This window comes from Methylobacterium sp. Leaf118, from assembly GCF_920984675.1.
GTDB lineage: Bacteria > Pseudomonadota > Alphaproteobacteria > Rhizobiales > Beijerinckiaceae > Methylobacterium.
This window is the reverse complement of the sequence record NZ_CAKLBV010000003.1, coordinates 1-57671: the sequence shown is the minus strand read 5'-3', so window position 1 is coordinate 57671 and position 57671 is coordinate 1. Positions and strand designations below refer to the sequence as shown.

Below are 57671 nucleotides of genomic sequence, written 5' to 3'. Positions count from 1 at the left end.
TTGCAGCGTCCCGCCGGGCGCCCATCGCGGCGTCCCGTAGCGGAACCAGTCGCAGGGGCGGTCACCGGCCATGTTGCAGCTCGAGAGCGGGACGGAGGCGACCGGCCGTGCCCTGGCCCTACCGGCGCCCCGTGGTCCGGTGGGGGAGATCGACCGCAGCGCCGAGATCGGCGACCTCTGGCGCATCCTGTGGCGCCGACGGACGACGGTGCTGTGGACCACGCTCCTCTTGGTCGCCGGCACGGTGGCCTACTGCCTGCTGACGCCCGCGCTCTACACCGCGACCTCGCAGATCCTGATCGATCCCCGCGACCGCCAGGTGCTGACCAACGACATCAACCCCGCCATGGTGGCCCCGGACGGCGGCGTCACCCAGGTCGAGAGCCAGGCGCGGGTTCTCGAATCGGCCGGCGTGCTGATGCGCGCCGCCGCCGCGACGGGACTCACCGACGACCCCGAATTCATCGGCCGCAGCGAGGTCGGCGCCCTGGTGGCCGAGGCACGCGCGCTGGTCGGCTGGCCGGAGCCCGAGGCTTCCGCCAGCGACGTCGAGGACCGGCTGCTGCGCAACCTGCGCAAGCGCCTCGCGGTGAAGCGCGCTGACCGGGTCTTCGTCATCGACATCGTGTTCACCGCCAAGACCCCCGAGAAGGCGGCCCGCGTCGCCAATGCCATCGCCGCGGCCTATCTCGTCGATCAGGGCGAGGCGCGGGCGGAGGCCTCGCGCCGGGCCTCGACCTCCCTCACCGACCGCCTCGGCGAGCAGCGCGAGCGGGTCCGCGAGGCCGAGAACCGGGCGGAGGCCTACCGGGCGAAGAACGATCTCGTCCGCTCCAACGGGCGCCTCGTCACCGAGCAGCAGCTCGGCGAGATCAATGTGAGCCTGAGCGCGGCGCAGGCCAAGACCGCCGAGTTGAAGGCCCGCCTCGACCAGATCGAGGCCACCCGGCGCAGCGGCGCCCCGGAGGCGATCAACGAGGCGATCCAGTCGAACACCGTCGGCAAGCTCCGGGCGCAATATGCCGAACTCGCCGAGCGGCAGGCGGATCTGCGGACCCAGCTCGGCGCACGCCACCCGTCGATCCTCGCGGTGACGACCCAGCTCCAGGAAGTGCGCGGACTCATCACCGCCGAACTCGGCCGCATCGCCCAAGCGGCCCGGGCCGATTACGAGCGGGCGGCGGCGAGCGAACGGGCGATGTCCGCCCATCTCGCCCGGCTGCGCGGCGAGAGCGCGGCGACGAACCAGGCGGCGGTGAAGCTGCGCGAGCTGGAGCGGGAGGTCGAATCCAGCCGCAGCGTCTACACCACCTTCCTCACCCGCGCCCGGGAGATCGAGGAGCGGGCCGGCATCGACGCCACCAATGCCCGCGTCGTGACCCGGGCGATCCCGCCCCAGGACAAGAGCTGGCCGCTGCCGGCTTTGTTCATCCTCGGCGCGGCGACCGCCGGGCTGGGACTCGGCACCGGGCTCGCTCTGGTGCGCGAATATGCGAGCCCCGCCGTACTCTCCCGCGGACAGTTCCAGGGACTGACCGGCGCGCCCGTCATCGGCCTCGTGCCGGACGGAGCGCGGCGGCGCGGCGGGCGGGCCCGGCGGGCGGCGCAGGCGGCCCGCGAAGCGGCCGGATCCCTGGCCCTGACGCGGCTCCTCGGCATCCGCGGCGGCACGCTGGGGAGCGCGACCAGCGTGTTCGTGACCTCGGCGGCCTCCGACGCCACCGAACGCCGCCGCCTCTCCCAGCTGCTGGCCGGTCTTGCCGAGGCGCGGGGGCTCCAAGTGCTGATGATCGAGGCCGACACGCTCGGCCCCGAGGCGACGCCGGGCCTGCTCGACGTGCTGCGCGGCGACGAGCCCCTCGGGACGGTGCTGCGGCAGGGTCCGTCGAGCGGCGTGCGCCTCCTCGGCGTGGGTCGGGCGACGCGGGGGGCGGGCGAGCGCGGCCGCGAGGCCCGCGACCGCTTCCGCGCCGAGATCGGGCGCCGCTTCGACCTCGTCGTCATCGACGGCGGCGCGATCACCGAGAATCCGCAGGCCGCCGCCCTGATGCCCCTCGCCGACGGCGTGCTGCTCGTGGCGCGCCTCGGCGCGACGGCGCAGCGTGACGTGGCCGAGGCGGTCGAGGCCGCCGGGCTCGCCGGGCATCCGGTGAGCGCGGGCGTGATCGTCACCCGCGCCTGAGGCGAGCCGCATGCCCGTCGCCCCGTCCCTCCCGTCCGCCGCCTGGGCCGCGCCGCCGGCCCGGACGCGGCCGCGCGGTCTCACGGCGCGCCCGGCGATCCTGCTGTTGCTCGTTCTGTTCCTGCTCTCGGGCGGGGTGCTGTGGCATCTCGGGATCAATTACGACGGCTTCACGGGGAGCGCCGCCGCCAAGATCCATCCGGCGAGCACCCTGGCCGGGTTGCTCTTCCTCTGGGCGCTGGTCGCGTCGGGCGATCCGGTGGGCTTCTGCCTGCGCACCGTCCGCGACGCGCCCGCCAGCCTGCTCCTGCTCGTCGTCGGCTCGGCGCTCCTCCTGCAGGTCACGCTGCGCTCCGGCACCGGGCTGGCGGGCGCCATCGACACCTTCGCCGGGCCGGCGCTCGCCATGATGCTGCTCGTGCGGATCGATCCCGCCCGGCTCGGGCCGCTGGAAGCCGTCCTCCATGCGGTGATGCTCGCCAATGCCGGCCTGGGGCTCGCCGAGTTCGCCACCGGGCAGCTCGTGTTCCCCTATCGGCTCGACGGTGAGACCTTCCCGACCGACACCCGTTCGGCAGCCTTCCAGGGCCATCCCCTCGTCAATGCGCTGGTCACCGCGACCTACATGCTCGCCCTGATCGGGGGCGGCGGCTGTCTGCGGATCGGCCCGCGCCTGGCCATGCTGGCGCTGCAGGGCGCCGCCCTCGTCACCTTCGGCGGGCGCACGGCGATCGTGGTCGTGGTGGTGCTCGGCGCCCTTCACGCCCTCGTCGCGACCCTGCGGGTGCTGCGTCGGGGCCGGGTGCCCCTGCTCGGCGCCGCGGCGGGCCTCGCCGCCCTCGCCATGGCGCCCCCGGCCCTGGTCGGCCTCGCGGTGGGCGGCTTCTTCGACCGGCTCGCCGAGCGCTTCGTCTCGGACGGCGGCAGCGCCCATGCCCGCCTGGAGATGCTGGCGCTCCTCGATCGGATTCCGCTGCACGAACTGATGTTCGGTCCCGACCTCGCCTATGTCGAGACCCTGCGCCGGATGCACGGCCTCGAATGGGGCATCGAGAACCCGATCGTCCGGATGCTGCTCTACCAGGGCGTGTTCATGACCGCCCTGCTCACGATCGCGGTCGTTCTCTTCGTCGCGGAGATCGTGCGGCGCTGCCGGCCCGGCACCCTCCTGCCGGTCGTCGGCTTCGCCCTCCTCGTCAACGCCTCCGAGAGCCTCGCCAGCAAGACGACCCTGCTGGCGAAGTTCGCCCTGATCCTGCTGGCGCTCTATCGGCCGCTGTTTCCCGCCGCGCCCCGCAGGATACCTCACGGTTGAGCCCGGGCCCGGATCCCGGCGCGCGACCCCCACGAGAGACGTCCGCCCGCGTTGTTTCGCGCTGCGGGGATGTGGTAGCGGCAGGCCGGCAGGGAGCTGGGCCGGGCGACCGGAGCGCCGGGGCGGACGCGCGATCCGGCCCGACCGTCACCCGGTCCACCCTATCAGACAGGCGCTCAGGGCAGCGCCGGACGGGGCCGCATGGACATCCGGCAGCAGCTGCTCGCCGCCTTCGAGGTCGAGCATCGGGAGCATCTCGACGCGATCCGCGCCGCCCTCGCGGCCGAGGGCGCCGTCGATTGGCACGACGTGTTCCGCCGCGCCCACAGCCTGAAGGGGGCTGCCCGGGCGGTCGATCTCCCCCCGGTCGAGGCGGTCTCCCACCAGCTCGAAGCCTTGTTCGAGCGCATCAACACCGGCCAGCGCAGCCTCGACCGGGAGGCCCGGGCCGCGACCCATCTCGCGCTGGACCGCATCGAGGCCTTCGTCGCCGCGGGCGGCAGCGGGTCGATGCCGGACGATGCGCTGGCGGCCCTTGCGGCCTGCCTCGACCCGTCCGCCGCAGCGCCGCCTCCGCCCCCGGCCGTCGAAGCGCCCCCGCCGCCCGCCACGCCGGAGCCGGCCGCCGAACCGTCCCAGGCGGTGCTGCGGGTTCCAGCCGCCTCCGTCGAAGCGCTGACGCGGGCGAGCCATGGGCTCTGGACTGCTTTGCCCGCGCAGACCGTCCTGACCGAGCGCGTCACGCGCCTGGGCGGCCAGATCCGCGCGCTGCGCCTCCGGGCCGAGGCCGCCCGCCGCCCGGATTCCGGCGACGAGGCCGGCACCCTGCGCGCGGCGCTGGCCGAGATCGAGGCCGGGCTCGGTACGCTGCTGCGGGAGGCCACCGATCTCGCCCAGGGGCACAGGACCGCCAACCTCACGGTCGAGACCGCCGCCGCGCGCCTGCGCGAGGAGGCCGAGCGCCTCGCCCTCGTCCCCGCCGAGACCGTGTTCGGCGGCCTAGCCCGGGCGGTCCGCGATCAGGCGCGCGCCGAGGGGCGCGAGGTCGAGGTCACCGCCCGCGGCCTCGACCTGCCAGTCGAGCGCTCCATGCTTCAGGCGCTCAAGGACCCGGTGCTGCACGCCCTGCGCAACGCCCTGAGCCACGGCGCCGAGCCCCCCGAGGCCCGCGCCCACGCCGGCAAACCCGCCGCGCTGGCGATTCAGCTCACCGTCGAGGCCCAGGGCGGGCGCCTCGTCCTCGGCATCCACGACGACGGCCGCGGGCCCGATCTCGCCGCCATCGAGGCGAAGGGCCGGGCCCGCGGCTTGATCCTGCCCGGCGAGGTGCTCGACGCCGAATCCCTCCTCGCGATGCCCTTCGAACCCGGCTTCTCCACTGCGGGCGCGGTGGACGCGCTCTCCGGCCGCGGCATGGGCCTCTCCGTCGTCGCCGAGGTCGCCCGGGTCCTGCACGGACAGGTGCGGCTCTCCGCCCGACGGCCCCACGGCACCTCCCTGGTCCTGACCCTCCCGCTTTCGGCGGCGCGCCGTCCGGTGATCGTCGTCGAGGCGGGCGGCACCCGCTACGCCCTGCCGAGCGGCGCCGTAGAGGCGCTGCTGCGCCTCGATCCCGCCGGCCTCGACACCGTGGCGGGCCGGCCGGTCCTAGCGGTCGCGGCGCAGGACGGGGAGGGCGCGACGCTTCCGGTCGCCGCGCTGAGCGCGCTCCTCGGCGCGCCGCCCGTGGCGGGGGAGGAGCGGCTGATGCCGGCCCTGCGCCTGCGCGGCGCCCGCGGCCGCTGCGTCGTCACGGTCGAGCGCCTGCACGAGGTGCGCACGCTCCTGGTGCTGCCCGCTCCGCCCTTCGGCGCCGACCCCGCCCTCGTGACCGGAACCGTCATCCTCGGCACCGACACCCCGGCCCTGGTCCTCGACCCCGACGGTCTCCTCGACCGGCTCGGCCGCGCCGGCCCGGGCCCGGTGCGCGCCGACCCGCCGACGCAGGTCTCGGGCGACGGAACGATGCCGGGCAAGCAACGTTCGACGATTCTTGTCGTCGACGATTCCATCACGACCCGCACCCTGGAGAAGAGCATCTTGGAAGCCGCGGGCTACCGCGTGATCGTCTGCGTCGACGGGCAGGAGGCGCTCGACCGCTTGCGCGCGCGCATCGAGCCAGTCGACTGCGTCGTGGCCGACGTGGAGATGCCGCGCCTCGACGGGTTCGGCCTCGTCGAGGCCCTGCGCGCCGAGGACGACTTCGCCCGCCTGCCGGTGATCCTGATGACCTCCCGCGGCGCCGAGAGCGACGTCGCCCGCGGTCTCGAACTCGGCGCCGACGCCTACCTGACCAAGCAGAAATTCGACCAGCGCGAACTTCTCGAGACCATCGGTCAATTGCTGTGAGCGGCGGACCCGACCTCTCCGCGCCCACCGGGCGCGTGCGCGTGCTCGTGGTCGAGGATTCGCTCGTGGTGCGTATCCTGCTGACCCACATCATCGCCCGCGACCCGCGCCTCGAACTCGCCGGCGCCGTCGAATCCGGCGAGGCGGCGCTCGCGGCGATCGACACCGTGCGGCCCGACGTGATCTCCATGGACATCCGCCTGCCCGGGATCGACGGTCTGGAGACGACGCGGCGCATCATGGCGAGCCGGCCGACGCCGATCGTCGTGATCGCCGACTCGGTCGAGGATTCCTCGTTGAAGATCTCGATGAACGCGCTCCGGGCCGGCGCCCTCTCGGTGGTCGAGAAGCCGGTGGCGACGACGAACGACGGCTACGAGGCGGTGGCCGGGCAGATCTGCACCCAGTTGCGCATCATGGCGGCCGTCCCGGTGATCCGCCGCCGGCCGATCGGTGCCGAATGGGCCGCGCGGCAATCCGGTGGCCCGCCGGAGCCCCCCGTCGCCCTCGAACCCGTCGCGGCGGCCCCGAGCGTTCTGGCCATCGCGGCCTCCACCGGCGGCCCGCCGGCGCTGGCCAAGGTGATCGGCGGCCTCGCCGCGGATTTCTCCCTGCCGATCCTCCTCGTCCAGCACATGGGCGCGGCCTTCATGGACGGCTTCGCGAGCTGGCTCGACGGGGTCGTGCCCCTGCCCGTCGGCATCGCCCGCGACGGCGAGGCGATGCGCCCCGGGCGGGTCTATGTCGCGCCGGGCGACCGCCATCTCGAACTCGGCACGGGCGGCGTGCTGCGCGTCCACGATGCCGCGCCGGTCGGCGGCCAGCGCCCGGCCGCCACCGTGCTGTTCGCCTCGCTCGCCCGGCAGGCGGGCCCTCAGGGTATCGGCGTCCTCCTCACCGGCATGGGCGAGGATGGGGCGCAGGGCCTGCTCGAGATGCGCCGGGCCGGCGCCGCGACGGTGGCCGAACACGAGAGTTCGGCGGTCGTCTACGGAATGCCGGCGGCGGCGGTGCGGCTCTCGGCGGCGGCGCGGGTGCTGCCGCTGGACCACGTCGCTCCCCACCTCCTGCGCCTCGCGCAGAGGAGGCCGTCATGAGCGGGGACCCGACCGCGGGCGCCGATCTGGCCCCGAGCCACCGCCTGCTGCTGGTGGAGGATTCCGAGACCCAGGCCCTCGAATTGCGGCTCCAGCTCGAGGCGCAAGGCTTCGCGGTGCAGCGCTGCGCCACCGCGGAGGCGGCGCTCGACCTCCTCAACACCGACCTGCCCGACCTCGTCGTCGCCGACCATCACTTGCCGGGCATGAACGGTGACGAGTTCACCCGGCAGATGCGCCTGTCCCTGCGCACCCGGGCCCTGCCCGTGGTGATGCTCACCAGCGCCCGCGACGGCGAGCGCCACGGCTTCGAGAGCGGCGCCGACGCCTATGTCGAGAAATCCGCCGATCGCGATCTCCTCGTGCTGCGTATCCGCGCGCTCCTGCGGGAACGCCGGGGCGGGGCGTCGGATGGGCCGTCCGGCGCCGCTTTCCGCCGGGGACGGATCCTGATCGTCGATGGCAGCGCCACCTACCGGGCCTTCTTCACCGGGCTCCTGAGCCAGGAAGGCCACACCGTGGTGGCGGCGGCCGACCGCACGGCGGCGCTCGCGGCCCTCGACGAGCCCGGCGCCTCATTCGACTGCGTGACCCTCGATTTGATCGGCAGTCCCTATGACGGCATCGCCCTCTGCACCGAGATCGGCGAGCGCCGCAGCCGGGCGGAGACCGGAGGGCTCGCCTTCCCCCTGATCGGCATGGCCGGCGCCAAACCCGACAAGAGCCTCCTGGTCGCAGCCTTCGCGGCGGGCGCCGACGACGTGGTCTCGAAGGCCGACGGCGAGGTGCTCGCCATGCGGGTGCGCGGCCTCGTGCGCCGCCGCCTGCTCGAGGAGGACAACCGGCGCATCTCGGGCGAGTTCGGCGACCGCGAACGTGCGGTCGAGCGGGCCCGGGCCGAGGCCGAGGCGGCCGCCGCCCGCGCGGCCCTGGCCGACGCCCTGCAGCAGGCCAACCGCGACCTCGAGGATGCCAACCGCAAGCTCACCGAGGCGCAGGCCAAGCTCGTCCAGGCCGCCAAGATGGCCTCGCTGGGCGAGCTCGTCGCGGGCATCGCCCACGAGATCAACAATCCGCTGGCCTTCATCCTGGCCCATCAGGGGACCGTCGAGCGACTGCTCGGTGAATTGCCGACACCGGAAGCCGCCGAGGGCGCCCGGGCGCTGACGAAGGCCCGCGACCGGGTCGGCTCGATGCGGCTCGGCCTCACCCGCATCCAGGAGCTGGTTCTGAACCTGCGGAAATTCTCGCGCCTCGACGAGGGCGAGCGCGGCCTCGTCAACGTGCCGGAGGCGATCGAGACCGTACTGGCCCTAATCCAGCACAAGCTCGGGACCCGCATCGCCGTCGCGCGCGATTTCTCGGGCCGCGCGGAGATCCATTGTACGCCCGCCTTGCTCAATCAGGTCGTCATGAACATTCTCGGCAACGCGGCCGACGCGATCCCGGGGGAGGGCACCATCACGATCGCCACGTCGTCCGACGCCGAGACTGATACGATCCGCATCAGCGACACCGGTCCGGGCATTCCGGAAGACTTGCGCGAGAAGATCTTCGAGCCCTTCTTCACGACGAAGCCGGTCGGCTCGGGCACCGGGCTCGGCCTCGCGATTGCCTACAGCGTCGTTCAGGCGCATAGCGGCTCGCTCACCGTGGAGACCGCCCCCGGCGGCGGCGCGAGCTTCGTCATCGGCATCCCGAGGCAACCGGCATCGGCATGAGCAAAGGTACGATTCTCGCCGTCGATGACGAGCCGGACATCCTGATCGCTCTGGAGGACCTGCTCGAAGACGAGTACCGGGTCCTGACCTCGTCCAAGCCCGAGGAAGCGCTGGCGCTTCTGCGCAGCGAGCCGGACATCGCGGTCATCGTCTCCGACCAGCGCATGCCCGGCATGACCGGCGACATCCTGCTCGCCGAAGCCCGTGGCTTTCACGAAGCACAGGCGATCCTGCTGACGGGCTATGCCGACATCTCGGCGGTGATCGCCGCGCTCAACCGCGGCGGCATCATCGGCTACGTCGCCAAGCCCTGGGACCCGACCCTCCTGCGGGCCACCGTGCGCAACGCCTACGAGCGCCATCGCCTCGGCCGGGATCTGGCCACCGAGCGTGCGCTCTTGCGCGGCCTGCTCGACCACGCCGAAGAGGCGATTTCCTTCAAGGATGCGGGCGGCCGTTTCGTGCGCCTCAACCTGCGCAAGGCCGGCCTCGTCGGCGCCGGAATTGAGGCCTGCCTCGGGCGGACCGAGGGCGAACTCGCCGGCGGCTCGGACACGGAGGAGGCCGAGGCGGCCGACCGCCGCGCGATCCGGACCGGCGAGGCCGGCTCGACCGTGATCGCCCACGGGGCGCTCGGCGCCGAGCGCTGGTCGCACGTCATCCGCGTGCCGATCCGCGGGGCGGGCGGGGACGTGACCCATCTCGCCACGATCGAACGGGACGTCACCGAGCAGAAGAGCCTGGAGGCGCGGCTGCGCCAGTCCGACAAGATGCAGGCGCTCGGGACGCTGGCCGGGGGCATCGCCCACGACTTCAACAACCTTCTCACCGCCATCCTCGGCAGCCTCGAACTGGTGGGGCCGAAGATCGCCGATCAGCCGCGGGTCAAGCGCCTCGTCGACAACGCCACCGGCGCGGCCCAGCGCGGCTCGGCCCTCACCAAGCGCCTCTTGAGCTTCAGCCGCTCCAACGACCTCAAGGCCCGGCCGGTCGATCCCAACGCCCTGATCGAGGGCATGAGCGCCCTGTTCGGATCGAGCCTCGGCAGTCTCGTCACCGTGGCCCGGGACCTCGAACCCGACCTGCCCTTCGCCTGCGTCGATCCCGACCAGCTCGAACTCGCGATCCTCAACCTCTGCATCAATGCCCGCGACGCGATGCCGGACGGCGGCACCGTGACGATCTCGACGCGGCGCGCCGAGATCACGGACGATCCCGATCTCAAGCCCGGCACCTACTCCGTCGTCGCCGTCTCCGACGAGGGCACCGGCATCCCGCCCGAACTGCTGGAGCGGGTCTGCGAGCCGTTCTTCACCACCAAGGCGGTCGGCCAGGGCACCGGCCTCGGACTCGCGATGGTGTTCGGCCTCGCCCAGCAGGCGGGGGGACGCCTGCGCATCACCAGCACGGTCGGGGTCGGCACCCGGATCGAGCTCGCCCTGCCACGGGCGGAGGAGGTCGCCGAGGGCGAGCCGGCGGACATCGCCCCCGCCGTTCCGACGGCGACGGCGCCGGCGCGCATCCTCGTCGTCGACGATGACCGGGAGGTGCGCCACGTGACCGCCTCCTTCCTCAGCGATTTCGGCTACACCGAAACCGAGGCCTCCGACGGGCCGACCGCCCTCGCCCTGATGGAGCAGGGTCAGGGGTTCGACTTGGTGGTGGCCGACCTCGCCATGCCCGGCATGACCGGCGTCGAACTCGCCGCCGCCATCCGCAGCCGCTTCTCCGGGGTTCCGGTCCTGTTGCTGACCGGCCATGCCGAGGCCGTTCCGATCCCCGACGACCTGCCGGTGATGCAGAAGCCCTTCGCCTCCGCGGAACTGGCCGCGCGGGTCTCGCAACTGCTCGCGAGCGGCGTCTGATACGGGCTCCGCTTGATCAAAGCGGAGCCCGTATCAGGCCTGCGCGGCGTTTGAGCGAAGCCCAAATCCGCCATCCCGAAGGGATCAACCGGATTTGGTATGACGCCCGGGGGCCACAGCCCGACGATCGCGTTCCGACCCGATTGCGCTCCCCATAGACCGGGAGAAAGATGGTTTCGTGTCGGCCCTGACCGATTCGCGAACGTTTTTTCTCCGAGGTGTGACCATGACCAGCGTGAACGTCGAAATGGTGAAGTGCGCCTGTCCGGACTGCGTCTGCGTGGTTTCGCTGGAGAAGGCGGTGAAGCGCGAGGAGAAGGCGTTCTGCTGCGACGAATGCGCTGACGGCCATCCGGACCACAGCGGCTGCGATCACGCCGGCTGCGCCTGCCACGGCTGATACCAAATCCGGTTGATCCCTTCGGGATGGCGGATTTGGGCTTCGCTCAAACGCCGCGCGGGCGGGACTGATCCGGGCTCCGCTTTGATCAACCGGAGCCCGGATCAGGCTTTCGCGGCGGGGTCCGCCCCGCTGCCCCGGACGGGCGCGCCGCGTCAGCGCCCCTCCTTGCGCCAGATCTCGAAGAACGATCCCAGCTTTCCCCGCACCGGCATGCGCTCGTCCGACAGGGCGTCGACGAAGGCGGCAAGACGGCGCGACTTCACCACCGTGTAGGTCGTGAGCGCCAGAACCCCGGCAAAGACCAGCACCACCGCGACGAGCTTCTCGCCAGGGGTCGCGTGGGCGAAGTCGAGCACGTTCATTCCCAGGACCGAGGCCGTGATCGCGCCCACCATGAAGCAGATCGTCACCACGGTCAGCTTGAGGAAGAAGCGCGACTGGCGCCGCAGGGACTCGCTGTCGAGATAGGCCGACATGGCCCCGAGCGATTGCCGGACATCCTCGTAGAGCCGCTCGGTGCCGAGCTTGCCCGTGAGCAGCGCGAAGACTTCGCTGGCCTGGGTCTGGTTCGAGGCCTGGTGGAACCAGTAGCGGTGGTTGAACCGCAGGAAGCTCTCCATCGACAGGCGCATGTCTTGCGCGAAGCGGCCCACGCTGCGCCGGTCGGTGATGTCCAGCGCGTTCACCGCCACGGCGAGCCGGTCGGCCATCATCAGGAGCGCGGCCTTGTGGAACCGCGCGATCAGGAAGAGCTGGAAATAGCGGTGCCGGAACTCGCCGAGCAGCCCACGCTCCGGATCAAGCGCCGCGGGCGCGGTGCCGGTCACCAGGGTCAGGCCCCAGCCGCTACAGGTGAGCCGCAGGCCCGACATCGCCCCCCGGCCCGGATCGAAGAACCGATCGTGGCAGTACTCTTCTTCGAAATGCGCCAGGTAGGCGTCGGAATAGGGCAGTTCCTCCGAGCATCCCGGCCCGGTGTTGAGCCCCAGGCGGACATAGTCGGTGCGGGTGATGGCGGAGGGATCGCGGGTCGCGAGGAAGCCCATCCCGGGGATCCGGTAATCTTCGAGGTGCCGGTAGCGCAGCGGCCCGGGGACCGTCGAATGGTGGGGGACCATCGGGGCGAGCAGAAACTCCCAATGGGCCGCGACCTGGGCCGAGCGGTTGCGGCGCACGGCGGCCAGCATGCGGGCCCGGTCCTCGAAATCCGACGCCGCGAGGACCGCGCCGTCGGCTCCGAGCCATTCCATGCGGGCCGGGCAATGGAGCGCGCGCCCCTCGGCGTCCCAACCGGACGGGTAGGTGCGGCCGACGCGGAACATCAGATCCTGCGCGACGGCGAGGGGCAGACGGTCCGCGGCGAGTTCGACGCTGAGCAGCGCGATGTCGAGGTCGTGGAAGAAGGAGAGGGCGATCTGCACGACCGTGAGCGCGACCGGCGGATCGCCCTCGTCGAGCACGACCCGGGCCGCCGTCACGTCGTCGCGGCGCACCACGTGGATCGGCGACGGCCCGTAGCCCCGGCCGGCCTCGCGCCCGTAGGCCTCCCCGTACAGGAAGTGCTGGACGTGGGGCAGGAACGCGACGAATTCCCGGTAATGACGCTCCTCGAACGCCCCATGCCCGTCGCCGAACCGATCGGACAAGGTGTGCCAGGGCGGGCCAAGGCGCTGCCAGTGGCAGGCCATCGGCTCCGTGCCGGTCGGAACGAGTTGCAGGGGCCAGAGCAGGATGTGACGGAAGTGTTCGACCATCGTGTCCGACGACATCCACGGCTCCGGGTCACAGAGAATCGGCCTGCCGGTGGGGCATCGTCAGTCTTGTAGGAGGTCTCCCGTCAGCCGAACACAGTTCATCGGTGACAGCGAAACGGGATCGGGCGCGGTCCGGTCGATCGGCCCCGCGCCCGACAGGCCCTCAATTGCCGTAGAGGTAAGTCGGCAGCCACAGCACCATGCCGGGCCAGAGATACATGAAGATCATGCATAGGATCACGATCCCCATATAGGGCATCATGCCGGCAAAGATCTGGTTCAAGGTCACGTGCGGTGGAGAGACACCCTTGAGATAGAAGGCCGACATCGCCACCGGCGGCGACAGGAACGCCGCCTGGAGGTTCACGAAGACCAGCACGCCCCACAGGATCGGGTCGATGCCGAAATGCTTCAGGAGCGGCATGAAGATCGGCACGAAGATGATGATGATCTCCGTCCATTCGAGCGGCCAGCCGAGGACGAAGATGATCGCCTGCGACAGGATCATGAACTGCAGCGGCGTCAGCCCGAGCGAGAGCACCCATTGCTCGACCAGCGCCTGACCGCCGAGCAGGGCGAAGACCGCCGAGAACAGGGCCGACCCGACGAACAGCCAGCAGATCATCGCCGTCGTCTTGGCGGTGAGGAACACCGCCTCCTTCGTCCGTTTCCAGTTCAGCGTGCGCGCCTGCAGGGCGAGCAGGAAGGCCCCGGCGGCGCCGACGGCGGCCGATTCCGTCGCGGTCGTGATCCCGAACAGGATGACCGCCAGCACGAGGAGGGTCAGGATGCCGAGCGGCATCACCGAGGAGGAGAGGAGCTTCAGGACCTCGAACCGCTCCGCATCCATGCGGCGGTAGTAGCGTGCGAGGATCACGAGGCTCACGGCAGAGGCGACGGCGAAGCTCCAGTAGAAACCCATGGCCGGGGCGGCATCGACCGCGACCGCCTCGGGCGCCGGGCCGCCGCCGAGCACTTCCAGCCCCTCCGGCGCCGCGTCGTCGCGTTTGGCGGTCTGATAGATCGTGACGTACCACCAGATGGTGGCGAGGATCGCGCTTGTCATCAGGAACGGGACGAGGGCGGTGGCGAAGTTCTTCAGCGCCTTCGCGCGGGGAACCAGGGCGCCCGCGGCGCCGAGCCCGGCCGGGGCGAAGCTCGCTCGGAACAGGCCGACCAGCATGTTGTTCGAGGCGGCGGCCTGGAGGCGGAGCATCCAGTCCTCCACCGGCACCCGGGTCTGCGCCTCGGTGAGGCGCGGCGCGATCGAGGGTCGCAAGGTGGCCCAGCCGATGACGTAGACGACGTAGAGAAGGGCGAGGAAGAAGCCCGGGAAGATCGCCGCCGCGTAGAGCTTGACCACCGACTGCCCCGCCACCGCCGCGTAGACGATGATCATGACGGAAGGCGGGATCAGGATGCCCAGCGTGCCCCCGGCGGTGATAACGCCGGCCGCCAGCCGCGTGTCGTAGCCGGCCTTGAGCATCGGGTTCATGGCGATGACGCCCATGAGCACGACGACCGCGCCCACGAGCCCGCTGGCGATGCCCCAGAAGGTGCACACGATCAGGGTCGCGACCGCGAGGGAGGCGGGCACGCGCCGGAACGAGAGCTGCACCGCGTAGAACATCTTGTCCACGAGGGCGCCGCGCTCCATCACGTAGCCCATCAGCACGAAGAGCGGGATCGAGATCAGCACGTCGTTGGTCATGGCGCCGTAGGTGCGCTGGACCATCAGGTCGAAGATCCGGTTGTCGATCAACGCCTCGTTCGGATTGTAGAAGGCGTAGAAGCCGAAGAAGATGCCCAGTCCCATCAGCGTGAACGCGGTGGGAAAGCCCATCATGATCGCGACGACGATCAGTCCGAGCATCAGCAGGCCGAGGCCCGGATCGGTCATGTGGTCTGGTCCCCTGCCATGCCGCGCTGGCGCGCGGATTCTTCGATCGCGTGGGCCCGGGCGATGGCGGATTCCCGCGTGGCCTCGTCGACATGCTCGCTCTGGGCGAGCTGCTCCTCGACGACGTCGATCTCGCTGACGTCGCGCAGGCGGCTCGGCCAGGCACCGGTGCGCAGGCAGACGATGCAGCGCACGATCTCGGCGAAGCCCTGCAGCATGATGAGCGCGCCCGCGATCGGGATCACCGTCTTGAAATGGTAGATCGGCGGCCCGTCCGCCGTGGTCGTCGAGTGTTCGCCGATGCGCCACGACAGAGCGGCGTAATCGTAGCCCGCATAGATCAGGGCCATGATGCCGGGAATGAAGAACACGAAGTAGAGGACGAGGTCGAAGGCCGCCTGCGTCCGCGGCCGCATGGACCCGTACAGGAAGTCACCGCGCACATGGGCGTTGTTGGCCAGCGCGTAGGCGCCCGCCAGCATGAACAGGGTGCCGTAGAAGATGTTGCTGGCGTCGTAGATCCAGGCGGTCGGCATGTTGAGCCAGTAGCGTTTGACCACCTCGAGACAGATGAGAACCATCAGCCCGATGATCAGCCAGGCCGCGGCCTTGCCGACCCAGGTGCTCAATGCGTCGACCGCGTGGAGGAAGCGTTGCACGCTCATGCGAGACCCTTGCACGGGTGAAGAGCCGTTCGGGGTGAGAGCCGGACGGCCGGGCATCGTCGTCGCGATGGGGGAGCCGCACCCGATCCGGGCGGGCGTCGTGCTCGGGATCCGATCGGTCGCCGGGGGCCGCCTCCGCGCCGTCACCGCGAGACGGAGCGGGCGCGATCCTCAGGCTCCGCGCGATCCGGACCGGTCGCGCTGCTGGGATGGCGTCGCTCACCCTCGCGATGACGGCGTCGGCGGGACACCGACGCGATCGATCGGATCAGATCTTCTTCGCGGCCGCGTTGGGGCCGAAATAGTGGTCGACCGCCATGCGACGGTTGACGACCGTGTCCTGCTCCCAGCGGGCGGTGCGCTCGGCGAAGGCGATCTGCGAGGCGATGATCTCGCGGAACAACGGATTGTCCGCCGCCTTCTTCTTCACGACCTCGTCGTAGACGTCGAGTTGCTTCTTCAGGACCGGGTCTGGGGTCTTGTAGAACTTGACGCCTTTCGATTGCAGCTCCTGATAGGCTTTCGAGTAACGGTCGATCGCCTTCCACTGCATGTCCTGCGAGGCGGCCTCGGTCGCGTTGGCGATGATGGACCGCAGACGCTCGGGCAGGGCGTCGAACTTGGTCTTGTTGAACAGGATCTCGAAGGATTCCGCGTTCTGGTGGTAGCTCTGCAGCATGCAGACCTTCGAGACGTCCGAGAAGCCCAGCGCGAGGTCGGAAGCCGCGTTGTTGAATTCGGCCGCGTCGAGCAGGCCGCGGTCCATCGAGGAGACGATCTCGCCCGCCGGCAGCGCGTTCACGGCGGCGCCCATGCCCGAGAGCACGTCGATCGAGATGCCGACGGTGCGGAACTTGAGGCCGTTGAGGTCGTCCGGCTTGGCGATCGGCTTCTTGAACCAGCCGAGGGGCTGGGTCGGCATCGGGCCGTAGGGCATCGAGACCACGTTGGCGCCGATCGAGGCGTAGAGCTTGTCGAGAAGCTCCTTGCCGCCCCCGTATTTGTGCCACGCCATCAGCATGTTGGCGTCCATGCCCCAGCCCGGTCCCGAGCCCCAGAGGGCGAGGGCGGTCTGCTTGCCGTAATGGTAGACCATCACGCCGTGGCCGCCGTCGAGGGTGCCCTTCGAAACGGCGTCGAGAAGACCGAAGGCGGGAACCACCGCGCCTGCCGGCAGCACCTCGATCTTGAGGTCGCCGCCGGTCATATCGTTGACCTTCTTGGCGTAGTCGAGGGCGAATTCGTGGAAGATGTCCTTGGCGGGCCACGTGCTCTGCCAGCGCATGCTGATCGGCCCCTGGGCCTTCACCACCGTCGGCGCTGCCACGACCGTTGCGGCCGTGGCCGCCACACCTAGGAATCGGCGGCGTGTCGCCCGCCGACCCGTCGGCTCACGTGAACTCATCCTCGTCCTCCCTGACGCGCCGGCCTTCGTCGGCAGGCTTGTTGCGGGATACTAGGCTTGAATTTCGTATCTTGTCTTCAGTTTTGATGGGCGATCGTGACGAGTGCGGCCGCTTGTCCCCATCCTGCGACCGATGTTCGGGCCGAAGGGCGGCCGTCCGCAGCGTGGAGGCGCATGCGACAGCCGTCGGTCTTTCGCTCGTTTCTGCCCCGGCGGCCGCGATCCCTGCACAGAACCGGGCTCCGACGGATCAGACACCTGATTCTACAGCAAACTGTCAATTGTGATACGAATCGCTTTGTTGCAGTGCACTGTGATGAGTAGGCGCCACCCTGCCCGCCCCCCCGCATGCCGGGGCGCCATCGAGCGACTTTCCGCGATTAGGGAGGGGCGCGACGCGCGGCCTCGGGCGCGATCCCAAAAAAGCCCCACCCGCGTGACCATAGCGGAGGCGCCCGGCGGGGACCCTCCCGGGTCTTGCACAGGCCGGCGCTTCGCGCGACACGCCAGACCCAGCATGCTCAAGACTGCCTTCGTCGCCGCGCGCGACCGCCAGCGCCTCTCCGAGATCGCCTCGGTCCTGATCGGCTTCGGCCTGACCAAGATCGTGGATCGCCTCGGCCTCCACAACATCCCGCTGATCCCACGGCGCACGCCGCGGGTCGACGTGACGCGCCTGTCCCAGCCCGAGCGCCTGCGCCGGGCGATCGAGACGCTGGGCCCGACCTTCATCAAGTTCGGCCAGATCCTGGCGAGCCGGCCGGACCTGCTCTCGCCGATCTGGACCGACGAGTTGGAGAAGCTCCACAGCCAGGTGAAGCCGGTGCCGTGGGCGCAGATCGGGCCGCAGCTCGAGGCCGATCTCGGGGCGCCGCCGGAGCAGGTCTTCGCCGAGTTCGACGTGAACCCGATCGCCTCGGCCTCCATCGCCCAGGTCTACCGGGCCCGGCTCCACACCGGCGAGGAGGTCGTGGTCAAGGTCCTGCGCCCGGGATTGCGGAAGGTCATCGAGGCGGACCTGCGCCTGATGGCCCACGGCGCCCGCATCGTCGAGACGGAATGGCCGGAGATGGCCCGTTACCAGCCCCAGGAGCAGATGCGGCACCTCGCCAACGGCCTCAACGGCGAGTTGGATCTGCTCAACGAGGCCCGCAATTGCGAGATGATCGCCGAGATCTTCGCCGGCCGCGACGACATCGTCATCCCGAAGATCCACTGGGAATGGTGCTCCGAGCGGGTGCTCGTGCAGGAATTCATCCACGGCATCTCGCCCAACGACGCCGTCGGGCTGCGCACGGCGGGGGCCGACAAGAAGGTCCTGGCCCAGAAGGGCTGCGACGCCTTCCTGCGGATGGCCCTGATCGAGGGCGTGTTTCACGCCGATCCCCACCCGGGCAATCTTCTGGTGATGCCGGGCGACCGGATCGGCTTCATCGATTTCGGGATCGTCGGCCGCCTCTCCCAGAAACGGCGCCAGCAACTGCTCGTGCTCATCGGCGCCATGCTCAAGCAGGACGTCGACGGCCTGATGGCGACGCTGCTCGACTGGACCGGCACCTCGAATCCCGACCTGACGAAGCTCGAGCAATCGGCCCAGAACTTCGTCCAGACCCATTCCTCGATCCCGCTCAACCTCGGGCTGGTGCTCACCGACTTCATGACCATGGCCCGCGAGAACGACCTCGCGATGCCCACCGACCTCGCGATCCTGTTCAAGGGCCTCGTCACCGCCGACGGGGTGATGCGCCAGCTCGACCCGAATTTCGACCTGTTCTCCGCCGCCGGGCCCACCGTCCGGGCCTCCATGCGCTCGCAATTCTCCCTGCGCGCGCTCATGCGCAAGGCCGAGTCGCTCGGCACCGGCCTGTTCGGCGCCGCCTCGGAATTGCCGACCCTGATCCACCTCATGCTGGTGCGGCTCAAGCAGGGCCGCGTGACCGTGGAAATCGAGCTGAAGGGCATGGACAAGCTCGTCCGCGGCATCGAGCGCGGCGCCGCGCGGGTCGCCGTGGGTCTGGTCGTGGCCGCCTTCGCGACCCAGCTCGCCCCCCGGCTGATCGATCTCGGCACGCCGGTCTTCGTCATCATCGGCATGACGGTCGCGGTCCTCGGCGTCGGCTGGCTGATCCTGCTGGGGCGTGATCGCTGACCCAGCGGGGTCGGCGGATACCCGGATTGTGAAGATTCAGGCAGGGCGCGGGCCTGCGCGAAAACTATGCGAACACTGAAAATCGCCTTGTGGCCGGCGTGAGTTCTGCTATTCGTGAATTCATTAAAGAGTCGCGGCCCGAATGGCGGCGCGGCGGGCTCAAGAAGCGGATCCCATAGGGGTTCGACGCCCCGCTGCAGCTCCGACATCAGATCGCACGGACCCTCCGGCTCACATGGCGCGCCACCCCGCTTTCGGGAGGGACGCGGCACTCAGGGGGGTGTTACCATGCGGTCCGAAGCGGTCGGCGGGTTTGCGTTGATCGAGTCCGAAGACGGCTGCCGGGGGGCAGCGATCTCGGGCGAAGATCGGCTTTGGGCGGACGCGGAATCCCCCGATCCTGAACCGATGCGGCGGGAGCCGCGCCCCGGCTCCGCTGGCGAGACCGCGCTCCGCCTGTTTGCCGCGAGCCCGGATCGCGTGGCGCTGCTTGCCCCCGACGGCCGGGTTCTGGCCACCAATGCGCCCACGCGCTGCCCTTCGGAAAGCGGCCTGTGGGTCTCCGGTTGGGCTCCCGACGAAAGCCGGGTCGCCGCCCAGGGCGCCTTCGACCGGGCGCGCTGCGGCCAAACCGCCCGCTTTCAGGGCTCCGACGGCGCCAACTGGTGGGACGTGACGGTGACGCCCGTCACCGACGGGACGCTGATCGCGGTCGCCCGCGACATCTCCGAGCAGCGGCAGGCCGAGGCGCGCCAGGGCGTGCTCCTGATGGAGATGGAGCACCGCCTCAAGAACACCCTCGCCATCGTCCAGGCGGTGGCCACCCAGACCCTGCGCAACGCGACCTCTCTCGGGGCCGCGGCCGAGTCCCTCGGGGCGCGGATGCTCGCCCTCGCCCAGGCGCACGATGTGTTGATGCAGGGCGATTGGGCGAGCGCGTCGCTCCGCGGCCTCGTCGAGGGCGCGGCGCGCCTCCACGGCGACGGCATGCCCGAGCGCTTCCAGGTCAACGGCCCGGAGGTCATCGTCGGCCCCCGCCCGGCCTTGACCCTGGCGCTGATGCTGCACGAGCTCGGCACCAACGCGGCCAAGTATGGGGCCCTGTCCAACGAGACCGGCCGGGTCTCCATCAGCTGGCGCATCGCGGGCCAGCCCGGGCAGGAGCGGCTTCGCTTCCGCTGGTCGGAGCGCGGCGGCCCGCCGGTGGCGCCGCCGACCCGCACCGGGTTCGGCTCCCGGCTGATCGAGCGCAGCCTCGTCCACAGCTTCGGCGGAAGCGCGCGCCTGCGCTACCCGCCCGAGGGCGCGGTCCTGATCCTGGTCGCGCCCTTCGAGGCGGTGGCCGCGGAGAACCGGGCGAACGGATAAAGCGCCCCGGCCCGCGGGGCCGAGGCTCGGATCCGACGCCTGGCCCCGGGCGCCTATTTCAGCATCGAAATCTGCACGTCGCCGACCCGGCGCGTCACCGCCACCGTCACATCGTGACCGTGCCGGTGCAGGCGGATATCGGCCCGCGAGGCGCCGAGCTTGAGATTGAACAGCTCGACCCCGTCGAGGAATTTCGGCAGGACCGGATTGCGGAACCGGATGCGGTTGCGGGCATGGTCGAGCTCCAGCCCGAGGCAGGCCGCCAGGAAGGCGAAGGGCGCTGCCGCCGCCCAAGCCTGCGGCGAGCAGGCCACCGGATAGCTCACCGGCCCGCGCTGACGCCGCCGCATGAAGCCGCAGAACAGTTCGGGCAGCCGCTTCTGGTCGTAGTAGAGGCTGGTGTCGAACATGCCCTCGAACACCCGTGCGGCCTCGTCCTTGAGGCCGTAGCGGGCGAGCCCCATGGCGCAGATGGCGTTGTCGTGCGGCCAGATCGAGCCGTTGTGGTAGGACATCGGGTTGTAGCGCGCCTCGCCCTTGGCGACGGTGCGGATGCCCCAGCCGTTGAACCCGTCGTTCGACAGGAGTTGCGCGGCGACCTGGGGCGCCCGCTCCGGCAGCGCGATATCGGTGAACAGCGCGTGGCCCGTGTTGGAGGAGCGCACGGCGCATTGACGCTTGGCGCCATCGAGCGCCAGGGCATAGGTGCCGATCGCCTCGCACCAGAACGCCTCGTCGAACCGGATCCGGAGCGTCTCGGCATCGGCCGAGAGCTTGGCCGACAGCGCGCTCTCCCCGAGCAGGCCCGCGAGCCGGGCCGCGCCGCGCTTGGCCGCGTAGACGTAGCCCTGCACCTCGCACAGGGCGATCGGGCCCTTGGCCATGGCGCCGTCGGCGTGGAAGATCGAGTCGTGGCTGTCCTTCCAGCCCTGGTTGGCCAGCCCCTGCTCGGTCTCGCGGGCGTATTCCACGAACCCGTCGCCGTCGCGGTCGCCGTAGTTGTCGATCCATTCGAGCGCCAGCTTGAGCTGAGGCCAGATCGCCCGGATCGTGTCGAGATCGCCGGTGACCTCGTGGTACTGCGCCGCCAGCATCACGAAGAGCGGCGTGCCGTCGATGGTGCCGTAATAGTGGCGGAACGGCACCTCGCCGAGCATCGCCATCTCGCCGCGGCGGGTTTCGTGCAGCACCTTGCCGGGCTGGGCATCCGCGGCCGGATCGACCTCCTTGGCCTGGGTCGAGGCCAGGAAGCGCAGGACGCCCTTGCCGAAATTTGGGTCGATCCAGAGCGCCATCATCGCGGTGATGATGCCGTCGCGCCCGAACACCGTGGAGTACCAGGGGATGCCGGCAAACGGGTAGATGCCTTCCTGCGTCCGAGTCGCGAGCATGTAGAGGTCGGCGGTCGCCCGGCAGAGACCCTCGTTGAACTGGTCGTTCGAGGAGATGATCGTGGTGATGCCGGCCGTGATCTGCCGCTGGTCGCGGCGGTTGTCGCGGTAGGCGCGAGCGAAGATGCGGCCCTCGCTCAAGGCGCGGTCCGGCCGGTCGGCGCGGCTGCCCGCCGCCCGCGACAGCGCCGCGGCGGCGGCCTCGCCCGCCCGTTCGGGACCCGGCGCCTTCGTGAAGGCGCGGTGGGATTCGAAGGCGATGCGGATGAACAGCGAGGTGTGGCGGCCGGGGTCCAGATCGACCACGAACTCGGCCTTGCCCGGCTCCAGCAGATGGGGCTTCGGCCCGAGATGCACCGAGGTTGTGCGCACGATCTCGTCGAGGCCGGCATAGCGGAACTGCACCTCGGTGTCGGTCCGCCGCTCCACCGTGCGCTTGCCGCGATGGGCACGGTCCGAGCCGCGCACCTCGAACAGGTCGCGGAAATCCGCATCGAAGCTCACGCCGACCCGCAGGCGGCGGCGGCGGGTATCGTAGTTCCGCAGACCGATCCGGTCGTAGCAGGTTCCCTTGAACAGGAACTTGGTGCGCTCGATGGCGATCAGTTCGCGCGGGATCGCGGTCTCGTCGCCCGCGTCGAGGCGGATATCCGGGGTGGTGAGATCGACGGAGAGCGCGCCGTTGTCGTCCTGGATCGCCGAGGACAGCATCATCGGCCGCTCGTCCTCGATGGTGAGCGCAAGGCGCGAGAGGTAGCGCGTGTCCTGGAAGTAGAGGCCGTCGGCGCCCGGAAACCAGCCGATGTCGCCGTAGCTGTCGAGCACGGCGAAGGCTTCGCCGTACTTCAGGGCGCGCAGGGGCCGCTCGACCAAGGAGGCCTGGGCCTCGATGTGATATTGCGGCAGCGCCTCGTCCGCGTCCTGAAACCCTGTTTTCGACGCCGCTTGCGTCTTGTGCTCTTGCTCGGCGTGTCGGGCTCTTGCTGCGTCGTCCTGTGCCGCCATGCGAAGCGCCTCCTGCCGCTGATCCGGGATCGCCGGTTCGGCCCCCGCCCGGGACCGACCTTCGAATCGAAAACCGCCGGTCGTGTGGCACGACCGGCGGCCTGTTACGGATCGATCAGTTAGGCGCCCGACCGGCCCCGGCGAGGGGGCCGGGCCTCGCTTTCGCGGGGTTTCAGGCCGGCATTGCCGCGACGTGGATCGGCGCGCCGGCCTTGCCGTTCAGCTCTCCGTACTGGGGCGAGAAGGCGCCGGCGGTCGGCATCTGGATCACGTTGCCGGGGTTGGCGAGCAGCTGCTCGTAGGCCGACACGTATTTGCGGACCATGACCTCCGCCGTGAATCGGCCCTCGAAGTGGTTGCGGACGCCGGCACGCGGCAGATCGCGTACCTTGCGGCAGGCCTCGATCGCCTCGTCCATCGCATTGACGATGAAGCCGGAGACCCCATCCTTGATGACCTCAGGGACCGAACCGTTGCCGAAGGCGATCACCGGGGTACCCGCCGACATCGCCTCGATCATCACTAGGCCGAAGGGCTCCGGCCAGTCGATCGGGAAGGCGAGCGCCAGGGCGTTGCCGAGGAAGTCCTTCTTCTGCTCCTCGTTGATCTCGCCGATATACTCCACCAGCGGGTGGTGGATCATCGGCTCGATCTTCTCGTCCCAGTATTCCTGGTCGGCCTTGTCGACCTTGGCGGCGATCTTCAGCGGCGTTCCGGAGCGGATCGCCATCTCGATCGCACGGTCGGGGCGCTTCTCGGGCGAGATGCGGCCGAGGAAGGCGAGGTAGCCGCCCTTCGCCTCCGGATAGAAGGGGCAGTTCTCCTTCGGCAGGCCGTGATGGATCGTCGCCAGCCAGTTCGAGTTGTCGGGCATCGGCTCGCGCTGATGGTCCGAGATCGACACCAGAGGCATACCGGTGAAGGTGTTGTAGACCGGCATGAAATCCGGCACGTCCAGGCGACCGTGCATGGTCGTCAGGCACTTGTGGTACAGGTCCTCGAACATCGGGTATTGCAGGAGGTCGATGTGGAAATGGATCACGTCGAACTCATGCGCCCGGCGATGCACGTGGTGCAGCATGGCGAGGTGGCCGGCGGTGTGGTCGCGGTAGCCGAGAAGGCGCAGACCTTCCGGATGGCAGGCGGCAAGCTTGGCCGACGTCTTGGAATCGCCGCTGGCGAACAGCGTGACGTCGTGGCCCTGACGGACCAGTTCTTCCGTGATCCACGACACCACGCGCTCGGTGCCGCCATAGAACTTCGGGGGAACAGCTTCCGCGAGCGGGGCAACCTGGGCAATGCGCACGAAGACGTCTCCTGTGACCGAATAAGGATGTTGGGCAGAGGTATTGCCGACGCGGCCTGAGCGGTACATGAACGAAACGGACAGCCAAGGTTTATGGTTCCGCTGCGTCCCCGAGGCGATGGCGATTCTCTTCGAAGCCTGCCGTCATGCCGGCTATCCACAGTTCTCGGCACCGATTGGCCCCCTGCCGACTTGACCGCCGCGGACGGCTGCGACGCGGCCCCGGGGCCGCCTTCATGGTCGATTGAAACCGGCGACGGTTTCTGCCATAAGCCGCCCGCGTCGAACCGCCCGGCCGATCGGGCTGCCGTGGCGGTTCCCGTTGCTCCAGCAGCATCACAGCGCAAGGCTCCGGCTCTCCGGCCGGCCCGCCGTTGCGTCAGGAGAGCCAAATGCCCAAGCTGAAGACCAAATCGGGCGCCAAGAAGCGCTTCAAGATCACCGGCACCGGCAAGGTGATGTACGCCCAGGCCGGCAAGCGCCACGGGATGATCAAGCGGACCACGAAGCAGATCCGCAACCTGCGCGGCACCACGACCCTGTTCGAGGGCGATGCCGCCAACGTGAAGAAGTACTTCCTGCCCAACCAGCGCTGAAGCTTCTTCGCCCGCGAATTTGCTTTTCTAGAATCCGAGGAGATCTCCCATGGCCCGCGTCAAACGCGGCGTGACCAGTCACGCGAAGCACAAGAAAGTTCTGAAGGCCGCCAAGGGCTATTACGGCCGGCGCAAGAATACGATCCGCATCGCCAAGCAGGCGGTGGAGAAGGGTCTGCAGTACGCCTACCGCGACCGCAAGAACAAGAAGCGCACCTTCCGCGCTCTCTGGATCCAGCGCCTCAACGCGGCGGTGCGCGAGCACGGCCTGACCTATTCGCGCTTCATCGACGGGCTCGCCAAGTCGGGCATCGAGGTGGACCGCAAGGCTCTGTCCGAACTCGCCATCCATGAGCCGGCGAGCTTCGCCGCCGTGGTCGAGAAGGCAAAATCGGCTCTGCCGAAGGCCGCCTGACCGTTCCGGCAGCGGAACGCGCGATCCTTCCATGAGGCGCGGCGCGGGAAGCGCCGCGCCTTCTTCGTTTTCGGGCAGGCCCCGGGCCGTCGGGGCTTGCGGCAGGGCGGGCAACGCGAAAAAAGCGGCCCGCGACCCCCTGTGATGGGCAAGGATGGGTGATGGACCTCGACGCTCTCGAACGCGACCTTCTCGGCCAGATCGGGCAGGCCGGTGACGAGGCCGCCCTCGAAGCCCTGCGCGTCGCCGCGCTGGGCAAGAAGGGCAGCGTCTCCGAGCTTCTCAAGACCCTCGGCGCGATGACGCCCGAGGAGCGCAAGGAGCGCGGCCCCCTCATCAACGGCCTGCGCGACCGGGTGCAGAGCGCGCTCGCCGGCAAGCGCGAGGCCTTGGCCGAGGCCGCCCTCGACGCGCGGCTCTCCGCCGAGCGGATCGACGTGACGCTGCCGCTTCGTGAGGCGCCGGAGATCCGCGGCCGCATCCACCCGATCAGCCAGGTCATCGAGGAGATCACCGCGATCTTCGCCGATCTCGGCTTCTCGGTGGCGGAGGGCCCCGACATCGAGACGGACGAGCTGAACTTCACCGCGCTGAACTTCCCCGAGGGCCATCCGGCCCGGGAGATGCACGACACCTTCTTCCTCGCCCCCGACCATCTCGGGCGGCGCAAGCTCCTGCGCACCCACACCTCGCCGGTCCAGGTCCGCACCATGCGGGCCAAGCAGCCGCCGATCCGCGTGATCATGCCGGGCCGCACCTACCGCCACGATTCCGACCAGACCCACACGCCGATGTTCCATCAGGTCGAGGGTCTGGTGATCGACCGCTCGGCCAACATCGCGAACCTCAAATGGGTCCTCGAATCGTTCTGCCGCGCCTTCTTCGAGGTCGAGGGCGTGACCATGCGCTTCCGCCCCTCGTTCTTCCCCTTCACCGAGCCGTCCGCCGAGGTGGACATCCAGTGCTCGCGCAAGGGCGGCGAGCTGCGCTTCGGCGAGGGCACCGACTGGCTGGAGATCCTGGGCTGCGGCATGGTGCACCCGAACGTGCTGCGCAACGGCGGGCTCGATCCGGATCAGGTCCAGGGCTTCGCCTTCGGCATGGGCATCGATCGCCTCGCCATGCTCAAATACGGCATGCCGGACCTGCGCCCGTTCTTCGAGGCGGATGTGCGCTGGCTGGAACATTACGGCTTCCGGCCGATCGACGTGCCGAGCCTCGTCGGCGGACTCACGGGGTGAGGGAAGCGGGAGGGGAGCGATGACGGATCGGGAGATCCAAGCCCTCGTCGAGGCGGTACTCGTGCAGACCATGCGCGATGCGGGGTTCGAGAGCGCGTCCGTCGAGGCGAAGCCGAACCATGCCGATGAGGATGCGCTCTTCGTGACGGTCCGGTTCCGTTCGGGCGCTGGGGTGACGAGCGGCCATACGACCGCGGACGCGCTCGTCGCCATGCGCTGTGCCTTGGAGAGCAAGGGCGAACACCGTTTCCCCTATCTGATCTACGATTATCCCGACGATCCCCCGCCCTATGCGCACGACGTCCTGGCGGCCGAGTGATGCCGCGAAAGCTCCCGGGACCGCTCGTCGACGGATTGCTGTTTGTCGCCGAGGCCTTCGCTCAGGCGAGCGGAGCTTCCGGCTATCGGCAGGCGTCCATGCGTCGGGCCGTGAGCAGCGCCTGCGACGCAGTGTTTCACGCGCTCAACACCCTGTGTGCGGATGGACTGATCGGCGGGAGCAGGGCCGGAAGCCTGCCGCCGATCGATCGTTCGCTTGAACACGGGGTCGCGCTGCGGAAACTGCGGAACCGTGAAGTCAAACTGATCGATCCAGCCATCGAACGGGTCGGCTCTCTGTTCGAGAGCCTCCACGGAAACCGCCACGCTGCCGATGATGCGCCGCCCTCGGCCCTCTTCAGCCGCATGCAGGCGCTTGCCCTGATCGACGAGGCGAGGGACGCGATCACGCGGATCGAAGGTCTCGACCCGAAGGCAAGCCTCGAACGCGCCCTTCTCCCGCTGGCTCGCACGCGCGCTGGCTGAACCAAAGCGAAGCGATGAAATTCACCCTTTCCTGGCTCAAGGACCACCTCGACACCGAGGCCTCGCTCGACGTGATCAGCGAGACGCTGACGCGGATCGGCCTGGAGGTCGAGGGTCTCGAGGACAAGGCCGCCGCGCTGCGTCCCTACGTGATCGCGCGGGTGATCTCCGCCGAGCCCCACCCGAATGCCGACCGCCTGCGGGTCTGCCAGGTCGATGCGGGTGATGCCGCGCCGGTCCAGGTCGTGTGCGGGGCACCGAACGCGCGCACGGGCATGCGCTCGGTCTTCGCGCCGCCGGGCACCTACGTACCGGGCAAGGCCCTCACCCTGTCGGTCGGCACGATCCGCGGCGTCGAGAGCCGCGGCATGCTCTGCTCGGCGGCCGAACTCGGCCTCGGCGAGGACCATGACGGCATCTTCGACCTGCCGGACGACGCGCCGGTCGGAACGCCCTACGCGGTCTGGGCCGGGCTCGACGATCCGGTCATCGAGATCAACCTCACGCCGAACCGGTCGGATTGCGCCTCGATCCACGGCATCGCCCGGGATCTCGCCGCCACCGGCATCGGCACGCTCAAGCGCGAGCCGCTGCCGCCGGTGCGGGGCGAGGGGCCCTGCCCGGTGCCGGTCACCCTGCGGTTCGATGCGTCCGATCAGGGCCTGTGCCCGCTCTTCGCCCTGCGCCTCGTGCGCGGCGTGACCAACGGTCCGTCGCCCGAATGGATGCAGAAGCGCCTGCGCGCCATCGGCCTGCGCCCGATCAACGCGCTGGTCGACATCACCAACTACCTGACCTTCGACCGCGGCCGGCCGCTGCACGTGTTCGATGCGGCGAAGGTCGCCGGGGGACTGACGGTGCGGCGGGCCGAGGACGGCGAGAGCCTCGTCGCCCTCGATGGCAAGACCTACCGGCTCGATGCCGACGCGGTGGTGATCGCCGACGACAACGGCGTGGAATCCCTCGGCGGCATCATGGGGGGCGAGGCCTCGGGATGCGACGCGGGCACCACCGACGTGCTCATCGAATCCGCCCTCTGGGACCCGCGTAGCATCGCCCGCACCGGCCGGCGCCTCGGCATCATCACCGATGCCCGCTACCGCTTCGAGCGCGGCGTCGACCCGGCCTTCGCCCTGCCGGGGCTCGACCTCGCCACCCGCCTCGTGGTCGATCTGTGCGGCGGCACGCCCACGCAGGTGAGCCTCGCGGGCGAGGTGCCGGACCTGTCCCGCGTCATCGACTTCCCCTGGACCGAGGTTCGGCGCCTGGCCGGGATCGAGCTGTCGCGGGTCGAGATGAAGGTGACGCTGGAATCCCTCGGCTTCCACATCTCGGGCTCCGGCGACCGGGTGAAGGTGCTGCCGCCCTCCTGGCGGCCGGACGTGGAAGGCAAGGCCGATCTCGTCGAGGAGATCGTGCGCATCGCGGGCCTCGACCGGATCGAGCCCAAGCCCCTGCCGCGGATCGAGACCGTCGCGACCGAACCGATGCTGACGGTACTGCAGCGGCGCGGACGCCTCGCCAAGCGGGCGCTCGCCAGCCGGGGCATGCTGGAAGCCGTCACCTACTCCTTCATCCCGCAGGCCGACGCGGTGCTGTTCGGGGGCGGCAAGGCCGATCTGGCGCTGGCCAACCCGATCGCCTCGGATCTCTCCGACATGCGCCCGAGCCTCGTGCCGGGCCTCCTCCGGGCCGCGCAGCGCAACGCCGACCGGGGCTTCCCCGACGTTGCGCTCTTCGAAGTGGGCCAGTGCTTCGCCAGCGACGCGCCGGAGGGTCAGTCCCTGCGCGCCACGGGCCTGCGCCGTGGCACCGCCCGTCATGGCGGGGCCGGGCGCCACTGGAGCGGCGCGGCCGAGCCCGTGGATGCTTTCGAGGCCAAGGCCGATGCCCTGGCGCTGCTCACCGCCCTCGGCGTCCCGACCGGCGGTCTCCAGATCGTCGCGGGCGGACCCGACTGGCTGCATCCCGGCCGCTCGGGCACGCTGCAATTCGGGCCGAAGACCGTGATCGGCCATTTCGGCGCGCTGCATCCGCGCCTCCTGAAGGCGATGGACCTCAAGGGCACGCTGGTGGCCTTCGAGATCGTCCTTGACGCCCTGCCGCTGCCGCGCCATCGCCCGACCAAGGCGAAACCCGCGCTGGTTCTGCCCGATCTCCAGGCGATCGCCCGGGACTTCGCCTTCGTGGTCCCCCGCGACGTGGCCGCCGCCGATATCCTGAAGGCGGTGCAGGGCGCCGAGCGCAAGCTGATCACGGGCGTCGAGGTGTTCGATCTCTACGAGGGCCCGGGCGTGCCGGAGGGCGCGAAATCGGTGGCTGTCGCCGTGCGGCTCCAGCCGAGCGAGCGGACCCTGACCGACGTCGAGATCGAGGCCGTCAGCGCCCGGATCGTCGCCGAGGTGTCGAAAAAGACCGGCGCCACCCTGCGCGCCTGACCTGAGCAAGAGGTGGCCATGGACGCGGATCTGATCGAACGCCTGTCGGTCGCCGACCACATGCCGGTGGAGGCCCTCCGGCAGGCCGTGGCCGCGCCGGAAGCGATCGCCGACGCCGTGCTCCAAGTGCTGGCCACCGCCGCGAAGGATCCCGACGCGCCGAGCGAGCACGAGGCGAACCTGCTGTTCTGGGGCGTGCACGCCCTGGCCGCGGCCGGCGACCGGCGGGTGTATCCCCCGCTGATGCGGCTTCTGCATCAGGACGCTGAGGCGCTTGAGGAGCTGCTCGGCGACGCCCTCGGGATCACCCTGGCCCGCGTCATCGCCAGCGTCTTCGACGGGGATGCGGCCCCGCTTCAGACCCTGATCCTCGACAGCGCCGCCGACGGCGGCATCCGCTACGAGGCCTTCACGGCCCTGTCCTTCCTGACCCGCCAGGGCCGCCTGCCGCTGGCGGACACCCGGGCGCTGCTGGTCCGATTCGAGGCCGCTCAGGCGGCGATCGAAGGCGATCTGGCCTGGGTCGGCTGGGAGGAGTCGATCGCCTATCTCGGCCTCACCGATCTCGCCCCGAAGGCGGAGGCGGCCCGGCGCGACGGCCGCCTCACCGACGAGATCAGCGATGCGGCATGGTTCCGCAAGGCTCTGCGCCGGGCGAGCGCCGAGCCGCCGGACCTCAGCGAGTTCGGCGAGCGCTACGGCACCCTCGACGATCCGGTGGCCGCCCTGGACTGGACCGAGGAATCCTACGGCCAGCCGGTCACGAACCCGTTCAAGGAGGTCGGCCGCAACGATCCGTGCCCCTGCGGCTCGGGCAAGAAATTTAAGAAATGCTGCCTCAACGCGTCCGAGGCGGCCGCCCCGCCGGTGCGGCTTCCCGGGCTGTCCTGACCCCGTCCCGCGTCGCGATGCCGTTGAGCGGGTTGTCCGGGTCCCAGGCGTAAAGCAGCGTCTCGAAGCGCATCGAGCGGGCATCCACCATCAGCAGCCGCCCGACCAGCGGCTCGCCGAACCCGGCGACCGCGCGGATCACCTCCATCGCCATCAGGGAGCCCATCACGCCCGCGAGCGCCCCGAGCACGCCGGCCTCGGCGCAGGGGGCGACGGTCCCGGGCGGAGGCGGCGTCGGAAACAGGCAGCGATAGGTCGGATTGGGCTGCCCGTCCGGCCCGACCTCGTGGGCGCGGATCGTGGTGAGCGAGCCGTCGAAGGCCCCAAGCGCCGCCGTCACCAGCGGTCGCCCGGCGGCAAAGCACGCATCCGAGACGGCGTAGCGGGTCGTGAAGTTGTCGGTCCCGTCGGCGACGAGGTCGTAGCCCGCCAGAAGCGCCGGAGCGTTCTCCGGGGTGAGGCGGACGGCATGGGTCTCCACCCGCACATGCGGGTTGAGCCGGGCGATGGCCTCCGCAGCGCTCTCTACCTTCGGCCGGCCGATATCCGGCGTGCCGTGGATGACCTGCCGCTGGAGATTCGAGAGGGAGACCTCGTCGTCGTCGACGATCCCGATCGTGCCGATGCCGGCCGCGGCGAGGTACTGGATCAGCGGCGCGCCGAGCCCGCCCGCACCCACGACGAGAACCCGCGCCGCCTTGAGCCGGGCCTGCCCCGGCCCCCCGACCTCGCGCAGGACGAGGTGGCGGGCATAGCGTTCGATTTCGTCCGACGAGAGAGCCATGCCGGCCATGTAAGCGCCTGGGACGGTCAGCGGAAGCCGGGCGCGCCGAGCGGCGGCCACTCCTGAGCCGATCACGGCCGCTTATTTGGGGCCGGGCATCGAAGTCCTGTGCGCGCCCCAGGGCTGCGTGCTAGGGCTGCCGCTCCGACGATCGTCGCTGTTTCGCCGTCGCCCGTCGTCCCGAGATGTTGCGCGGTGCCGATCCGTCGCGGTCCGCTCACGCGGGCATCCCGGGATGCGGGCGGGTTCGGCGGAACGCGCCAGCGGTGCTGCCCTTGTCCGACCACGCCCCCCTCGCCCTCGCCCAGGCGCTGATCCGCTGCCCCTCCGTCACCCCGGAGGAGGGCGGCGCCCTGTCCTTCCTGGCGGATCGCCTCGTGGGAGCGGGCTTCTCCGTCGAGCGCCCGATCTTCTCGCAGGACGGCACGCCGGACATCGAGAATCTCTACGCGCGCCTCGGCACGACGAGCCCGGTCCTCGTCTTCGCCGGCCATACCGACGTGGTGCCCCCGGGCGACGACGCGTCCTGGGCACATGGACCGTTTTCCGGCGCGGTCGCCGACGGGTACCTCTACGGCCGCGGCGCCGTGGACATGAAGGGCGGCATCGCCTGCATGCTCGCCGCGGTGCTGGCCTTCCTCGCCGAGCGCGGACCGGACTTCGGCGGCTCCCTCGTCTTCCTGATCACCGGCGACGAAGAGGGCCCGGCGGTCAACGGCACCGTGAAGCTGCTCGACTGGGCGCGCGCCCGCGGGGAACGCTTCGACCATTGCCTGCTCGGCGAGCCGACCAACCCGGACGCGCTCGGCGAGATGATCAAGATCGGCCGGCGCGGCTCGCTCACCGGGCGGATCACCGTGCAGGGGCGCCAGGGCCACGTGGCCTACCCGCACCGGGCGGAGAACCCGATCCCCGGCCTGCTGCGCCTCGCTTCGGCCTTGATCGCCGAGCCCCTCGACGGCGGCACGGCCCATTTCGACGCCTCGAACCTCGAATTCACGACGATCGATGTCGGCAACCCCGCCACCAACGTGATTCCGGCCTCGGCGAAGGCCGTGTTCAACGTCCGCTTCAACGACGACTGGACCGCCGAGACCCTCGGTGCGGAGATCCGCCGCCGTCTCGAGGCGGCGGCGGGCGACACAGTGCGCTTCGATCTCGCGCTTCAGCCCTCGAACGCGCCGGCCTTCCTGACGCAGCCCGACGCCTTCGTCGATCTCGTGGCGGAGGCGATCCAGGCGGAGACCGGCCGGCGCCCGGCGCTCTCGACCACCGGCGGCACCTCGGACGCGCGCTTCATAAAGGATGCCTGCCCGGTCATCGAGTTCGGTCTCGTCGGGCAGACGATGCACGAGGTTGACGAGCGGGTGGCGGTGGCCGATCTGGAGCGGCTCACCGCGATCTACGGACGGGTGGTGGAGCGCTACTTCTCGGCGTAATCAACGCCCACGAAGGTCAGCCCGCCCGCGGGCGCCAGCGGGCCGCAGCGGTGCTTGGCCCGGGTCGCCAGGATCTCCGCCACGTCGTCGGGGGAGAGGCGCCCGCTTCCGGCGAGCATCAGCGTGCCCGCCATGGCCCGTACCTGATGGTGCAGGAAGGAGCGGGCCGAGGTCGCGATGACGATCTCCTCGAAGAGGCCCATCCGCTCCCGCGTCACGTCGAGCCGCTCCAGCGTGCGGACCGGGGACTTCGCCTGACACTCGGCGGCGCGAAACGCCGAAAAGTCGTGGCGGCCGAGCAGCCGCTGGGCGGCGGCGTGCATCCGGTCGGCGTCGAGGGACCAGGGCACCTGCCAGACATGGGCACGGGTCAGCGCGGCGGGGCTGCGCCGATTGAGAATGCGGTAGCGGTAATGGCGCCGGATCGCGGAGTGGCGCGCGTCGAAGGCCTCCGTGACCCGCTCGGCCGAAAGAACGGCGACCGGCAGCGGGCGCAGATGCGCGTTCAGCGCGTCGCGCACGGTGTCGGTGCGCCAGTCCTTGGCGAGATCGACATGCGCGACCTGATGGATCGCGTGCACGCCGGCATCGGTGCGGCCGGCACAGGTGAGCCGCGCCGCCTCGCCGGAAAAGCGCTCGACCGCCGTCTCGATGGCGCCTTGAACCGTTGGGTCCTCGGCCTGCCGCTGCCAGCCGCAGAACGGGCCCCCGTCGTATTCGATGACGAGCTTGTAGCGGGGCATCAGGGCTGCGCCGGCCAACCTCGTCCCCGTCCGCAGCGGAGGCCCGCAGCGGAGGGAGGGGAGGGGTGCGGGCTCGCCGCGGCGCGCAAAGCTCTCACGGAAGCCGCGCCCCGACTGCCATCCGGGCCCCGCGCAAGAACTCCTCGCCGCTCGCCGCGCCGCTCTTGCCGGCCCGGCGCAGTTCGAGGAGCTGCACCGCGCCGCTGCCGCAGGCGATGGTGCCGGCGGCGTCGAGCAGCGTGCCGGGCGCGCCGGAGCCTTCGCAGGGAAGGGCGCGCAACACCTTCACCCGCTCCTGTCCCTTGCCGAGATCGACCTCGAAGGAGGCGCCCGGAAACGGCGACAACCCGTTGATGTGGCACGCGACCGCCGCGGCGGGGCGCGACCAGTCGATGCGCGCCTCCGTATTGGTGATCTTGTGGGCGTAGACCACGCCTTCCTGGGATTGCGGCGTGAAGGTCAGGCCGCCCTCCGCCAGCGCCCGGAGGGCCTCGCCCATCAGAGCGGCCCCGGCCGGCATCAGCGCGTCGTGCAATTCCCCCGCGGTCATGCCCTCGCGGATCGGCAGGCGCCGCTCAAGGGCCACGGGGCCGGTATCGAGCCCCGCCTCCATCCGCATCACGCCGACGCCGCTTTCGGGGTCGCCCGCCATGACCGCGCGCTGGATCGGCGCCGCGCCGCGCCAGCGCGGCAGCAAGGAACCGTGCAGGTTGAGGCAGCCGTGGCGCGGCAGGTCGAGGATCGCTTGCGGCAACAGCATCCCGTAGGCGACGACGACGGCCACCTCCGCCTCGTGGCCCGCGAAGGTCTCGGCGGCCTCCGGCGTCTTCAGGGTCGAGGGAGTCAGGACCGGTAGGCCCAAGGCCTCGGCGCGGGCGTGGACCGGGGAGGGCCGCAGGGCCATGCCCCGCCCGGCTTTGGCGGGCGCCCGGGTGTAGACCGCGGCGAGGGTGTGGCCGTCGGCCTGCAACCGGTCCAGGGTGGGTACGGCGAAATCCGGCGTGCCCATGAAGACGACCCGCATCGGCTCAGGCCGCCGTGTCGCGCTTGGCCGCCTTCGAAAACTTCTTCATCACCCGGTCGCGCTTGAGCTTCGACAGGTGATCGATGAACAGGACGCCGTTGAGATGATCGATCTCGTGCTGGAGGCAGGTGGCGAGCAGCCCGTCCGCCTCCTGCTCCACGGTCTCGCCGTCGAGCGTCATGTAGCGCACCCGGACCCGGTCCGGACGCTCGACCTCGCCGTAGAATTCGGGGATCGACAGGCAGCCCTCGTCGTAGACGCGCCGCTCCTCCGACGACCACACGATCTCCGGGTTCAGATAGACGGTCGGGTTCTTGGCGTTCTCGTCCTTCGCGGCGTCGATGGTGACGACGCGCTTCGGCACGCCGATCTGGATCGCCGCGAGGCCGATGCCGGGGGCGTCGTACATCGTCTCGATCATGTCCTGCGCCAGCGTGCGGATCTCGCGGGTCACCTCCGTCACCGGCTCGGAGCGGAGACGCAAGAGCGCGTCAGGCAGGATCACGAGGGGACGGACGGACATGGCTTGGGGCCGGGATCGGAGGGAGATGGAAAAGCGGTGGTGCCGACCGCAGATAGGCGGCGGCGCGGGGCCGGTCAAATGGCCGCCGGAGGGGACTCAGAACGCCGTGCGGCTGCGGATCGCCGCCGTCAGCGTGCCCTCGTCGAGATAGTCGAGCTCCCCGCCGACCGGTACGCCGTGGGCGAGCCGCGTGATGATCAGCCCGAGGGGCCTCAGGGATTCGGTGACGTAATGGGCGGTGGTCTGCCCGTCGACGGTCGCGTTGAGGGCCAGGATGATCTCCTTCACCTCCGGCTCGCTCGCCCGTTCGACGAGCCGGGCGATGGTGAGATGCTCCGGCCGCACTCCGTCCAGCGCCGAGAGGACGCCGCCGAGCACGTGGTAGCGCGCCTTGACCGCGCCCGACCGCTCCAGGGCCCACAGATCGGACACATCCTCGACCACGACGAGCATGGTCGGATCGCGGCCCTGATCGGCGCAGATCGTGCAGGGCTCGCGGGTATCGACGTTGCCGCAGGACGAGCAGACGACGATCCGGTCGGCGGCGACCCGCATCGCGTCGGCGAGCGGCGCCAGCAGGGTCTCGCGCTTCTTGATGAGCTGGAGCGCGGCGCGCCGGGCCGAACGGGGACCGAGGCCGGGCATGCGGCCGAGGAGCTGGATCAGGCGCTCGATCTCCGGGCCGGCGACGGCTTGGGGCATGCGGTGATTCGAACTTTTCGCGGGAAGGATCGGCGGGGGAACGCCCCGTACATAGGTCTGTCCGGCCGGTTTTGCCCGTTCATCGACACGTCAGGGACAGGCCGGCAAGACAGCCGGCGACACAAGAAAAATTTGGCTCGGCCCAAAGTTTAGTTGACGGCTAAGCGCGGGATCGGGCCTTTGGGCGGCGGGCCGGTGAACCGGCGCGCGGCGGTCCTGAACGACCGCGCGGACGGCCCGCGACGTTGGAACGAGAGCCGGCTGTCCGGCTGCGAACGGTGCGATCAGGGGCCCAGGGAGTCAGTCCGTGACCAATATCGGCGAATTCAACGTGGCCCACGGACCGGAGGTCATCGGCCTGACCGACCTCGCCGGCGTCCACTGGAACCTCGAAGCCCCCCGTCTCTACGAAGAGGCCCTGCGCCGCGGCGAGGCCGAACTCGCCCGGGGCGGCGCGCTGGTCGCCACCACCGGCAGCCACACCGGCCGTTCGCCCAAGGACAAGTACGTGGTGCGCGACGCCACGACCGAGAATGAGATCTGGTGGGACAACAACGGCTCGATCACCCGCGAGCAGTTCTCGACCCTCCTCGACGATTTCCGCACCCATGCCCGTGGCAAGGAACTCTTCGCCCAGGACCTGTTCGGCGGCGCCGACCCGTCCCACCGCGTCCGCGCCCGCGTCTACACCGAGTTCGCGTGGCACTCCCTGTTCATCCGCAACCTGCTGATACGGCCCGATCGCGACGCGCTGGCCTCCTACGTGCCGGAGCTGACGATCATCGACCTGCCGAGCTTCCAGGCCGATCCGGCCCGCCATGGCTGCCGCTCCAAGACCGTGATCGCCATCGACTTCGCCCAGAAGATCGTGCTGATCGGCGGCTCGGCCTATGCCGGCGAGATGAAGAAGTCGGTCTTCACCTACCTGAACTACGTTCTGCCCGGGAAGGGCGTGATGCCGATGCATTGCTCGGCCAATGCCAGCCTCGATCAGACCGGGGATTCGGCCCTGTTCTTCGGCCTCTCGGGCACCGGCAAGACCACGCTCTCGAACGATTCCTCGCGCCAGCTCATCGGCGACGACGAGCACGGCTGGGGCGCCGATGGCATCTTCAACTTCGAGGGCGGCTGCTACGCCAAGACCATCCGGCTGTCGCGCAATGCCGAGCCGGAGATCTACGCCACCACCGAGCGCTTCGGCACGGTGATGGAGAACGTCGTCATCGACCCGCTCACCCGCGTGCCGGACTTCGACGACGCGACGCTGACCGAGAACACCCGCTGCGCCTACCCGCTCGACTTCATCGCCAATGCGAGCGCCACCGGCCGGGCCGGGCACCCTAAGAACATCGTGATGCTGACCTGCGACGCCTTCGGCGTGATGCCGCCGATCGCCAAGCTGACCGGCGCCGAGGCGATGTACCACTTCCTGTCGGGCTACACCGCCAAGGTGGCTGGCACCGAGCGCGGCTTGACCGCCCCGGAGGCGACCTTCTCGACCTGCTTCGGCGCGCCGTTCATGCCGCGCCATCCGAGCACCTACGGCAACCTGCTGCGCGAACTGATCGCGGAGCACGACGTCGATTGCTGGCTCGTGAACACCGGCTGGACCGGCGGCGGCGTCGGCACCGGGCGGCGCATGCCGATCCGCGTGACCCGCCGCCTGCTTACCGCCGCCCTCGATGGCTCGCTGGCCCAAGTCGAGTTCCGCCGCGATCCGTATTTCGGCTTCGCGGTGCCGGTCGAGGTCCCCGGCGTCGAGACGCAGGTGCTCTCCCCGGTCGACACCTGGACCAACAAGGCGGCCTTCGCCGACACCGCCACGCGGCTGGTCACGATGTTCCGCGAGAACTTCAAGCGCTTCGAAAGCTACGTCGATGCCGACGTGCGCGCCGCCGAGCCGGTCGCCGCTTCGATCGCGGCCTAGGGCCAGGACGGTTCTCTCAGCCTCCCTGTGGCGCCGGCTCTCCGCGAGAGCCTGCGCCACAGGGTCGAAACGACAAGGGGCGGTGGCAGAGGTCGCCGCCCCTTTTTCCAAAGCCGCACGCGAACCCGCCGGCCTGCCCTTCGCAAACGGGGGCTCTGCCTCGGGCCGGGACAGGCCGCGCGGTCAGAAGGGCAGCTTCATCCCGGGCGGCAGCGGCAGACCCTTGGTCAGCTCGGCCATCTTCTCCTGCGCGGTCGCCTCGGCCTTGGCCCGGGCGTCGTTGCAGGCGGCCACGATCAGGTCCTCCAGGATCTCACGCTCGTCGGCGACCATCAGGCTCGGATCGATGGCGACGCCGAGCACCTGTCCCTTGGCGGTCATCCGCACGCTGACGGCGCCACCGCCCGAGGCGCCCCGCACCTCGACCGTGTCGAGCTCGGACTGGAGCGAGGCCATCTTCTCCTGCATGGCCTGGGCCTGCTTCATGATGCCCATGAGATCGCGCATGTCGGGTCCGCTCCGGTCGCCGTATCGGGTTTGATCGTCCGGACTGACCTAAGAGCCGAGGCCCCGATCCGCCAGGGACGGAGGTGACGCTCAGGGCTCGTCCTCAGTCTCGTCCGGCACCGGCTCGACCGGGCCGGGCGCCTCCGGGCCGCTCGCCGCCGGGCCGGCCTCGGCGGCCTTGTCGCGCACGTCGACGATCTGGGCGCCGGGAAAGCGCGCCAGCACCTCCCGCACCAGCGGATGGGCGGCGGCGTTCTGGTGGCGGGTCTGCTCCGCCTCGCGCACATTCTGCGCCAGGGTGGGCGCGCCTTCCTCCTTCGAGATCGCCACGATCCAGCGCCGCCCGGTCCAGGCGTCGAGGGCGCGGGCGAGGTCGTTGGCGAGGCTCGGCCGCCCGCCCGCGGCGAGGCGGAACTCGATCCGGCCCTCCTCGAAGCGGACGAGGTGGACGTCGCGCTCCAGGGCCACCTTCAGGGCGATGTCGCGGGCGGCCTCGGCCTGGGCGACCACGTCCTCGAAGCGACCGAGCCGGAGGCCGACGGAGGCCGCCTCGGAAGGGGCGACGATTTCGGGCGCGGGATTGGCCGAGGCGAGGACCGGACGGGGCAGGGCGGGCGCCCGTTGGAGCGCCGCCGAACCGCTCTCGCGGGCGAAGGCGACGGGACCGCCGCCCCCCGAGGCGGGGGCGGCAGGGGCCTGGCCGCCCAGCGCGGCCCCCTCGCTGCGCAGGCGGCGCAGGGCCTCGTCCGGCGTCGGCAGATCGGCGGCGTAGGCCAGCCGGACCACCGCCATCTCGGCCGCGGCCAGGGGGCGGGGGGCCGTCTGCACCTCGGGCAGGGCCTTCAGCAGGATCTGCCATGCCCGCGACAGGGCGCGCACCGGCAAGCGCGCGGCGAATTCCGCGCCGCGGACACGCTCGGCCTCGCTGAGCGTCGGGTCGGCGGCGGCGTCCGGCACGATCTTGAGGCGGGTGACGAGATGGGTGAAGCCGGCGAGATCGGAGAGCATCACCGCCGGGTCGGCGCCCGCATCGTATTGCGCGCGCAACTCCGCGAAGGCCGCGGGCACATCGCCCCGCATCACCGCCTCGAACAGGTCGACGATACGGGCGCGGTCGGCGAGCCCGAGCATGTCGCGCACGCCCGCGGCCGTCACCGAACCGGCGCCGTGGGCGATGGCCTGATCGAGCAGGGAGAGCGCGTCGCGCACCGAGCCTTCCGCCGCCCGGGTGATCGCGGCGAGCGCCTCGGCCTCCGCGGGCACGGCCTCGGCCGCGCAGATCTTCTTCAGATGGGCCGAGAGGGTGTCGGCCTCGACCCGGCGCAGATCGAACCGCTGGCAGCGCGACAGGATCGTCACCGGGACCTTGCGGATCTCGGTGGTGGCAAAGACAAACTTGGCGTGGGGCGGCGGCTCCTCCAGCGTCTTCAGAAAGGCATTGAACGCCTTCTCGGAGAGCATGTGGACCTCGTCGACGATGTAGACTTTGTAGCGCGCCGAGACCGGACTGTAGCGGATGCCGTCGATGATGCCGCGCACGTCGTCGATGCCGGTATGGGAGGCGGCGTCCATCTCCAGCACGTCCATGTGCCGGGATTCCATGATCGCCCGGCAATGGCGGCCGAGCTCCGGCATCGTCACCGTCGGGCCGGTGTCCGGCTGGCCCTCGCGCAGGTAGTTGAGGCCGCGGGCCAGGATCCGGGCGGTGGTGGTCTTGCCGACCCCGCGCACGCCGGTCAGCATCCAGGCCTGGGGGATGCGGTTCGCCGCGAACGCGTTGGCCAGCGTGCGCACCATGGCGCCCTGGCCGATCAGATCGTCGAAGGTCTGGGGACGGTACTTGCGGGCCAGCACCCGGTAGGGCGTCGCGGCCTCGGGCGCCGGCATGCCGGGCAGGCCCGGCTCGTCGGGAAACGTGCCGTGCGTCTCGTCCATGCCGCCGTTCGGATTTTGGGGAGGCTGGCCGCCCGGCCCATGCCGGGCATGGGCGGCGAGGGTGGGAGGCTGGACAAAGACCCGCTCGGTCTCGTTAGGGCTGCTTCCTTCCGGACCTGACCCGGTTGGCGAGTGAAACGTCCCTCGCCAACCTCCCGGAGCCGTATATGACGGCAGGCGCGGCGGGATGCAAGCGCGCCGCTCGCGGGGCTGGAGGAGTATCCCGCCGGGAGGACGGACGATGAACGGACGAGCGACACGGATTTGCCTGGCGGCCTTGCACGCCTTAGTCGCCTGGGGCGCCATTGCGGCACCGGAGATGACGGGCCGGGACTGGCAGGGCCGCTACGTCTACGAGCACGATCCCGGCCTCACCGAGGGCGACGCGACCCCGCTCGTCTCCTACGATCTCGCCCTCGGCCTGCCCGGCGCCCGCGGCGGCTGCCTGCTGACGATCCGCGGCGTCCAGATCAACGAGCGCATCCTGTGTGAGACGCGGGCGGAGGGCGCGACCCTCACCGTCACGTTCCACCGCTACGAGAACGGATCGCTCCTCAACCGGTACGGCTCCGCCGATCACCAGCCCGGCGAGAGCCTCTTCACGCTGTCGAAGGCCGCGGAGGGCGGCGCCGGATTGATCACCCGCTGGCACGGCCTCCATCCGGACGGCGGGAGCGTGGCCGAGAGCGGCGCGTACTTTTTGGAGATGCGGTAGGGGACGGCCGCAGGGCCGCGGGACGCTTTCCCAGGTCGAAGAGCGGCCACGCCCGGCCGAACCGGGCGTCGCCTCACACTCTCCGGGAGGCCACCATGCGGCGCCGGATCCGACCGCCATAGGCGGTCGTGCGCGTCAGAGCAAAACGGCGGGCAGGGCGCCTCACTCGGCCTTGCGCTTGACGATCTCCAGCGTCTTCGGATCGAGCTTGAGATCGAACTGCTTGCCGTTGGCGTCGATGGCGTCATCGACCTCGATCATCCCGTCGTCGAGCTCGATCTCCTTCCACTTGGTGAAGCCTTCCTTCTTCAGGATGTCTTCGACCTTGGTCTGCTGCTCGGGCGGAAGCTTCTCGTCGGCGAGCGCGGGGCCCGCGACCAGGGCAAGCCCGAGGGCGGCGGCGGCGAGGGGACGGGCGAACATGGCATGGCTCCGTTGCAAGGGGATGCGGGGCGAACGGGGCGATCCGCCCAACGGTTCCAGCCGGACCGTCCCGACGCCCAAGCGTGGCGATTGCCAGGGCGCGAGTCGCCGCTTACGCTGCAACTTCCGGGATCGGAAACTTCCGGGATCGGAGCCCGCCCGCCCCATGGTCACCCGCGTCGCCACCGTTGCCTTCGAGGGGATCGAGGCGCGCGCCGTCGACGTGCAGGTGCAGATCGCGGCGGGCCTCGTCGCCTTCACCATCGTCGGCCTGCCGGACAAGGCGGTGGCGGAATCGCGGGAGCGGGTGCGCTCGGCCCTGATCGCCTCCGGGCTCGCCCTGCCGGCCAAGCGCATCACCGTGAACCTCGCCCCGGCCGATCTGCCCAAGGAGGGCTCGCATTACGACCTGCCGATCGCGCTCGCCGTGATGGGCGCCATCGGCGCGCTGCCCGAGGACGCCCTCGCCGGCTATTGCGTGCTCGGCGAACTGGCGCTCGACGGCTCGATCACGGCCGTGACCGGCGTGCTGCCCGCGGCGATGGCGGCCAACGGGCGGGGCCTCGGCCTGATCTGCCCCGCCGCGACCGGCCCGGAGGCAGCCTGGGCGGCGGGCGACATGGACGTGCTGGCGCCGCGCTCGCTCATCCAGCTCGCCAACCACTTCAAGGGCAGTCAGGTGATGGCCCGGCCCCAGCCCGCGATCGCCGCGCCGGCGGGGCCGATGCCGGACCTGCGCGACATCAAGGGGCAAGAGGGGGGCAAGCGCGCCCTGGAGATCGCCGCCGCGGGCGGTCACAACCTGCTGTTCAACGGGCCGCCCGGGGCCGGCAAGTCGATGCTCGCTGCGCGCCTGCCCTCGATCCTGCCGCCGCTCGGCCCCCGCGAACTCCTCGAAGTCTCGATGATCCAGTCGGTGGCGGGGGAATTGAAGGGCGGCGCCCTCTCGAACCGGCGCCCGTTCCGTCAGCCCCACCACTCGGCCTCCATGGCCGCCCTGGTCGGCGGTGGCCTCCAGGCCCGGCCCGGAGAAATCTCCCTGGCCCATGGCGGCGTGCTGTTTCTCGACGAGTTGCCGGAATTCACCCCGCAGGTGCTCGATTCGCTGCGCCAGCCGATGGAGACCGGCGCGGTAATGATCGCCCGGGCCAACCACCGGGTCACCTATCCGGCCCGCTTCCAGTTGGTCGCGGCGATGAATCCCTGCCGCTGCGGCATGGCGCTGGAGCCGGGCTATGCCTGCCGGCGGGGCCCCAACGAGCGCTGCGTCGCGCAATACGGCGCCCGGATCTCCGGCCCGCTCCTCGACCGGATCGACCTGCGCATCGAGGTCGCCGCCGTCACCGCCGCCGACCTGATCCTGCCACCCCCCGCGGAAGGCTCGTCGGAGGCCGCCGTGCGTGTCGCGGCGGCCCGGGCGCTCCAATCGGCCCGGTTCGCCGAGAGGGGCTTGGCCGCCTCGCTCACCAACGCCACCTGCCCGGCGCCGGTGATCGAGGAGGTGGCCGCCCCCGATGCCGAGGGCGCCGCCCTCATTCGCGATGCGGCGGAATCCATGCGGCTCTCGGCCCGGGGCTTCCACCGCACCCTGCGGGTCGCCCGCACATTGGCCGATCTCGACGGCGAGGCGCGGGTGAGGCGGCTGCACCTGGCCGAAGCCCTGTCCTACCGGGCCCGGGGCGAACGCCCGGCGGCCGCCGCGTGAGGCGGCGTCAGGCCGCCTTCACGGCGGGGACCGAGGGGCGCAGCAGGCCTTCGCTGAACTGTCGTTCGACCTCGGCCTTCGGCATCGGACGGCCGAACAGGTAGCCCTGACCGTAATCGCAGCCCTGATTCGACAGCCAGTCGAGGCTGGTCTCGCACTCGATGCCCTCGGCCGTGGTCACGAGCCCGAGGCTGTTGCCGAGCTTGATGATGGCATCGACCAGCTTGGCGCGGTCATCGCCCTGGGCGATCGAGTTCACATAGGACCGATCGATCTTCAGCTTGTCGAAGCGCAGTTCGCGCAGGTGATAGAGGCTCGAATATCCGGTGCCGAAATCGTCGAGCGCCACCCTGACGCCGAGGCTCTGGAGCTTGGTCAGGGTCGCCCGGGTCGCCTCCATGTCCTGCACGATCGCCGTCTCGGTGATCTCCACTTCGAGGCGCTCGGCCGGGAAGCCCGTCTCGGTGAGGATCGCGGTGATCCGTTCGGCGAGCCCCACTTCCTGGAACTGCTGCGGGGCGATGTTGACGGCGAGTTGAAGATGGTTCGGCCAGTCCCGCGCGTCGAGGCAGGCGCGGCGCAGGATCAGGGTGCTGAGGTCGCCGATCATGCCGGTCTCCTCGGCGACCGGGATGAACACCGCCGGCGCGAGCAGGCCGCGCTCGGGATGGCGCCAGCGGGCCAGGACCTCGAACCCGGTCACCGCCTGCCCGGGCAGGGCGACCACGGGCTGGTAGAACGGCTCGATCTGTCCCTGATCGATGGCGACGCGCAGGTCCGTCTCGAGCCGGGCACGGGCCTTGAGCCGTTCGTCCATGGCGGTCTCGAACACCCGGTAGGTGCCGCGCCCGTCCCGCTTCCCCTGGCCCATGGCGAGGTCGGCGGCATGCAGGACCGCGTCGGCGCTGCCCGCCTCGCGGCCCGCATCGGCGATGCCGACCGTGGCGCCGACCTTGATCTCGTGACCCTGCCAGGAAACCGGGGCCGAGACCGCAGCGATCAGCCCCTGGGCGATCCGCGCCAGGGCCTCGCCGTCGGAGCCGGTCTCGACCAGGGCGATGAACTCGTCGCCGTCGAGGCGCGCGAGGCTCGAGCCGGAGGGCAGCGCGCGTTCGAGCCGCTCGCCGACGGCGCAGAGCACCGCGTTGCCGGCCTCGCGGCCGTAGAGTTCGTTGACCGGCTTGAACCGGTCGAGGTCGATCAGGAACACCGAGAGACGCGAGCCGCCGGCCGCAGCCGATCGGCTCCGGCGCCGCGCCTCCAGGCTCTCGATGAAGCGGCGGCGGTTGGACAGGCCGGTCAGCGGGTCGTGGCGGGCGGCCTCGGAGGCCTGCGCCTCGGCCGTGTCGCGTTCGCGGATCGCCCGGCGCAGCCGCACCGATTTCGAAACGCTCGCCACGAAGGCGCCGAGTCCCATGAAGAAGCCCAGCATGAACAGGTCGGACAGCTGGTGCCCGATGATGAGAGCGTCGAGCCAGCGGAAGGCCCCGAGCTGAACGCCAAGAAGCCAGACGCAACAGCCGAGCATCATCAGGCACAGGAGATCGTAGAGCTCGCCGCTCCCCCAACTGGCCCTCTTCCGGTCAGCCATGTGCCGCTCCTTGTTCCTCCGCAACCAGCGGTCAAACCTCCTAAGGCGCACTTAATCCGCGCCCGAAGAGGGCGAAGCCCTTCGGGTCATCGTCAACGCCGTGTCCTCGGCGCGCGCGGGACCGGGTCGTCGCGCCGAACCGCCGCGGATCCGGTCCCCGTGCCGCGGAGCGGAGGCGCATTCGTGCATCATCCTGCCGAACGCTCCGGCGAAGCCCGGCGGCGGCCATTGCGGCCGCGGGGCGCCGCGCACATAGTCGATTCGCGACGTGCAGGGCGCCGGGTGACCGGTCAAGACCCGTTCGAGGGAGAGACGCGGTGGGACACGGCACGCAGATGCGCCGGCATCTGTGCGGGATCCAGACGGCCTGGACCGACGCGGCGGAGCCCGGGGCGGCGGTCGCGGCGGTGGCCGGGGCGGTCGAGCCCACGGGCATCGGCCACCTGATGGTGTTCTTCTCGCCGACCTACGACCCCGATATCTTGACCGCGGAGCTGGCCGCGCGCTTTCCCGGCGTTCCGGTCACGGGCTGCACCACCTCGGGCGGGATCAGCCCGGCGGGCTCGATCGACCGCGGCCTCGTCGCCATCGCCTTTCCCCGCCAGGGGTTTCGGATCGTCGCCGGCGTGCTGACCCAGATCGCCCGGCTCGATGTCGAGGGCGCGGCCTCGACCGTGCGCGGCCTCCGCCGCCTGCTCGACCAGAGCGGGGGCACCGGTCACCGCTTCGCGATCTCGCTCATCGACGCGCTCGCCAATGCGGAGGAGACCGTGGTGTCCGCCGTCGCCTGGGCGCTCGACGGCATCCCGCTGATCGGCGGCTCCGCGGGCGACGACCTCGCGTTCCGCGCGACGGTGCTGATCCATGAGGGCCGCGCCCATCGCGACGCGGCGGTGATCCTGCTCGTCGAGACCGACTTCCCGATCCGGATCTTCAAGAGCGACAATTTCGAGCCGACGAGCCGGAAATTCGTGGTCACGGCGGCCCGCGAGGACGAGCGGCGCGTCTACGAACTGAACGCCGAGCCCGCTGCGCGGGAATACGCCATGGCGGTCGGGCTCGACCCGGAGCGTCTGACCCCCATGAGCTTCGCCGCCTATCCCCTCGCGGTGAAGATCGGGGGCGAATATTACTGCCGCTCGATCAGCCGGGTGGAGCCGGACGGCTCGCTGACCTTCTTCTGCGCCATCGGCGAGGGCGTGGTGATGACGCTGGCCCAGCCCCGGGACATCGTCGAGGCGACGCGGGCCGAGCTCGCCGCCCTCGACGAGGGCCTGGGCGGTCTCGACCTCGTCATCGGCTTCGACTGCGTGTTCCGCCGCCTCGATGCCGAGAGCCGGCAGGTACGGCACCGGATCGCCGATCTGTACCGGCGCTACAGCGTGGTCGGGTTCGAGACCTACGGCGAGCAATACCGGTCCATGCACCTCAACCAGACCTTCACGGGCATCGCGATCGGCCGGGTCGGCGCGCCGTGACGAGCCCGCGATGAACCGGCCGACCCTCTGGGCGGAGCCTGCCGCCGAATCCGACACCGTCGAATCCCTGAGCCGGCGCGTGGCCAAACTCGAGCGGATCAACGCGTCGCTGATGGCCCATGTCGAGCGGACCATGGACCAGCAGGGCGGCGCCTATTCCCTGTTCCAGACCGCGATCATGCTGGAGGGACGGGTCCGCGCCCGCACCGAGGAGTTGACGGCGCTGATGCACAGCCTGGAGCGCTCCAACGAGGCGCTGCAGGCGGCCAAAGAGGAAGCCGAGACCGCCAACCGCTCCAAGACCCGCTTCCTCGCGGCCGCGAGCCACGACCTGCTGCAGCCGTTGAACGCCGCCCGCCTCTCGCTCTCGGCGCTGGCCGACCTCGCGGCGGGCCCCGAGGCCCACACGATCACCCGGCAGGTGGAGCGTGGGCTGGAGACGATCGAGGACCTGATCAAGGCGCTCATCGACATCTCGAAGCTCGATGCCGGCGTGGTCCGTCCCGTCGTCAAGGCGGTGCGGCTCGCCGATCTCGTCGGCGGGATCGAGGCGAGTTTCCGGCCCTTCGCCGAGCGCAAGGCGCTGCGCCTGGTCAGCCGCTGCGCCGACCTCGTGGTCGAGACCGACCCGATGCTGCTCCAGCGCATTCTCCAGAATCTCGTCTCCAACGCGATCCGCTACACCGAGCGCGGCGGGGTGCTGATCGCCGGGCGGCGGCGGACGGACCCGGAGGGACGCAAACGCTGCCGCATCGACGTCATCGATACCGGCCGCGGCATCCCGGAACACGAGCGGGCGCTGGTGTTCGAGGAATTCTACCGCGGCGCGCGCGAGGGCGAGGATGGCGGCGTGGGGCTCGGCCTCGGCCTGTCGATCGTGCAGCGCATGGCCTCGACGCTGGGGCACGGCATCGCGCTCGGGTCCCGTCCCGACCACGGCACGCGGTTGAGCCTCACTTTGCCGCTCGCGACGCAGCGGCCGGACGCGCCGGTGCGCGTGGCCCCCCTGGCGACGACGCTGACCGGGGCGCGGGTCCTCGTGATCGAGAACGACGCCGCCACGGCGGAGGCGCTGCGGCGCCTGCTGCGCAACTGGGACGCAGAGGTGCGGACCTTCTCCGATCTCGCGGGGGTCGTCGCGGCGCTCAATGCCGGGTTGGGCCGGCCCGACGTGATGGTGATCGATTACCATCTCGACCACGGCGCCTGCGGTTTCGATGTCGTGGATTACCTGCGCCGCAACCGGGGCTGGGTCACCCCGGTGATCCTCACCACCGCCGACCACAGCGCCGCGATCGAGGGGCAGGCTCGGGCCCATGGCGCGGAACTCGTCCACAAGCCGATCAAGCCGGCACAGCTGCGCTCGCTGCTCGCCTACATGCTGGCGTGAGCGGCGAAAGCGGTCCTCCCGGTCGACGCCCTACAGGGCGCTGAGCCGCGGCAGCCCGATCAGGCGGCTGCGGGCGCGGGCGACGAGGTCCGGGCGGATGCGGGCGACGTCTTCGCCGTCGAGCAGGGGCGAGGTCGAGAGCGCCGCCAGATAGGCGTTCTCGGGCTCGCGGCAGGTGGCGACCGCCTTGGTCGCCGCGTAGCTACGGCTCATGGTGCGGGCCTGATCCGCGAAGGCCTCGTCGAGGCAGGCCTGCCACGCGGCGTGACGCGTCACGGCCACGCTCTCCGCCTGGGCGGGAAGCGCGGCGAGCGAGGCGAGGGCAGCGAGCAGGAGGACGCGGCGCATGGGACGGCGAACCGTTGGCAGGACGGGCGTTTCCGGGAACGTGCGGCGGCCGCGGAAACCTTCCGTCAACCTTGGCTGCCGACCCGTTAAGCCGGTCTAACGCGCGGAGGGTCGGTCCGGTCCCGATCCGGGACGCCTTCGTCAGCGATTCGCGGCCGTGACCGGCGAGGCGTCGCGCCCGAGGGCGACCCAGCCCACCGCATCCTGGCTCTCGCGCTTGACGAAGGTGTAGCCGGTCTGGGTCCAGGGCAGGACCACGCTGGTCTTGTTGTCGAGCACGAGGTCGCCGCGGTTGGTCACGATGGTGAGCACGGCATGGCCCTCGCCCTTCTCGTCGATCACCACGGTCATGCGCATCGCCCGGCGCGGCACACCGGCCTGAACGAGGGAGCGCCGCTTCAGGAGCTGGAAGTCCTCGCAATCCCCACGACCATCCTCGGCGAGGTCCCAGCGGTCGGCGGAGCGCCAATGCTGCAGGTCGGTCACCGCCTCGACCGACCGGTTGATCCGGCGATTGACCGCGTTGATCGTTTGCCACAGCGCCGGCGTCAGGGTGACGGCGGCGGCCTCGGTGCGATCGACAGCGCACTCAGCGGGATAACGCTCGCAGAACTCGGCCCAGGCGGCGATCGGGCGGGCCGCGCCGGTGGTGGCGGCCGACGGTCCGATGGCGGGAAGCGGCTGGGCCGCAGCCTCCGGGGCGGCGAGACCGCAGGCCAGGAACGCGGCGAGGGCGAGGCCGGCACGGGACGTCGTGCGGCGGGAGGCGAAGCGACGCTGGGCGAACTCGATACGCATGGACCCGACCCGAACCCTTAAGCTCTCGTTAAGGAAGCTCTCACAGGCGGCGGGGCAGGGCAATCGGAAGGTTAAAGATCGGTTAACGGCTTCACTCGCAATCGAATGAAAGACTCCGGGGGGCGGCGCGCCTGTGGCCGGGCACGGAGGCTGCTAGGCTCGAATCACGAACGAGTCCGGAGCGCACCTCACCCATGACGACCGAAATGACCGGTGCCGCCGCCGCCCCCCCGACGGATCGGGGATCGCCGGTGATCCGCACCATCGCGATGCCCGCCGACACCAACCCGGCGGGCGACATTTTCGGCGGCTGGCTGATGGCCCAGATGGATCTCGCGGCCGGCAACGTCGCCGCCCGGCGCGCCCGGGGCCGCTGCGCCACGATCTCGGTGGAGGCCATGACCTTCCATCGCCCGGTCTTCGTCGGCGACGAGGTCAGCATCTATGCCTGGATCGTGCGCATCGGACGCAGCTCGATGGCGATCCAGGTCGAGGTCTGGCGCCGGGAGCGCGAGGGCGAGCTGACCGTGAAGGTGACCGAGGGGCTGTTCAGCTTCGTCGCCATCGGGCCGGACCGGCGGCCGCGGCCAATCCCGCCGGATGTGATGCCTGCCAGCTGACGGGCCCGGCGCCGGTCAGTGCATCGTCAGTGTCGTCAGGCGCCGGGCGTTGGCATGCTGGTGGAGGAAGGCGCTCATCTCGGCGAGCACCGGGGCCTTGCGGCGGAACGTGACCGAGAGGGCGAGCAGCGTGTCGGCGTGGTCGAGGCCGGGATAGACCCGCTCCTGCACCGGGACGCGGGCACTGCGCAGGCGGCCGGCGAGGCTCTCGGTGTTGAAGGGGCGCACCACGGTGTCGGCGTCGCCGGTGGCCAGGAAGGTCGGCGGGGAATGGGAGCCCGCGAAGGTGACCGGCTGGGTCGCCTTGGCGTCGGGCGCCTGCCCGAACACGTCGATCGAGGTCCGCTGGTCGAAGGGCAGGAAATCGTAGGGTCCCGAGAGGCCGGCCACCGCCCGGATCGAGCGCGGATCGACGCCGGCCCGGCGCAGGTATTCCGGATCGAGCCCGAGCATGGCGGCGTTGTAGGCCCCCGCCGAATGGCCCGCGAGCACGATCCGGTTCGGATCACCGCCATGGGCAGCGATGTTGTCGCGGACCCAGGCGATCGCCGCCGCGCCGTCCTCGAGGAAATCGGGGAATCGCGATTGCGGGAAGAGACGGTAATCCGGCAGCACGGTCACGAAGCCCTGCGCCGCGAAGGCCTGGGCGACGAAGGCGTAATCGTCCTTGCTGCCGCTGTTCCACGAGCCGCCGTAGAAGAACACCAGCACCGGCGCCTTCACCAGGGGCACGCTCGGCACGAACACGTCGAGGCGCTGGCGCGGGTCCGCGCCGTAGGCGGCGTCGCGCAGGGCGAGGCGGCCGCCCTTGTCGCGGGGGCCCAGCGCATCGAACAGCGCCAGCGGCGAACAGCCGCTCAGGCCCAGGGCGACGAGGCCGAGGCAGATCAGCGAGACGAGGGAGACGAACGCTTTGATCATGTCGTCCTAAGATTGACGTGGCGCGCACGGCGGATTCATGGCCGAGCCGAGGCGAAAGCGGCCAGGGCGGCCGGCGAGCTCCGGGGTCATGTTCGCAGCACGATGCAGGCGCCGCCGACGGCGCGGATCTTCTGGCACAGGCCGTCGGCGGCGGCGCGGCTCTCGGCGGGAATCCGGACGCGGTAGAAGGCGCGGGAGCCGCGGAAGCGCAGGCGGGTTCCGATGATCATCGGCCGCACCTCGCCGATCACGCCGGCATAGCGCGATCGGGCCCGCTGGAAGCTTGCCAGCGCCAGGGATTTGGAGAAGTTGCCCGCGAGCTGGATGCCCCAGGGGGCCGCCGGGCCGCCCTCGATCGGCAGGGCGAAGCGGTCGCCCCGCGCGGGGATGCGCAGGGCCGCCGTGACCTGAAGGCAGTTCTGCGTCTCGGCCTCGAGCGGGGCCGGCGTCTCGGAGGGTTTGTCCGCCGCCTTGCCCTCGCGGGACGCCGGTCCCTCCGGCATCTCGACCGACGGGGTCGCGCGCCAATCCTCCGCCGGGCGGCCGGTGATGGCGATGACGTAGGCCCGGGTCTCGGCGGGCAGCCCGCCCGAGCCCGCAAGCCAGGACGAGACGCGGCCCGGCCCGCCATTATAGGCCGCCGCCGCCAGCCCGAGATTGCCGAACTGCCGCTTCAGGTCCGCGAGGAAATGGGCGGCGTGGGGGATCGCCTGCTCGGGGTCGAACGGATCGGTGAGGCCGCGCTCCCGCGCGGTGCCAGGCATGAACTGCGCGACCCCCTGCGCGCCCGCAGGGCTCACGACGCCCACGCGGAAGCTGCTCTCGCGCCAGATCAGCCGCGTCAGGAAGGGCACCGGCAGGCTGCGTGCCTTCGCTGCGCCCTCGATCAGACGGCAGAGCGCCTGCTCGACGGTCTCGCTGTCGGGCGAGGTCGTGGCATGGGCCGGGGCGCCGAGCATCAGGAGGGCGGCGGCCGGCAAGAGGGCGAGACAAAAGCGAAGCACGGGCGTTCATCTAGGGCCCTCGGCGCGCCTTGCGTAGTTGGTGCAACGCAGCATCGTCGGATTTCGTGTCCGCGGGGACGATTCGCGTGTTCCGGCTCGCGCGCTATAACCCACCGTCCCGCCCGGTCCGCGTCTCGGCCTCGGCGGGCCGCATGTCGCTGCCGGGGCCCGATGACCGAACCGCTTCTGACCGTCGAGGATCTCTCGGTCGTGTTCCGCACCCGGGACGGCGAGACGCGCGCGGTCGACCGCGTGTCCTTCTCGATCGCGCCGGGCGAGACGCTGGCGCTCGTCGGCGAATCGGGCTCGGGCAAGTCGGTCACGGCGCTCTCGGTCCTGCGCCTGCTCGATGGCGCGGCCCATCACCCCTCGGGCCGGATCCTGTTCAAGGGGCGCGATCTGCTCACCCTGCGCGAGCGGGATCTCCGCCAGGTGCGCGGCGCCGACATCACCATGGTGTTCCAGGAGCCGATGACCTCGCTCAACCCGCTGCACACGATCCAGCGGCAGATCGGCGAGGTTCTGGAAATCCACCGCGGCCTGCGCGGCCAGCGGGCACGGGCCCGCATCCTCGAACTCCTCGACCTCGTCGGCATCCGCGACGCCGAGCGGCGGCTTGGGGCCTATCCCCACGAATTGTCGGGCGGCCAGCGCCAGCGCGTGATGATCGCCATGGCCCTGGCCTGCGAGCCGGACCTGCTGGTCGCCGACGAGCCGACCACCGCCCTCGACGTCACCGTCCAGGCCCAGATCCTGGCGCTCCTGGCCGATCTCCAGAAGCGCCTCGGCATGGCGATGCTGTTCATCACCCACGATCTCGGCATCGTGCGGCGCATCGCCACCTCCGTCTGCGTGATGCTGCGGGGGCGGATCGTCGAGACCGGTCCCGTGGCGGAGGTCTTCACCCGGCCGCGCCACGACTACACCCGTCGGCTCCTCGCCTCGGAGCCCACAGGCCGGGCGAACCCGGTCGATCGGACCGCCCCGGCGATGATCGAGGCCGGGCCGATCAAGGTCTGGTTCCCGCTGAAGGAGGGGCTGCTCCGGCGCACCGTGGGGCACGTCAAGGCGGTGGACGGCGTCACGCTCGCGGTGCGGGCGGGCGAGACCGTCGGCGTCGTCGGCGAGTCGGGCTCGGGCAAGACCACCCTCGGCCTCGCGCTTCTGCGCCTGATCGGCTCAGAGGGGCCGATCGTGTTCCTCGGGCAACGGATCGACCGCTACGGCGTCGGCGCGATGCGGCCCCTGCGCAAGGACATGCAGGTGGTCTTCCAGGATCCCTATGGCTCGCTCTCGCCGCGGATGTCGGTGGGGGAGATCGTCGCCGAGGGGCTTCAGGTCCAGGGGCGGGTCAACACCGCCGCGGAGCGACGGGCGGCGGTCGCCAAGGCACTCACGGATGTCGGCCTCGATCCGGCGGCGATGGACCGCTATCCGCACGAATTCTCCGGCGGCCAGCGCCAGCGGATCGCCATCGCCCGCGCGATCGTGCTGGAACCCCGCTTCGTCGTCCTCGACGAGCCGACCTCGGCCCTGGACCGCTCGGTGCAGGCACAGATCGTGACGCTGCTGCGCGACCTCCAGCGGGAGCGGGGGCTCGCCTACCTGTTCATCAGCCACGACCTGAAGGTCGTGCGGGCGCTCTCGAACTACGTTCTGGTGATGCAGCAGGGGCGGGTCGTCGAGGAGGGCCTGGCCGAGGCGATCTTCGCATCGCCCCAGACCGAGTACACCCGCACCCTGTTCGCGGCGGCCTTCGAGATGGATGCGGCGACCACCGCCGACGAGCCGGTCCTGGCCTGAGCCGATGGCCCGCGCCCTCCTCGTCGTCCTCGATTCCGTCGGCATCGGGGGCGCCCCCGATGCCGCCCGCTACGGCGACCGCGGCGCCGACACGGTCGGCCACATCGCCGAAGCCTGCGCCGCCGGGCGCGGGGACCGGGCCGGGCTTCGCGCGGGCCCCCTGGCCGTGCCGAACCTCGCCGCCCTCGGCCTCGGCCTCGCCTGCGAAGGGGCGACGGGCCGCATCCCGCCGGGCTTGTCGCCTTCGGAGCCGCCGCGGGCGCTTTGGGGCCACGCGATCGAGCGGGCGTCCGGCAAGGACACGCCCTCGGGCCACTGGGAGATCGCCGGCCTGCCCCTTCCGGAGCCCTGGGGCCATTTCCCCGACACGCGCCCGGCCTTCCCGCCCGAGCTGATCGCCGCCTTCTGCGCAGAGGTGGGCGTTCCGGGCATTCTCGGCGATTGCCATGCCTCGGGCACGGCGATCATCGACACCTTCGGGGACGCGCATGTCCGGACGGGCCGGCCGATCTGCTACACCTCGGCCGACAGCGTCTTCCAGATCGCCGCCCACGAGACGGCCTTCGGGCTGGAGCGTCTCTACGCCACCTGCCGGATCGCGCGGCGTCTCTGCGACCCCTATCGGGTCGGCCGCGTGATCGCCCGCCCCTTCCTCGGTGACGCGGCCTCCGGCTTCCGCCGCACCGGGAACCGCAAGGACTTTTCGGTGTCGCCCCCCGCCGACACGCTGCTCGACGTCGCGGCGGCGGCGGGCCGCGCCCTCGTCAGCGTCGGCAAGATCGGGGACATCTTCGCCCACCGGGCCACCGGCCGCGAGATCAAGCCTTCGGGCAACGCCGCCTGCCTCGACGCGGCGCTATCGGCCTTCGCCGACCTGCCCGAGGGCGGGCTCGTCTTCGTCAACCTCGTGGATTTCGACACGGAACACGGCCACCGCCGCGACGTGCCGGGCTACGCCGCCGAACTCGAAGCCTTCGACGCGCGGGTTCCCGACATCCGGGCCGCTCTGCGGCCGGGCGACCTCGCCCTCGTCACCGCCGACCACGGCAACGACCCCACCTGGGCCGGGACCGAGCACACCCGCGAGCAGGTGCCGGTGTTGGCCTTCGGGCCGGGGCTGGCGACGGGCCCCCTCGGGCGGCGCGACAGCTTCGCCGATATCGGCGCCTCGCTCGCCGCGCATCTCGGCCTGCCGCCGCTCGGGGCGGGGCAGGCCTGGTGGTGAGAACGGGACTCTCGCCCCCGAGAGGGGAGAGGGGACGCCTCAGCGCGAGAACTTCTTGTACTTCAGCTTCTTCGGGATGATCGAGTCGGTGCCGAGCCGGCGCTTCTTGTCGGTCTCGTAATCCGAGAAGTTGCCCTCGAACCACTCGACATGGCTGTCGCCCTCGAAGGCGAGGATATGGGTCGCGATGCGGTTCAGGAACCAGCGATCGTGGCTGATGATGACGGCGCAGCCGGCGTAATCCTCGAGCGCGTCCTCGAGCGCCCGCAGGGTCTCCATGTCGAGATCGTTGGTCGGCTCGTCGAGGAGCAGCACGTTGGCGCCGCCCTTGAGGGTGCGGGCCAGATGCACGCGGTTGCGCTCGCCGCCCGAGAGCGTCCCGACCTTCTTCTGCTGGTCGCCGCCCTTGAAGGCGAAGGCCGCGCAATAGGCCCGGGAATTGATCTCGCGTTTGTTGAAATAGATGATGTCGTTGCCGCCCGAGACCTCCTGCCAGACGGTGGCGTTGGGATCGAGGGCGTCGCGCGACTGGTCGACATAGCCGAGCTTGACCGTCTCGCCGACCTCGATGCGGCCGCCGTCGGGCGTCTCCTGGCCGGTGATCATCTTGAACAGGGTGGTCTTGCCGGCGCCGTTCGGGCCGATCACGCCGACGATGCCGCCCGGCGGCAGCTTGAACGAGAGATCCTCGATCAGCAGGCGGTCGCCGAACGCCTTGTTGAGATGATCGAACTCGATGACGTTGGTGCCCAGCCGCTCGTCGATCGGGATGACGATCTGCGCCGCCGCATCGACCTTGCTGTTCTGCTTGGCCACCAGCTCTTCGTAGCGGGTGATCCGCGCCTTCGACTTCGACTGCCGGGCCTTGGGCGAGGCCGAAATCCACTCCTGCTCGCGGGCGATCGAGCGCTGGCGGGCCATGTCCTCGCGGCCCTCCTGCTCCAGGCGCTTCTGCTTCTGCACGAGCCAGGCCGAGTAGTTGCCCTCGTAGGGAATCCCCCGGCCGCGATCGAGTTCGAGGATCCAGCCCGTGACGTTGTCGAGGAAGTAGCGATCGTGGGTCACGATCAGGATCGCGCCCGGATACTGCTTGAGGTGGCCTTCGAGCCAGTTCACCGTCTCGGCGTCGAGGTGGTTGGTCGGCTCGTCGAGGAGCAGCAGTTCCGGCTCCCACAGCAGCAGCCGGCACAGGGCGACGCGGCGGCGCTCGCCGCCCGAGAGCGTCGCGACCGGCTGCTCGTCGCTCGGACAGCCGAGGGCCTCCATGGCCTGATCGACCTTGGAATCGAGCTCCCAGAGGTTGCCCGCCTCGATCTTGTCCTGGAGCGCGGTCATCTCGTCCGCGGTCTCCTCGGAATAGTTCATGGCGAGGTCGTTATAGCGGTCGAGCAGGGCCTGCTTCTCGGCCACGCCTTCCATGACGTTCTCGCGGACACTCTTGTCGGGGTCGAGCTGCGGCTCCTGCGGCAGGTAGCCGACCCGGGCGCCCTGCGCGACGAACCCCTCGCCCGTCCAGTCCTTGTCGATGCCGGCCATGATCTTGAGCAGCGTCGACTTGCCGGAGCCGTTGATGCCGAGCACGCCGATCTTGGCGTCCGGGTAGAACGACAGGTTCACGTTCTCGAGGACCTTCTTGCCCCCGACATAGGTCTTGGTCAGACCGCGCATGTGGTAGATGAATTCGCGGGCCATGTGCGTTCGTCCTTGAAATGGGGGACCGGGGCCGGGGCTCCGGCGGCTTCGCGGAAGCGTGCCGTCTCGCGCGGGCCCGGCCACTGGGGCCGCCGCGCGGGGCGCCGTCCGCTCGCGGGTTGAGATTGTGCTGTCCGAGTATCAGGGCCGCCGGGCAGGAGCAAGGACGGCACGGCCGGGCGCACCCTCCGCGACGCGGGTCCGCCCCCTGTCAGGCGAAGGGGTTCTTCACCGGAGTCGACGCCTCCGGCTCCTCGGGAACCGCGTCCGGCAAACTCTCCCCCTCCAGGGCCGAGACCACGGCGTCGAGGACGGCCTTGAGGGCCTTGGCCTTGCGCAGGCCCTCGCGATCCCGGGTGATGTCGAGGGACCCGTGGAGCGCGATGCGGGTCGCGCCGTTCTCGACCGAGAAGGTCGAGAGCGTGCGAACGGAGGCATCGTCCGCGAAGGGGACGAAGGGCGGGGCGGCCTTGCCTCGGGTCATTGGAACCTCGTCGACCGGTCAGAAAATCGCGCGCAATAGTTCGCGCCAGAGACGGCGCAGGGCGTCGTAGGCCAGCGCTTTCAGGAAGCCCGCGAAGGACTCGTCGCGCCGCCCCTCGTTCCGGGAGAAGTCGCGAGGCTCGGGCAGATCCATGACCTTGGCCTTGTCCGCCTCGGACAGGGCCGGGAACGCGTCGATCCCGGCGGTCTCGCGCAACGCCGCGATCGAGACGGCCCGCCATTCGCCGCCGGCCTCGTTGGGGGCGAGATAGGCGCCGGCCTCGCCGGTACGGGGGTCGTAGATCGCCTTGAAGAGATGCGTGGGCACGAGCACCCGGCCCTTGATCGCGCCCACGGAGCGGCCTTCGAACACCGGACCGGTGACGACGAAGACCTCGCCGCGCTCGGTGGCGAGGCGGCGGACGCTTTCCTCGATGCCCGCCCACAGGCTGCGGTTGGCGCTGCGGTTCTGCGGCACGATGTTGGCCAGACTGAACGATTCGGCCTGCGCGGCCGCGCTCGGCATGTCGCCGGCCGGGGCGAGATGGCCGCGGTCGAACCCGCTCCGGGTGTAGTCGGACAGGCTCGCCCGATCGTCCTCGGGCAGGCGGTCCTCTTCGTGGAACGCGTCGTCGCGCTCGACCCGTCGGGCGGCGGCGACGCTCCGGCGGGTCAGGCGCTCGGCGGCGTAGAGCGGCGCGCGCGCGACGCCCGAATGCAGGATCGCGAAGGCCTCGAAGCAGAGCGGCACGGTGCGCTCCGTGAGCTTCGGATTGCTGAGGAGGGGCGCGCGGCCCTGCGCGAACAGAGCCGGGCAGGGGGGCGCCTCGGCGGCGCGGGCTCCCGACGCCGGCAGGACGGCCAGAAGGATCAGGCCCCAACGGGCGGATCGCCGACGATGCGCCATGAGCCCCGCGCTAGAAGCAGACCCGGACCCGCCGGGGGCCGGACGGCGTGTAGCGCCAGCGGAACCCGCAGGGCCGTCCGAGGGCGCCCTGGACCGAACCTTCGAAGGGACGCACGTCCCGATCCGGCGGACCGGGCGGACGTCGGCAGCGCACGGGTTGCGGGCAGAGGCGCCGCCCGATCCCGGGGGTTCCGGCATCGGCGGCGATCGCCGGCGCGGCGGCGAGTCCGCCGAGAAAGGCCAGGGCCGGAATGAGGGTGCGGCGAAAGGGAATCATCGGGCGGTGGTCAGCCTTCGCCGGGGGCGCGATGTTGATCAAGCGGCCCATCATCCATAATTGGAACCCTTCAGCGCGCGAAACCGCAGGGCCGCCTTAACTTTCGAGGGGTCCGGGACACCCGAATCCTCTGAATGCTTCGCCGCTGTTGCAGTGAGATCATGGCATCCTGTGACCGGATCGCGGTAAGGGTGGCAGTTGAGATGTCTTCCAGGCTGTACGCCCGGGGACCGATGCGAACAGCGGGAGCCTGCGTGTCCGCATGATCGGAGACGGGCTTCGAGGTCCGCCCTCAGGGCGCGACCGCACAGACATAGACGGGTGAAGGCATTGGCACTAGCGGACACATCGATCCTCGAGGGTCTTGAGACGCCGGACCGTCTGCGTCGGCTTCCGGAGAGCGAGCTG

Annotated in this window: 48 protein-coding genes and 1 other RNA gene; 25 read left to right on the top strand and 24 right to left on the bottom strand. The window is 70.5% G+C overall.

Translation table 11 applies throughout. The features are described 5' to 3' along the window. Positions 1-70 precede the first annotated feature (70 nt). The 7 genes from LW587_RS02200 (at position 71) to LW587_RS02170 (ending at position 10968) form a co-directional block, all read left to right on the top strand. Entirely contained in the window at positions 71-2182 is a 2112-nt protein-coding gene (locus tag LW587_RS02200; protein ID WP_232627971.1) for a GumC family protein, read from the top strand. A gap of 10 nt (positions 2183-2192) precedes the next feature. Continuing rightward, entirely contained in the window at positions 2193-3497 is a 1305-nt protein-coding gene (locus tag LW587_RS02195; RefSeq protein WP_232627970.1) for a VpsF family polysaccharide biosynthesis protein, read from the top strand. 201 nt (positions 3498-3698) lie between these two features. Continuing rightward, positions 3699-5885, top strand: a complete 2187-nt coding sequence (locus LW587_RS02190; protein ID WP_232627969.1) for a hybrid sensor histidine kinase/response regulator — start codon at positions 3699-3701, stop codon at positions 5883-5885. 35 nt (positions 5886-5920) lie between these two features. Then, complete coding sequence (gene cheB, locus LW587_RS02185; protein WP_232628061.1) at positions 5921-6982, top strand: chemotaxis-specific protein-glutamate methyltransferase CheB; 1062 nt, start codon at positions 5921-5923, stop codon at positions 6980-6982. Then, on the top strand, positions 6979-8703 hold the full coding sequence (locus LW587_RS02180; protein WP_232627968.1) for a response regulator: 1725 nt from the start codon (positions 6979-6981) through the stop codon (positions 8701-8703). Before cheB ends, LW587_RS02180 begins: the two co-directional genes overlap by 4 nt. Then, entirely contained in the window at positions 8700-10568 is a 1869-nt protein-coding gene (locus LW587_RS02175; RefSeq protein WP_232627967.1) for a response regulator, read from the top strand. The genes LW587_RS02180 and LW587_RS02175 overlap by 4 nt, the downstream gene beginning before the upstream one ends. A gap of 226 nt (positions 10569-10794) precedes the next feature. Further along, positions 10795-10968, top strand: coding sequence for a metallothionein (locus LW587_RS02170; RefSeq protein ID WP_232627966.1), 174 nt, complete (start codon positions 10795-10797; stop codon positions 10966-10968). Positions 10969-11123: 155 nt separating this feature from the next. Here LW587_RS02170 and LW587_RS02165 read toward each other — a convergent pair whose 3' ends face one another. The 4 genes from LW587_RS02165 to LW587_RS02150 form a co-directional block, all read right to left on the bottom strand. Then, the gene (locus tag LW587_RS02165) at positions 11124-12740 is read right to left on the bottom strand and encodes a CorA family divalent cation transporter (RefSeq protein ID WP_232627965.1); all 1617 of its coding nucleotides are present in this window, start codon (positions 12738-12740) and stop codon (positions 11124-11126) included. Between the two features lie 148 nt (positions 12741-12888). Continuing rightward, positions 12889-14625: a TRAP transporter large permease gene (locus tag LW587_RS02160; RefSeq protein WP_232627964.1), complete on the bottom strand. Its 1737-nt coding sequence runs from the start codon at positions 14623-14625 to the stop codon at positions 12889-12891. Next, on the bottom strand, positions 14622-15290 hold the full coding sequence (locus LW587_RS02155; RefSeq protein WP_232627963.1) for a TRAP transporter small permease subunit: 669 nt from the start codon (positions 15288-15290) through the stop codon (positions 14622-14624). Before LW587_RS02155 ends, LW587_RS02160 begins: the two co-directional genes overlap by 4 nt. Before the next feature lie 268 nt (positions 15291-15558). Next, the gene (locus LW587_RS02150; RefSeq protein ID WP_232627962.1) at positions 15559-16695 is read right to left on the bottom strand and encodes a TRAP transporter substrate-binding protein; all 1137 of its coding nucleotides are present in this window, start codon (positions 16693-16695) and stop codon (positions 15559-15561) included. Between the two features lie 517 nt (positions 16696-17212). On the opposite strand from LW587_RS02150, the gene LW587_RS02145 reads away from it, so the two are divergent. Both LW587_RS02145 and LW587_RS02140 read left to right on the top strand, forming a co-directional pair. Beyond that, positions 17213-18844, top strand: coding sequence for an ABC1 kinase family protein (locus tag LW587_RS02145; RefSeq protein ID WP_232627961.1), 1632 nt, complete (start codon positions 17213-17215; stop codon positions 18842-18844). A gap of 408 nt (positions 18845-19252) precedes the next feature. Continuing rightward, positions 19253-20212: a sensor histidine kinase gene (locus LW587_RS02140; RefSeq protein ID WP_232627960.1), complete on the top strand. Its 960-nt coding sequence runs from the start codon at positions 19253-19255 to the stop codon at positions 20210-20212. 53 nt (positions 20213-20265) lie between these two features. On the opposite strand, the gene LW587_RS02135 is transcribed toward LW587_RS02140, so the two are convergent. Beyond that, on the bottom strand, positions 20266-22608 hold the full coding sequence (locus LW587_RS02135; protein ID WP_232627959.1) for an amylo-alpha-1,6-glucosidase: 2343 nt from the start codon (positions 22606-22608) through the stop codon (positions 20266-20268). Positions 22609-22780: 172 nt separating this feature from the next. After that, positions 22781-23914, bottom strand: a complete 1134-nt coding sequence (locus LW587_RS02130; RefSeq protein ID WP_232627958.1) for a glycosyltransferase family 4 protein — start codon at positions 23912-23914, stop codon at positions 22781-22783. Positions 23915-24306: 392 nt separating this feature from the next. Between LW587_RS02130 and rpmI the strand changes: the two genes are divergently transcribed. From rpmI to LW587_RS02095, 7 genes are all read left to right on the top strand, one after another. Beyond that, on the top strand, positions 24307-24510 hold the full coding sequence (rpmI, locus tag LW587_RS02125; RefSeq protein WP_056244427.1) for a 50S ribosomal protein L35: 204 nt from the start codon (positions 24307-24309) through the stop codon (positions 24508-24510). Positions 24511-24559: 49 nt separating this feature from the next. After that, positions 24560-24925 carry a 50S ribosomal protein L20 gene (rplT, locus tag LW587_RS02120; RefSeq protein ID WP_137828480.1) on the top strand — a complete coding sequence of 122 codons (366 nt, stop codon included), beginning with the start codon at positions 24560-24562 and terminating at the stop codon, positions 24923-24925. Between the two features lie 161 nt (positions 24926-25086). Beyond that, on the top strand, positions 25087-26166 hold the full coding sequence (pheS, locus tag LW587_RS02115; protein ID WP_232627957.1) for a phenylalanine--tRNA ligase subunit alpha: 1080 nt from the start codon (positions 25087-25089) through the stop codon (positions 26164-26166). A gap of 19 nt (positions 26167-26185) precedes the next feature. Further along, the gene (locus tag LW587_RS02110; protein WP_232627956.1) at positions 26186-26485 is read left to right on the top strand and encodes a hypothetical protein; all 300 of its coding nucleotides are present in this window, start codon (positions 26186-26188) and stop codon (positions 26483-26485) included. Then, positions 26485-26970, top strand: a complete 486-nt coding sequence (locus LW587_RS02105) for a hypothetical protein (RefSeq protein WP_232627955.1) — start codon at positions 26485-26487, stop codon at positions 26968-26970. Before LW587_RS02110 ends, LW587_RS02105 begins: the two co-directional genes overlap by 1 nt. Before the next feature lie 14 nt (positions 26971-26984). Beyond that, positions 26985-29408, top strand: coding sequence for a phenylalanine--tRNA ligase subunit beta (pheT, locus tag LW587_RS02100; protein WP_232627954.1), 2424 nt, complete (start codon positions 26985-26987; stop codon positions 29406-29408). Between the two features lie 18 nt (positions 29409-29426). Then, positions 29427-30299 carry a DUF1186 domain-containing protein gene (locus LW587_RS02095; RefSeq protein WP_232627953.1) on the top strand — a complete coding sequence of 291 codons (873 nt, stop codon included), beginning with the start codon at positions 29427-29429 and terminating at the stop codon, positions 30297-30299. Here LW587_RS02095 and LW587_RS02090 read toward each other — a convergent pair. Beyond that, the gene (locus tag LW587_RS02090; protein ID WP_232627952.1) at positions 30247-31083 is read right to left on the bottom strand and encodes a HesA/MoeB/ThiF family protein; all 837 of its coding nucleotides are present in this window, start codon (positions 31081-31083) and stop codon (positions 30247-30249) included. The two genes, LW587_RS02095 and LW587_RS02090, sit on opposite strands and share 53 nt — an antisense overlap. Positions 31084-31352: 269 nt before the next feature. Between LW587_RS02090 and dapE the strand changes: the two genes are divergently transcribed. Next, positions 31353-32522, top strand: a complete 1170-nt coding sequence (gene dapE, locus LW587_RS02085; RefSeq protein ID WP_232628060.1) for a succinyl-diaminopimelate desuccinylase — start codon at positions 31353-31355, stop codon at positions 32520-32522. On the opposite strand, the gene truA is transcribed toward dapE, so the two are convergent. The 4 genes from truA to recR form a co-directional block, all read right to left on the bottom strand. Then, a complete protein-coding gene (gene truA / locus LW587_RS02080; RefSeq protein WP_232628059.1) occupies positions 32507-33265 on the bottom strand; it encodes a tRNA pseudouridine(38-40) synthase TruA in 759 nt (252 codons plus the stop codon). The two genes, dapE and truA, sit on opposite strands and share 16 nt — an antisense overlap. Positions 33266-33359: 94 nt before the next feature. Continuing rightward, positions 33360-34289: a methionyl-tRNA formyltransferase gene (gene fmt, locus LW587_RS02075; RefSeq protein ID WP_232627951.1), complete on the bottom strand. Its 930-nt coding sequence runs from the start codon at positions 34287-34289 to the stop codon at positions 33360-33362. Between the two features lie 4 nt (positions 34290-34293). Beyond that, complete coding sequence (locus tag LW587_RS02070) at positions 34294-34812, bottom strand: peptide deformylase (RefSeq protein WP_232627950.1); 519 nt, start codon at positions 34810-34812, stop codon at positions 34294-34296. A gap of 96 nt (positions 34813-34908) precedes the next feature. Then, a complete protein-coding gene (recR, locus tag LW587_RS02065) occupies positions 34909-35514 on the bottom strand; it encodes a recombination mediator RecR (protein WP_232627949.1) in 606 nt (201 codons plus the stop codon). A gap of 307 nt (positions 35515-35821) precedes the next feature. Between recR and LW587_RS02060 the strand changes: the two genes are divergently transcribed. Continuing rightward, positions 35822-37441: a phosphoenolpyruvate carboxykinase gene (locus LW587_RS02060; RefSeq protein ID WP_232627948.1), complete on the top strand. Its 1620-nt coding sequence runs from the start codon at positions 35822-35824 to the stop codon at positions 37439-37441. A 183-nt stretch (positions 37442-37624) separates the two neighbouring features. On the opposite strand, the gene LW587_RS02055 is transcribed toward LW587_RS02060, so the two are convergent. From LW587_RS02055 to ffs, 3 genes are all read right to left on the bottom strand, one after another. Further along, on the bottom strand, positions 37625-37948 hold the full coding sequence (locus LW587_RS02055; protein ID WP_232627947.1) for a YbaB/EbfC family nucleoid-associated protein: 324 nt from the start codon (positions 37946-37948) through the stop codon (positions 37625-37627). 90 nt (positions 37949-38038) lie between these two features. Then, positions 38039-39883, bottom strand: a complete 1845-nt coding sequence (locus tag LW587_RS02050) for a DNA polymerase III subunit gamma/tau (RefSeq protein WP_232627946.1) — start codon at positions 39881-39883, stop codon at positions 38039-38041. 60 nt (positions 39884-39943) lie between these two features. Continuing rightward, an RNA gene (gene ffs / locus LW587_RS02045) (signal recognition particle sRNA small type) lies at positions 39944-40040 on the bottom strand. 120 nt (positions 40041-40160) lie between these two features. Here ffs and LW587_RS02040 point away from each other — a divergent pair. Beyond that, positions 40161-40598, top strand: coding sequence for a DUF5991 domain-containing protein (locus LW587_RS02040; RefSeq protein ID WP_232627945.1), 438 nt, complete (start codon positions 40161-40163; stop codon positions 40596-40598). Positions 40599-40760: 162 nt separating this feature from the next. On the opposite strand, the gene LW587_RS02035 is transcribed toward LW587_RS02040, so the two are convergent. Continuing rightward, complete coding sequence (locus LW587_RS02035) at positions 40761-41021, bottom strand: PepSY domain-containing protein (RefSeq protein WP_232627944.1); 261 nt, start codon at positions 41019-41021, stop codon at positions 40761-40763. 166 nt (positions 41022-41187) lie between these two features. Between LW587_RS02035 and LW587_RS02030 the strand changes: the two genes are divergently transcribed. Further along, complete coding sequence (locus LW587_RS02030; RefSeq protein ID WP_232627943.1) at positions 41188-42726, top strand: YifB family Mg chelatase-like AAA ATPase; 1539 nt, start codon at positions 41188-41190, stop codon at positions 42724-42726. 7 nt (positions 42727-42733) lie between these two features. Here the strand turns inward: LW587_RS02030 and LW587_RS02025 are convergent, their stop codons facing one another. Next, positions 42734-44317, bottom strand: a complete 1584-nt coding sequence (locus tag LW587_RS02025) for a putative bifunctional diguanylate cyclase/phosphodiesterase (protein WP_232627942.1) — start codon at positions 44315-44317, stop codon at positions 42734-42736. A gap of 317 nt (positions 44318-44634) precedes the next feature. On the opposite strand from LW587_RS02025, the gene LW587_RS02020 reads away from it, so the two are divergent. Beyond that, the gene (locus LW587_RS02020; protein WP_232627941.1) at positions 44635-45795 is read left to right on the top strand and encodes an FIST N-terminal domain-containing protein; all 1161 of its coding nucleotides are present in this window, start codon (positions 44635-44637) and stop codon (positions 45793-45795) included. A 10-nt stretch (positions 45796-45805) separates the two neighbouring features. Further along, positions 45806-47185 carry a hybrid sensor histidine kinase/response regulator gene (locus LW587_RS02015; RefSeq protein WP_232627940.1) on the top strand — a complete coding sequence of 460 codons (1380 nt, stop codon included), beginning with the start codon at positions 45806-45808 and terminating at the stop codon, positions 47183-47185. Positions 47186-47215: 30 nt separating this feature from the next. Here the strand turns inward: LW587_RS02015 and LW587_RS02010 are convergent, their stop codons facing one another. Both LW587_RS02010 and LW587_RS02005 read right to left on the bottom strand, forming a co-directional pair. Continuing rightward, positions 47216-47533, bottom strand: coding sequence for a hypothetical protein (locus LW587_RS02010; RefSeq protein WP_232627939.1), 318 nt, complete (start codon positions 47531-47533; stop codon positions 47216-47218). A gap of 141 nt (positions 47534-47674) precedes the next feature. Then, positions 47675-48331: a transglutaminase-like cysteine peptidase gene (locus tag LW587_RS02005; protein WP_232627938.1), complete on the bottom strand. Its 657-nt coding sequence runs from the start codon at positions 48329-48331 to the stop codon at positions 47675-47677. A gap of 194 nt (positions 48332-48525) precedes the next feature. Between LW587_RS02005 and LW587_RS02000 the strand changes: the two genes are divergently transcribed. Beyond that, positions 48526-48951 (top strand): acyl-CoA thioesterase, encoded by a 426-nt coding sequence (locus LW587_RS02000; RefSeq protein ID WP_232627937.1) that lies wholly within the window; start codon positions 48526-48528, stop codon positions 48949-48951. A 15-nt stretch (positions 48952-48966) separates the two neighbouring features. Here the strand turns inward: LW587_RS02000 and LW587_RS01995 are convergent, their stop codons facing one another. Continuing rightward, on the bottom strand, positions 48967-49872 hold the full coding sequence (locus tag LW587_RS01995) for an alpha/beta hydrolase (protein ID WP_232627936.1): 906 nt from the start codon (positions 49870-49872) through the stop codon (positions 48967-48969). An 86-nt stretch (positions 49873-49958) separates the two neighbouring features. Beyond that, positions 49959-50831, bottom strand: coding sequence for a lytic transglycosylase domain-containing protein (locus LW587_RS01990; RefSeq protein ID WP_232628058.1), 873 nt, complete (start codon positions 50829-50831; stop codon positions 49959-49961). Positions 50832-51047: 216 nt separating this feature from the next. On the opposite strand from LW587_RS01990, the gene LW587_RS01985 reads away from it, so the two are divergent. Both LW587_RS01985 and LW587_RS01980 read left to right on the top strand, forming a co-directional pair. Then, positions 51048-52679 (top strand): ABC transporter ATP-binding protein, encoded by a 1632-nt coding sequence (locus tag LW587_RS01985; RefSeq protein ID WP_232627935.1) that lies wholly within the window; start codon positions 51048-51050, stop codon positions 52677-52679. A 4-nt stretch (positions 52680-52683) separates the two neighbouring features. Next, entirely contained in the window at positions 52684-53904 is a 1221-nt protein-coding gene (locus LW587_RS01980) for a phosphopentomutase (RefSeq protein WP_232627934.1), read from the top strand. Positions 53905-53943: 39 nt separating this feature from the next. On the opposite strand, the gene ettA is transcribed toward LW587_RS01980, so the two are convergent. The 4 genes from ettA to LW587_RS01960 form a co-directional block, all read right to left on the bottom strand. Continuing rightward, the gene (gene ettA, locus LW587_RS01975; RefSeq protein WP_232627933.1) at positions 53944-55596 is read right to left on the bottom strand and encodes an energy-dependent translational throttle protein EttA; all 1653 of its coding nucleotides are present in this window, start codon (positions 55594-55596) and stop codon (positions 53944-53946) included. 211 nt (positions 55597-55807) lie between these two features. Then, entirely contained in the window at positions 55808-56080 is a 273-nt protein-coding gene (locus LW587_RS01970) for a hypothetical protein (RefSeq protein ID WP_232627932.1), read from the bottom strand. Positions 56081-56098: 18 nt separating this feature from the next. Beyond that, a complete protein-coding gene (locus LW587_RS01965) occupies positions 56099-56986 on the bottom strand; it encodes a DNA/RNA non-specific endonuclease (RefSeq protein ID WP_232627931.1) in 888 nt (295 codons plus the stop codon). Positions 56987-56996: 10 nt separating this feature from the next. Continuing rightward, entirely contained in the window at positions 56997-57263 is a 267-nt protein-coding gene (locus LW587_RS01960; protein WP_232627930.1) for a hypothetical protein, read from the bottom strand. Between the last annotated feature and the right edge of the window lie 408 nt (positions 57264-57671).

Coding starts and splice junctions, on each gene's coding strand:
- LW587_RS02095 (WP_232627953.1), top strand. CDS start 29,427: ATGGACGCGGATCTGATCGAACGCCTGTCGGTCGCCGACCACATGCCG.
- LW587_RS02030 (WP_232627943.1), top strand. CDS start 41,188: ATGGTCACCCGCGTCGCCACCGTTGCCTTCGAGGGGATCGAGGCGCGC.
- LW587_RS02160 (WP_232627964.1), bottom strand. CDS start 14,625: ATGACCGATCCGGGCCTCGGCCTGCTGATGCTCGGACTGATCGTCGTC.
- LW587_RS02035 (WP_232627944.1), bottom strand. CDS start 41,021: ATGTTCGCCCGTCCCCTCGCCGCCGCCGCCCTCGGGCTTGCCCTGGTC.
- LW587_RS02135 (WP_232627959.1), bottom strand. CDS start 22,608: ATGGCGGCACAGGACGACGCAGCAAGAGCCCGACACGCCGAGCAAGAG.
- LW587_RS02110 (WP_232627956.1), top strand. CDS start 26,186: ATGACGGATCGGGAGATCCAAGCCCTCGTCGAGGCGGTACTCGTGCAG.
- LW587_RS02000 (WP_232627937.1), top strand. CDS start 48,526: ATGACGACCGAAATGACCGGTGCCGCCGCCGCCCCCCCGACGGATCGG.
- LW587_RS02195 (WP_232627970.1), top strand. CDS start 2,193: ATGCCCGTCGCCCCGTCCCTCCCGTCCGCCGCCTGGGCCGCGCCGCCG.
- LW587_RS02200 (WP_232627971.1), top strand. CDS start 71: ATGTTGCAGCTCGAGAGCGGGACGGAGGCGACCGGCCGTGCCCTGGCC.
- LW587_RS02025 (WP_232627942.1), bottom strand. CDS start 44,317: ATGGCTGACCGGAAGAGGGCCAGTTGGGGGAGCGGCGAGCTCTACGAT.
- truA (WP_232628059.1), bottom strand. CDS start 33,265: ATGCCCCGCTACAAGCTCGTCATCGAATACGACGGGGGCCCGTTCTGC.
- LW587_RS02140 (WP_232627960.1), top strand. CDS start 19,253: ATGCGGCGGGAGCCGCGCCCCGGCTCCGCTGGCGAGACCGCGCTCCGC.
- LW587_RS02165 (WP_232627965.1), bottom strand. CDS start 12,740: ATGTCGTCGGACACGATGGTCGAACACTTCCGTCACATCCTGCTCTGG.
- fmt (WP_232627951.1), bottom strand. CDS start 34,289: ATGCGGGTCGTCTTCATGGGCACGCCGGATTTCGCCGTACCCACCCTG.
- LW587_RS01995 (WP_232627936.1), bottom strand. CDS start 49,872: ATGATCAAAGCGTTCGTCTCCCTCGTCTCGCTGATCTGCCTCGGCCTC.
- LW587_RS02175 (WP_232627967.1), top strand. CDS start 8,700: ATGAGCAAAGGTACGATTCTCGCCGTCGATGACGAGCCGGACATCCTG.
- LW587_RS02010 (WP_232627939.1), bottom strand. CDS start 47,533: ATGCGCCGCGTCCTCCTGCTCGCTGCCCTCGCCTCGCTCGCCGCGCTT.
- LW587_RS02055 (WP_232627947.1), bottom strand. CDS start 37,948: ATGCGCGATCTCATGGGCATCATGAAGCAGGCCCAGGCCATGCAGGAG.
- rpmI (WP_056244427.1), top strand. CDS start 24,307: ATGCCCAAGCTGAAGACCAAATCGGGCGCCAAGAAGCGCTTCAAGATC.
- LW587_RS01960 (WP_232627930.1), bottom strand. CDS start 57,263: ATGATTCCCTTTCGCCGCACCCTCATTCCGGCCCTGGCCTTTCTCGGC.
- LW587_RS01980 (WP_232627934.1), top strand. CDS start 52,684: ATGGCCCGCGCCCTCCTCGTCGTCCTCGATTCCGTCGGCATCGGGGGC.
- pheS (WP_232627957.1), top strand. CDS start 25,087: ATGGACCTCGACGCTCTCGAACGCGACCTTCTCGGCCAGATCGGGCAG.
- recR (WP_232627949.1), bottom strand. CDS start 35,514: ATGCCCCAAGCCGTCGCCGGCCCGGAGATCGAGCGCCTGATCCAGCTC.
- LW587_RS02145 (WP_232627961.1), top strand. CDS start 17,213: ATGCTCAAGACTGCCTTCGTCGCCGCGCGCGACCGCCAGCGCCTCTCC.
- LW587_RS02015 (WP_232627940.1), top strand. CDS start 45,806: ATGAACCGGCCGACCCTCTGGGCGGAGCCTGCCGCCGAATCCGACACC.
- LW587_RS02005 (WP_232627938.1), bottom strand. CDS start 48,331: ATGCGTATCGAGTTCGCCCAGCGTCGCTTCGCCTCCCGCCGCACGACG.
- LW587_RS02050 (WP_232627946.1), bottom strand. CDS start 39,883: ATGGACGAGACGCACGGCACGTTTCCCGACGAGCCGGGCCTGCCCGGC.
- LW587_RS01985 (WP_232627935.1), top strand. CDS start 51,048: ATGACCGAACCGCTTCTGACCGTCGAGGATCTCTCGGTCGTGTTCCGC.
- LW587_RS02150 (WP_232627962.1), bottom strand. CDS start 16,695: ATGAGTTCACGTGAGCCGACGGGTCGGCGGGCGACACGCCGCCGATTC.
- LW587_RS02105 (WP_232627955.1), top strand. CDS start 26,485: ATGCCGCGAAAGCTCCCGGGACCGCTCGTCGACGGATTGCTGTTTGTC.
- LW587_RS02180 (WP_232627968.1), top strand. CDS start 6,979: ATGAGCGGGGACCCGACCGCGGGCGCCGATCTGGCCCCGAGCCACCGC.
- LW587_RS02170 (WP_232627966.1), top strand. CDS start 10,795: ATGACCAGCGTGAACGTCGAAATGGTGAAGTGCGCCTGTCCGGACTGC.
- LW587_RS02090 (WP_232627952.1), bottom strand. CDS start 31,083: ATGGCTCTCTCGTCGGACGAAATCGAACGCTATGCCCGCCACCTCGTC.
- LW587_RS02070 (WP_232627950.1), bottom strand. CDS start 34,812: ATGTCCGTCCGTCCCCTCGTGATCCTGCCTGACGCGCTCTTGCGTCTC.
- LW587_RS02155 (WP_232627963.1), bottom strand. CDS start 15,290: ATGAGCGTGCAACGCTTCCTCCACGCGGTCGACGCATTGAGCACCTGG.
- LW587_RS02190 (WP_232627969.1), top strand. CDS start 3,699: ATGGACATCCGGCAGCAGCTGCTCGCCGCCTTCGAGGTCGAGCATCGG.
- LW587_RS01990 (WP_232628058.1), bottom strand. CDS start 50,831: ATGCTCGGCGCCCCGGCCCATGCCACGACCTCGCCCGACAGCGAGACC.
- ettA (WP_232627933.1), bottom strand. CDS start 55,596: ATGGCCCGCGAATTCATCTACCACATGCGCGGTCTGACCAAGACCTAT.
- LW587_RS01970 (WP_232627932.1), bottom strand. CDS start 56,080: ATGACCCGAGGCAAGGCCGCCCCGCCCTTCGTCCCCTTCGCGGACGAT.
- pheT (WP_232627954.1), top strand. CDS start 26,985: ATGAAATTCACCCTTTCCTGGCTCAAGGACCACCTCGACACCGAGGCC.
- LW587_RS01965 (WP_232627931.1), bottom strand. CDS start 56,986: ATGGCGCATCGTCGGCGATCCGCCCGTTGGGGCCTGATCCTTCTGGCC.
- rplT (WP_137828480.1), top strand. CDS start 24,560: ATGGCCCGCGTCAAACGCGGCGTGACCAGTCACGCGAAGCACAAGAAA.